This is a genomic window from Pseudomonas sp. BN515 (genome assembly GCF_029873155.1).
In the GTDB taxonomy this organism is placed as follows: Bacteria; Pseudomonadota; Gammaproteobacteria; order Pseudomonadales; family Pseudomonadaceae; genus Metapseudomonas.
In genome coordinates, this window is the sequence record NZ_SSOH01000049.1 from 112,187 (window position 1) to 165,915 (window position 53,729).

The following is a 53,729-nucleotide window of genomic DNA, read 5'->3' on the forward strand; positions in this document are numbered from 1 at the left end:
CAAAACTGGTGCCGTAGCGGAAGTTCGGCATCCACGGACGGACATAGGCCAGGGTTTCGGCACTGAGCGTCAGCCCCGGCCCATCGCAATGCCCGTAGCTCTTGCCGCAGGACTGGCGATTCGGCCAGAGGCCATGCAGGGTCAGGTGGGAAATCTGCAACTCGCCCGACTCCAGGCCCTCGCATTCAGGCTTCGCGCCTTTATATGAGGCGTGTTCGCAAAAGCCCGGCTGCCAGGTGGCGGCCAGCACGTAGCCGTCGTGCTGGTCCGGTCGGCTGCAGATATCGCCAGCGTCCGCAGGCTGGCCTGACTTTGCGGTATTGAACGCCAATCCCTCGACCGTCCCGCATCCGGCGGATACCCAACGCAGCGGCGTCGCGCTGCTGGGCATGCGGACGCGCAGCCAGTCGTAGTCGCGCTTGTTCACCTCCACCACTTCATAGCGCTGGCCCGGCTGGACTTCGAGTCCGTCGGGATTGCTCTGCTTGCGGATGGACTGGAAGGCCTCGCAGCGCTGGCTGGCGACGAAGCTGCCCTGGGCGGGCTCGGCCCAGGCGGCGAAGGACGGCCAGAGGCCGAAAAGCCCCGTGAGCAGGGCTGCAAGCGGGGCTTTCATGGTGACTCCTGTCAGGGAATGGCCGGGGCTGGAGGTGCCCCGGCGCGGCAGGTCAGACGGCGACCGGGGCCTTGATGTGCGGGTGCGACTGGTAGCCCACCAATTCGAAGTCTTCGAACGTGAAGGCGAACAGGTCCTTCACTTGCGGGTTGAGCTTCATGGTCGGCAGCGGCAGCGGCTCGCGGGTGAGCTGCAGGTCGGTCTGCTCGATGTGGTTGGCGTAAAGGTGGCAGTCACCACCGGTCCAGATGAACTCGCCGGGCTCCAGATCGCAGACCTGGGCGACCATCAGGGTCAGCAGGGCGTAGCTGGCAATGTTGAAGGGCACGCCGAGGAAGATGTCGGCCGAGCGCTGGTACAGCTGGCAGCTCAGCTTGCCGTCAGCCACGTAGAACTGGAACAGCGCGTGGCACGGCGGCAGGGCCATCTCGTCTACCAGGGCCGGGTTCCAGGCGGAGACGATCAGCCGGCGCGAGTCCGGGTTCTTCTTGATCATTTCCACGACCTTGGTGATCTGGTCGATGGACTCGCCATTGGGCGCCGGCCAGGAGCGCCACTGGTAGCCGTAGACCGGCCCGAGGTTGCCCTCTTCGTCGGCCCATTCGTCCCAGATGGAGACGCCGTTGTCCTTCAGGTACTTGATGTTGGTGTCGCCCTGGAGGAACCACAGCAGCTCATGGACGATGGACTTCAGGTGGCACTTCTTGGTGGTGACCAGAGGGAAGCCCTCGGCCAGGTCGAAGCGCATCTGATGGCCGAACACGCTGTAGGTGCCGGTACCGGTGCGGTCGCTCTTGAAGGTGCCGGTCTCGCGCACGCGGCGCATCAGGTCGAGATACTGTTTCATCAGGCGACTCCTTGGGCGGACTGGCGGCGGTGGGCCCAGACAATCAGGAAGATGCCGCCGATGATCATCGGCAGGCAGAGAATCTGACCCATGGTCAACCAGCCGAAGGCCAGGTAACCGAGCTGGGCGTCAGGGACTCGGACGAACTCCACCGTGAAGCGGAAGATGCCGTAAAACAGCGCGAACATGCCGGAAACCGCCATGGTCGGGCGCGGTTTGCGCGAGTAGAACCAGAGGATGGCGAACAGTGCCACCCCTTCCAGGGCGAACTGGTAAAGCTGCGACGGGTGACGCGGCAGCTGGGCCGGATCGGTGGGGAAGATCATCGCCCAGGGCAGGTCGGTGGCCTTGCCCCAGAGCTCGGCGTTGATGAAGTTGCCGATGCGGCCGGCGCCCAGGCCAATCGGCACCAGGGGGGCGATGAAGTCCATCAGCTGGAAGAAGCTCTTGTTGTTGCGCTTGCCGAACCAGAGGGTGGCCAGCATCACGCCGATCAGGCCGCCGTGGAAGGACATGCCGCCCTTCCAGACTTCGAAGATCAGCAGCGGATTGGCGATGTACGCCGACAGATCGTAGAAAAGCACGTAACCGAGGCGGCCACCGGCGATCACGCCAAGGGCGACCCAGAACACCAGGTCGGAGAGTTTTTCCTTGGTCCAGGTCGGGTCGAAGGCGTTCAGCCGGCGCGAAGCCAGCCACCAGGCGCCACCGATGCCGATGAGGTACATCAGGCCGTACCAGTGGATCTTGAGAGGACCGATAGCCAGGGCTACCGGGTCGATCTGGGGATAAGCCAGCATTACAGCTCCTTAGATCAGGAAGTTCAGGCCCACTGACAGCAGCAGCAGGGCGAACAGGCGCTTCAGCAGGCGCGGCGACAGCCGATGGGCCAGGCGCGCACCGAAACGGGCGAACAACATGCTGGTGGCGGCAATGCCGACCAGCGCCGGAAGGTAGATGAACCCGATGCTGTAGGGCGGCAGGCCGGGGTTGTTCCAGCCCAGCGCCATGAAGGACAGCGCACTGGCCGCGGCGATCGGCAGCCCACAGGCGGCTGACGTGGCGACGGCCTGCTGGATGGGGACGCTGCGCCAGGTCAGGAAAGGCACGGTCAGCGAACCGCCACCGATGCCGAAGATGGCCGACGCCCAGCCGATCACCCCGCCTGCCAGGGTCAGCCCGGACTTGCCCGGAACCTCGTGACTGGCCTTGGGCTTCAGCTCCAGGCCCATCTGTATCGCTACCAGTATGGCGAATACGCCGATGATCTTCTGCAGCATCGGCCCCTGGATGGCCGCAGCCGTCATGGAACCGAAGCCGGAGCCGATAAGGATACCGACGGCCATCCAGACGAAGACCGGCCAGCGCACCGCACCTTTGCGATGATGCTCGCGCACCGAATTGATCGAGGTGAAGATGATGGTGGCCAGGGAAGTTCCCACCGCCAGGTGAGTGAGGATGCCTGGATCGAACCCCTGGGCGGTGAAGCTGAACACCAGCACCGGCACGATGATCATGCCGCCGCCGACGCCAAACAGCCCGGCCAGCACTCCCGCGCAGGCGCCGAGCACCAGGTAGAGCACGAATTCCATGGACACCCCCGAAAACAAAGCGGCATGTTAACGGAAGGCCGATTCACGCTCCACCCGCGGGATGTGGAGTCCTGACGGACGCAGCCGATAACCCGGAAGAAAACTTTTGCCGCTGATGTAGTTTTCCTACCGACTGCTACACTCCGGCTCATAACAAGGAGACGACTCCATGTGCCTGATCGTATTCGCATGGCGCCCCGGACACGAAGTCCCGCTGGTGCTCGCTGCTAACCGCGATGAATTCTACGCACGTCCCACCCTCCCCATGGCGAAATGGGAAGACGCACCCGGCGTAATCGCCGGACGCGATCTGGAAGCCGGAGGTACCTGGCTCGGCGCCGGGCCCAAGGGCCGATTCGCCGCCCTCACCAATATCCGCGACCCTCGAACGCCCCCGGTCGGCCGCACCCGTGGCGAGCTCTGCGTGCAGTTCCTGCGTGGAACCATGGGGCCGGGCGAGTTCCTCGAAGATGCCCTGCGCCGGGCCGGTGATTATTCGGGCTTCAACCTGCTGGTGGGCGACGACCGCGAACTGTGGTTCCTCAACCCCCGCACTGGCGGACCGATCAACCTTCAGCCGGGTATCTATGGCGTGTCCAACGCCGACCTGGATACACCCTGGCCCAAGGTCGAGCGCGGCAAGGCAGCCATTGCCGAATGCCTGGAACCGGCGTCCACCGACGCCCTGCTCAATCTGCTGCATGACCCGGAGGTTGCGCCGGACCACATCCTCCCGGACACCGGCGTGGGGCTGAACACCGAGCGCATGCTCTCCAGCGTGTTCATCGCCACCCGCACCTACGGCACCCGCGCCAGCTCGGCGCTGGTCGTCCGCGCGGACGGCAGCCGCGAGTTGGTGGAGCGCAGCTACGGCCCCTATGGCGCCAAGCTGGGGGATGTGCGGATGGAGCTGAAGGACTAGCCCGGGCACCCTGTAGGAGCGATTTCAATCGCGAATGAATTCGCTCCCACAAGACAAGTTTCCTAGCGCCCTGAAACGACAAAGGCCACCCGAAGGTGGCCTTTGTCTTTTGCAGCGCTGGATCAGGCAGCCTGGGTGGAGGCCGGCTTCCAGCTGGAGGAAGCGGCTTCCTCGGCCATGGTTTCCATCGCCTGCTGGATGGCCCGCTTGCGGCGCTCCTCGGCCTGGCGAGAGAAGAACCAGGCGAAGAAGGTGAACAGCGAGACGGTCAGCAGGATCAGGCTGGCCACGGCGTTGATCTCCGGCTTCACGCCCAGACGCACGGCGGAGAAGACCTCCATCGGCAGGGTGGTGGAACCGGGACCGGACACGAAGCTCGCCAGCACCAGGTCGTCCAGGGACAGGGCGAAGGACATCATGCCGCCCGCCGCCAGGGACGGCGCGATCATCGGGATGGTGATCAGGATGAACACCTTCCACGGACGCGCGCCCAGGTCCATTGCCGCTTCTTCGATGGACAGGTCCAGTTCACGCAGGCGCGCCGACACCACGATGGCCACATAGGCCGAGCAGAAGGTGGTGTGGGCGATCCAGATGGTGACGATGCCACGCTCCTGGGGCCAGCCGATCAATTGCGCCATGGCCACGAAGAGCAGCAGCAGCGACAGACCGGTGATCACCTCCGGCATAACCAGCGGCGCGGTGACCATGCCACCGAACATGGTGCGGCCACGGAAGCGCGGGATGCGGGTCAGCACGAAGGCAGCCAGGGTACCCAGGGCAACGGCAGCGACCGCGGTATAGAGGGCAATCTCCAGGGAACGGCCCACCGAGTTCATCAGCTGGGTGTTGTCCAGGAGGCCCACGTACCACTTCACCGACCAGCCGCCCCAGACGGTCACCAGCTTGGAGGCGTTGAAGGAGTAGATGACCAGGATGATCATCGGCAGGTAGATGAACAGCAGACCTACCCACAGCATCACGGTGGAGAAACTGAAGCGCTTCATACCTTGCCCTCCAGTTCTTTGGCCTGGTTACGGTTGAACAGGATGATGGGGACGATCAGGATCGCCAGCATCACCACCGCCAGGGCGGATGCCACCGGCCAGTCGCGGTTGTTGAAGAACTCCTGCCACAGCACCTTGCCGATCATCAGGGTCTCCGGGCCGCCGAGCAGTTCCGGGATCACGAACTCACCCACCACCGGGATGAACACCAGCATGGAGCCGGCGATGATGCCGTTCTTCGACAGCGGCACGGTGATTTTCCAGAAGCTGTTGAACGTGCTCGAACCGAGGTCCGACGCAGCCTCCAGCAGACTCGGGTCATGCTTCACCAGGTTGGCGTAGAGCGGCAGGATCATGAACGGCAGGTACGAATAGACAACGCCGATGTAGACCGCCAGGTTGGTGTTGAGGATCTGCAGCGGCTCGTCGATCAGACCGATGCCCATCAGGAAGCTGTTGAGCAGGCCGTTGTTGCTGAGGATGCCCATCCAGGCGTAGACGCGGATCAGGATCGCCGTCCAGGTCGGCATCATGATCAGCAGCAGCAGCACGGTCTGCGCTTCCTTGCTGGCACGGGCGATGGCGTAGGCCATCGGGTAGCCGATCAGCAGGCACATCAGGGTGCTGAAGAAGGCGATCTTCAGCGAGCCCAGATAGGCCGCCAGGTACAGCTCGTCCTCGTTGAGTATCAGGTAGTTACCCAGGTTGAGGATGAGTTGCAGCTGGTTGTCCGCCCAGGTGTAGATCTCCGTGTACGGCGGGATCGCCACGTCGGCTTCGGCAAAGCTGATCTTCAGCACGATGGCGAAGGGCAGCATGAAGAACAGGAACAGCCAGAAGAACGGTATCCCGATGACGAGATGCCGGCCGGTCGGCAGCAGGTTACTCAGTTTGGGAATTCTCATGACCGCAGTACCACGCCGCTGTCGTCTTCCCACCAGACGTACACTTCGTCATCCCAGGTCGGACGCGTGCCACGGCGCTCGGCGTTGGCGACGAAGGACTGGACGATGGAGCCGTTTGGCAGCTTGACGTAGAACACCGAGTGACCGCCCAGGTAGGCGATGTCGTGGATCCGGCCGCGCGACCAGTTGTACTCGCAGGTGGGCTGCTCGGTGGTCACCAGCAGCTTCTCCGGACGCAGGGCGTAGGTGATGCGCTTGTCCTGCAGGGAGGTGGTCACGCCGTGGCCGACGTAGATCGGGCGCTCCAGTTGCGGGCAGGCGATCAGCGCATGGGCCTCGTAGTCTTCCACCACTTCGCCGTCGAAGATGTTGACGTTGCCGATGAACTCGCACACCAGGCGGCTGATGGGGGTCTCGTAGATGTCCACAGGGCTACCGATCTGCTCGATGCAGCCCAGGTGCATGATGGCGATGCGCTGGGCCATGGTCATGGCCTCTTCCTGATCGTGGGTCACCATCACGCAGGTCACGCCCACGCGCTCGATGATCTCCACCAGTTCCAGTTGCATCTGCGAGCGCAGCTTCTTGTCCAGGGCGCCCATGGGTTCGTCGAGCAGCAGCAGCTTCGGACGCTTGGCCAGCGAGCGGGCCAGGGCCACGCGCTGGCGCTGGCCGCCGGACAACTGGTGCGGCTTGCGCTTGGCGTACTGGGTCATCTGCACGAGCTTGAGCATCTCGTTGACGCGCGCATCGATCTCGGCAGCCGGAAGCCTGTCCTGTTTAAGTCCGAAGGCGATGTTCTGCGCAACAGTCATATGCGGGAAGAGCGCATAGGACTGGAACATCATGTTGATCGGGCGCTCGTAGGGTGGCATGTCGGTAATGTCCACGCCGTCGAGCATGATGCGCCCTTCGGTCGGCCGTTCGAAGCCGGCGAGCATGCGAAGGAGAGTTGATTTACCCGAACCGGAGCCGCCGAGCAGGGCGAAGATCTCACCCTTGTTGATGGTCAGCGAAACATCGTCCACCGCCACCGTCTCGTCGAACTTCTTGGTCACCCGGTCGATCTTGACCAGCACCTCTTTGGGTTGCTGGCTGCCCTCAAGGGCTTTCTTGTAGGCACCGGAGGCTATTGCCATTACCACACTCCCAGAAATTACTACCCGACCACCGCGGCCGGGCGCGTTTATACAGCATGGGCACGAGACAGGCATCCTGCCTGGCCCGGCCGGATTGTCACCGACGGGTCCGCCACACCACGGGCCGCCGACGTTGCATTACTTGCCCGACTTGACCTTGGTCCAGCTGCGGGTCATCAGCCGCTGGACTTTCGGCGGCAATTCCGCCGACACATACAGCTTGTCCAGCACCGCTTGTGGCGGGTAGACGGACTCATCGGTGCGTACTTCCTGATTCATGAGCTCCCCAGCCTTCAGGTTGGGGTTGGCGTAGCCGACGTAATCGCTGACCTTGGCGATCACCTCGGGCTTGAGCAGATAGTTGATGAAGGCATGGGCTTGCTTGGCATTCGCCGCGTCGGCCGGAACGGCCAGCATGTCGAACCAGAGGTTGCCGCCCTCTTTCGGGATTGCGTAGGCGATCTCGACACCCTTGCCGGCTTCTTCGGCACGCGCGGCGGCCTGGAAGATGTCACCGGAGAAACCGGCGGCGACGCAGATGTCGCCATTGGCCAGGTCGCCGATGTACTTGGAAGAGTGGAAATAGGTGACGTAGGGGCGTACCGCCATCAGCTTCTCCTCGGCCTTCTTGTAGTCGTCCGGGTTGGTGCTGTTGGGGTCCAGGCCCATGTAATTGAGCACGGCGGGAATCATTTCATCCGCCGAGTCGAGGAAAGCCACGCCGCACTGGCTGAGCTTCTTGATGTTCTCGGGCTCGAAGATGGCCGACCAGGAGTCGATATGGTCGACGCCGAGCACAGCCTTGACCTTCTCCACGTTGTAACCGATGCCGTTGGTGCCCCAGAGGTAGGGAACGGCGTACTCATTGCCCGGGTCGTTGCGCTGGAGCTGCTTGAGCAGGTTGGGGTCCAGGTTCTGCCAGTTGGGCAGCTGGCTGCGGTCGAGTTTCTGGAACGCGCCCGCCTTGATCTGTTTGCCGAGGAAGTGGTTGGACGGCACGACCACGTCGTAACCGGTACGGCCCGCCAGCAACTTGCCTTCCAGGGTTTCGTTGGAGTCGAAGACGTCGTACACCGGCTTGATGCCGGTTTCCTTCTGGAAATCCGCCAGGGTGGTCTCGCCGATGTAGTCCGACCAGTTATAGATATGCACCGTCTGATCAGCCTGGGCCTGGGAAACCAGGGTCAGGGTTGCTGCTGCAGTGATCATCATCTTGCGGATGGGGAAGTGCACAGGTTCGTCCTCTTCTGTTATCCGGTGGTGCCGGAAGAAGCCCGGGTCATTCCAGCAACCAGGGCCAGTCAACTCGTGGTATCGCGCGGGGTGGTCCGGGCACCGGCGGGGATCTCCCCGCCGGGCACGGGAGCCGTGCTTACTTGCCCGACTTGATGGTGGTCCAGGTACGGGTCATGGCGCGCTGTACCTTGGCCGGCAGGTCCGGGAAGGCATAGAGCTTGGCCATGGTGTCCGCGGTCGGGTAGATGCCCGGGTCCTTGCGGATCGCCTCGTCAACCAGCGAAGTGGCAGCGGCGTTGCCGTTGGGGAACTGCACTTCGTTGGTGATCTCCGCCATGATTTCCGGCTTCATCAGGAAGTTCATGAAGGCATAGGCGGCATCCGGGTTGGCGGCATCGGCCGGGATCGCGACCATGTCGAAGAAGGTGCCAGCACCTTCCTTCGGAATGTTGTAAGCGACCTTCACGCCACCCTTGGCCTCTTCGGCGCGGGACTTGGCCTGGTACACGTCACCCGAGTAGCCCACCGCCACGCAGAGGTTGCCGTTGGCGAGGTCCGAGATGTACTTGGAGGAGTGGAAGTAGGTGATGTGCGGACGGATCTTGAGGAACAGCGCCTCGGCTTCCTTCAGCTGTTTCGGGTCCTGGCTCAGCGGATCGTGGCCCAGGTACTTCAGGGCGATCGGCAGGATCTCGGTCGGCGAGTCGAGGAAGGAAACGCCGCAGGACTTCAGCTTCTCGATGTTCTCCGGCTTGAACAGCAGGTCCCAGGAATCCACCGGAGCGTTGTCGCCCAGGACGGCCTTGACCTTGTCCGGGTTGTAGCCGATGCCGATGGAGCCCCACATGTAGGGGAAGGCGTACTGGTTGCCCGGATCGGACACTTCGACGGTCTTCAGCAGGTTGGTGTCCAGGTTCTTCCAGTTCGGCAGCTTGGACTTGTCCAGCGGCTGATAGACCTTGGCCTTGATCTGCTTGGCCAGGAAGTTGTTGGACGGCACGACGATGTCGTAACCGGACTTGCCGGCCAGGAGCTTGGCTTCGAGGGTTTCGTTGGAGTCGAAGACGTCGTAGACGACCTTGATGCCGGTTTCCTTGGTGAACTTCTCGACCGTATCCGGCGCGATGTAGTCCGACCAGTTGTAGACGTGCAGTACTTTGTCGTCAGCCTGGGCCATACCGGCCACGGCACCCGCCAGGGTCATGGCGAGCAGGGTCTTGCCGAAGGTTTTGATCATGCGGGTAGCTCCATTATTGTTGAAGTGTCCGAGTGGCGTCGTACCAAATACGCCACCACTCGGTGAGCCTGGCCAACGCACCGGCGAAGTCTGGCAAGTTAGAGGGCTTGCTTACAACAGGCGGCATCTCCAAATGCCACCCTCAAGCCCTCTTTTTCTTAGCCTTTTACTTCAGCCAGGGTGAGGTCCAGGCACTTGCGTGCCTTGGTCACCAATTCGTCGACTTCGTCTTTGCTGATCACCAGCGGCGGCGAGATGATCATGGTGTCACCCACCGCGCGCATGATCAGGCCGTTACGGAAGCAGTGCTCGCGGCACAGCATCCCTACACCACCGGCGAAACGCTCACGGGTCTGCTTGTTCTTGACCAGTTCCAGCGCCGCCACCATGCCGACACCGCGCGCCTCGCCAACCAACGGGTGGTCGGCCAGCTCCTGCCAGCGCTGCTGCAAATACGGTGCCGTTTCAGCCTTCACTTTCTCGACGATCTTCTCTTCGCGCAGGATGCGGATGTTCTCCAACGCCACCGCTGCCGCTACCGGATGACCAGAGTAGGTGAAGCCGTGGTAGAACTCCCCACCCTCATTCAGGGTATGGACGATCTCGTCGCGGACAATCACGCCGCCCATGGGGATGTAACCGGAGGTCAGGCCCTTGGCGATCGGCATCAGGTCCGGGGCGTTGCCGTAGTACTGGCTACCGAACCATTCGCCGGTACGGCCGAAGCCGCAGATCACTTCGTCGGCGATGAACAGGATGTCGTACTTGGCGAGGACTTCGCGGATCTTCGGCCAGTAGGTTTCCGGCGGAACGATCACGCCACCCGCACCCTGGATGGGCTCGGCGATGAAAGCAGCAACCTTGTCCTCGCCCACTTCGAGAATCTTCTTCTCCAGCTGCTCTGCCGCCCAGACGCCGAACTCGGCCGGCGCCATGTCGCCGCCCTCGCCGAACCAGTAAGGCTGGGCAATGTGTTCGATGCCGGGAATCGGCAGGTCACCCTGCTCATGCAGGGCCTTCATGCCGCCGAGGCTGACACCGGCCACGGTCGAGCCGTGGTAGCCGTTCCAGCGGCCGATGATGACTTTCTTCTGCGGCTGGCCTTTGATCGCCCAGTAGTGGCGGACCATGCGCAGCACGGTGTCGTTGGCTTCCGAGCCCGAACCGGTGAAGAACACATGGTTCATGCCTTCCGGTGCGATCTCGGCAATTGCCTTGGAGAGTTCCACCGCCGGCGGATGCGCGGTCTGGAAGAACAGGTTGTAGAAGGGCAGTTCACGCATCTGCCGGGTCGCCGCCTGGACCAGCTCCTCGCGGCCGTAGCCGACGTTGACGCACCACAGGCCGGCCATGCCATCGAGGATCTTGTTGCCTTCGCTATCCCAGATGTACACGCCTTCGGCCTTGGTGATGATCCGCGCACCCTTGGCGTTCAGCGCCTTGTAGTCGGTGAACGGCGGCAGATGGTGGTCACGACCGAGCGCTTGCCATTCAAGGGTCTTGGGGTTGGTCACTTGGCTATTCATTTCATTACCTCAGTAAACACGTATCTGGAGGGCCGGCCGAGGCGGCCGGCCTCCGTTCCGGATTAGACGGAGAGCAGCAGGAACTCACGCTCCCAGGAACTGATCACCCGTTTGAAGTTCTCGTGCTCGGCGCGCTTGACCGCCACGTAGGCCGTCACGAACTTGTCGCCCAGGTACTTCTCGATGTCGCGGCAGGCTTCCATCCGCTCCAGCGCTGCCTCGATGGTCAGCGGCAGGCGCAGGTTGCGGCGCTCGTAGCCACGGCCCTTGACCGGCGCGCTCGGTTTCACGCCTTCCACCATGCCGATGTAGCCGCACAGCAGGCTCGCGGCGATGGCCAGGTAAGGGTTGGCGTCGGCGCCAGCCAGACGGTTCTCCACACGGCGGTTCTGCGGACCGGCATCCGGTACGCGCAGGCCCACGGTGCGGTTTTCCTCGCCCCACTCGACGTTCACCGGCGCGGAGGTGTCCGGCAGGAAGCGGCGGAAGGAGTTCACGTTGGGTGCGAACAGCGGCAGCACTTCGGGGATGTACTTCTGCAGGCCGCCGATGTGGTGCAGGAACAGCTCGCTCATGGAACCGTCATCGTTGGAGAAGATGTTCTTCCCGGTATTGATGTCGATCACGCTCTGGTGCAGGTGCATGGCGCTGCCCGGCTCGTCGGTGATCGGCTTGGCCATGAAGGTCGCCGCCACGTTGTGCTTGAGCGCGGCCTCGCGCATGGTGCGCTTGAACACCAGGATCTGGTCCGCCAGCTCCAGGGCGTCGCCGTGACGGAAGTTGATTTCCATCTGCGCCGGACCTTCCTCGTGGATCAGGGTGTCGAGGTCCAGGTCCTGCATCTCGCACCAGTCGTACATATCCTCGAACAGCGGGTCGAATTCGTTCGCCGCATCGATGGAGAAGGACTGGCGACCGGTTTCCGGGCGGCCCGAGCGGCCCAGCGGAGCCTGCAGAGGGAAGTCCGGGTCGTCGCAACGCTTGGTCAGGTAGAACTCCATCTCCGGGGCGACGATGGGTTTCCAGCCTTTATCTGCGTACAGCTTGAGCACCTTCTTCAGGAGGTTGCGGGGCGACAGCTCGATGGGGTTGCCCTGCTTGTCGAAGGTGTCGTGGATCACCATGGCGGTGGGCTCGATGGCCCAAGGCACCAGGTACACGGCGCTCTCGTCCGGGCGGCAGAACATGTCGATGTCCGCCGGGTCGAGCAGCTCGTAATAGATGTCGTCCTCAACATAGTCGCCGGTCACGGTTTGCAGCAGCACGCTCTCGGGGAGGCGCATGCCCTTCTCGTCCAGGAACTTGTTGGTCGGCGAGATCTTACCGCGAGCAATGCCGGTAAGATCGCTGATCATGCATTCAACTTCGGTGATTTTGCGTTCTTTCAGCCAGCCTGTCAGCTGGTCGAGCTTGGTAGTCATAAAGACCTCAGGGTTGAGAGCTTCGCTAAGAGGCTTCTGCAGTTTCGTGCCGGACGCACCCATCGAGGCACCGGCCGCGCGATCAGTACAGTCCCAACTACGCGACACGGCAACTTCGCCGGTTTCCTGAAGAGTTCTCCCGCTCAGCGTTTCCCCGCCTTCTCCCTGCAAGCCTCACCAAAGGCCTGGAAGATGGCGAGATAGTTCGGGTTGGTCTGCACTTGCCACTCGGGATGCCATTGCACCCCCAGGGCAAAGCTCCTGGCGCCTTCGACCGAAAAGGCCTCGACCAACCCATCGGGCGCCAGAGCCTCTACACGCAGGCCCGGCGCCAGACGTTCAACGCCCTGGCCATGAATGGAGTTGACTTGAATCTCGGACGGCAAGCCGATGCCGTCGAGTACGCCGCCCGGCTGCACCTTCAATGCATGACGGGGAGCGTATTGCACCTCGCGCGGCTCATTGGCCGGCTCGCGGTGGTCCATGAATCCTTCTACTTCATGCACGCGCTGGTGCAGAGTGCCCCCGAGGGCGACGTTCATTTCCTGGAAGCCCCGGCAAATGCCCAGAACAGGGATACCGGCTTCAATGGCGGCGCGGACAAGGGGCAGAGTGGTGCGATCCCGGGCGGGATCGTGACGGGTGCCGGGCTCGGATGCGGTGCCTTCATATTGATGGGGCTCCACATTGGAAGGGGAGCCGGTAAGGAGAAGACCGTCCAGGCCGGACAGCAGGGTCGCCTGGTCCATCAGTTCAGCGAGGGCTGGAATCACCAGCGGAATTCCACCGGCTCCGACCGCTACCGCACGCAGATACTTGTCGCCAGCTATATGATAAGTCTGAGGACCGATCTCTCTGGTGCAAGCGGATACGCCTATCAACGGCAGGCGAGACATGAGACACCCGTTTTATTTGTCTGTTATGGGTTTCGACCGAGCTTAGCGTTGTTCATTTTTTTACACAATAGGGCTGTAAAAAATTGAACACGCCCCGCTGAGCCCCACGCCTGACAAGGTTCGGAGAGAGGTTCGGGCGCCCCGAAACGCCCCAAAACTGGCCATCGAGCCCGTTTTTGGGGCAAAATAGGGCTCGCTTGACATCAAGGGGTGATTCGGATTGACTCACACCTTAGATAGAGCGTGATTGATATTTTTAACAAAAAAGGTGTTGCATCATGTCGGTACCCCCGCGTGCCGTTCAGCTTCAAGAAGCGAACGAATTCCTTAAGGAACATCCTGAGGTCCAGTTCGTCGACCTGTTGATCGCAGATATGAATGGAGTGGTGCGAGGCAAGCGAATCGAACGCGCCAGCCTGACCAAAGTCTACGAGAAAGGCATCAACCTCCCCGCTTCGATCTTCGCTCTCGATATCAACGGTTCCACCGTCGAAAGCACCGGCCTCGGCCTGGACATCGGCGACGCAGACCGCATCTGCTATCCCATTCCCAGCACCCTCAGCGACGAACCCTGGCAGAAGCGCCCGACCGCGCAGCTGCTGATGACCATGCATGAGGTCGAAGGCGACGGCGAACCCTTCTTCGCCGACCCGCGCGAGGTCCTGCGTCGCGTGGTGGAAAAATTCGATGAACTCGGCCTGACCATCTGCGCCGCGTTCGAGCTGGAGTTCTACCTGATCGACCAGGAGAACATAAACGGCCGTCCGCAGCCGCCGCGTTCGCCCATTTCCGGCAAGCGCCCGCAGTCCACCCAGGTGTACCTGATCGACGATCTGGACGAATACGCCGACTGCCTGCAGGACATCCTCGAAGGCGCCAAGGTCCAGGGCATCCCGGCCGACGCCATCGTCAAGGAAAGCGCCCCGGCCCAGTTCGAAGTCAACATGCACCACGTCGAAGACGCCCTGAAGGCGTGCGACTACGCGGTACTGCTCAAGCGTCTGATCAAGAACATCGCCTACGACCATGAAATGGACACCACCTTCATGGCCAAGCCCTACCCGGGCCAGGCGGGCAACGGCCTGCACGTGCACATCTCGCTGATCGACAAGAAGACCGGCAAGAACATCTTCGCTTCCGATGATCCCGAGCAGAACGCCGCTTTGCGTCACGCAGTCGGCGGTGTGCTCGAGACCATGCCCGCGTCCATGGGCTTCCTGTGCCCGAACGTGAACTCCTACCGCCGTTTCGGCGCGCAGTTCTACGTGCCGAACGCGCCGAGCTGGGGCCTGGACAACCGCACCGTGGCCGTTCGCGTGCCCACTGGCAGCGCAGATGCCGTGCGCATCGAGCACCGCGTGGCCGGCGCCGACGCCAACCCTTATCTGATGATGTCGGCCATCCTGGCGGGTATCCACCACGGCCTGACCAACAAGATCGAGCCTGGCGCGCCCATCGAAGGCAACTCCTACGAACAGCTGGAGCAAAGCCTGCCGAACAACCTGCGCGATGCCCTGCGCGAGCTGGACGACAGCGAAGTCCTGGCCAAGTACATCAGCCCGGATTACATCGACATCTTCGTTGCCTGTAAGGAAAGCGAGCTGGAGGAGTTCGAACACTCCATCTCCGACCTCGAGTACAACTGGTACCTGCATACCGTGTAAGCGAGTCCACAACGCCGGCCCCCGGGCCGGCGTTGTCGCATCTGTACCCTTGCAACACCCCGGCGCAGCGGGCGACTCCGGCTGGCGGCGCCTTGCAGCACCCGAACGCCAAGAAAACCAGAACCCGCATGCTCTATCAGGGAGGACGTCATGCCCCGCTTGCTCGCCCCGCTGTTGCTCGCATTGCTCCCCGCACTGGCCCAGGCCGAAGACCTGATCCGCGTCTACAACTGGAACGATTACATCGCCCCGGAGGTACTGGAGGAATTCCAGAAGGAAACCGGCATCAAGGTCGATTACCGTACCTTCAGCAGCGCCGAGGAGCTGGACAAGGCGCTGGCCGGCGGCGAGCCCATCGATGTCGCAGTGCCCTCCCATAACGACCTGCCGCGTCTGATCAAGGAAGGCCGCCTGCAGCCGCTGGACTTCTCCCTGCTGCCCAATCGCCAGCACCTGGACAAGCAGCTGCTGAGCAAGCTGGCCGCCATGGACCCGAACAACCAGCACGCCGTGCCCTACCTCTGGGGCGCCGTCGGCCTGGCGGTGAACACGCCCCAGGCGGAAAAGGCCTTCGGCGGCCCGCTGCCCCACAGCTGGAGCCTGCTGTTCGAGGCCGACCAGAGCGCGCGTCTCGGCCAGTGCGGCATCAGCCTGCTGGACGCCCCCGACGAAACCCTCGCCGTGCTGCTCAACTACCAGGGCCGCAACCTTTCCCGCAGCGCGCCGAGCCGGCTCAAGCGCAGCGCCGAAACCCTCGCTGCGCTGCGCCCGAACCTGCGCTATGTCGACAGCGAGCGCTACATAGCCGATCTCAACGCCGGCAAACTGTGCGTCGCCATGGCCTGGGTCGGCGATGCCCTGAACGCCGCAGCGGCCGGTCAGCCGGTGAGTTTCATGGTCCCGGACGAAGGCTCGGTGGTGTTCATCGACAACCTGTCGATTCCCACCAGCGCCAAACGGGCCGACCTCGCACACCGGTTCATCGACTTCATGCTGCGCCCGCAAGTAGCGGCGAAGGTCACCAGCGCGACCCTCTACCCCAGTGGCAATGCCGACGCCCGTCAGTATCTGGATGCAGGCCTGCGCGACCAACCCGGCCTCTACCCGGACAAGGAAACCAAGCGCCGCCTGTTCCCCGTGGAGCCCGTACCGGACAAGCTCAGCGCTACGCGCGATGAGGTGTGGACGGCCTTCCGCGAAGGCAGCAAGTAGCCGGTAGGGTGCGCCGCGCGCACCAAAATGCCCGCGCAACCGCCCCCGGTGCGCACGGCGCACCCTACGACGAATTCCAATCGCGATCGGTGTTCATCGCTGCGCGTTCGCTTGCTCCTGAACCACCGCCTAGCGTCCAATAGCGGCTCTTCGGAAAGGAGCCTCCCATGTCGCGCACCGCCACCGCCCGCAAACCGCGCGCCAGCAGTCAGCTGCGCATCGCCGGGATTCTCGACGCCGCCCGCGCCCTCCTGGCAGAGCAGGGCGTGGCCAACCTGTCGATCTACAGCGTCGCCGAGCGTGCGGAGATGCCGCCCTCTTCCGTCTATCACTTCTTCTCCAGCGTGCCGGCGATACTCGAAGCCCTCACCGCCGACGTCCACGCGGCCTTCCGCGCCTGCCTCCAGCAGCCCATCGAGCACGACAGCCTGCGCCACTGGCAGGACCTCTCGCGCCTGGTGGAAGAGCGCATGCTGTCGATCTACGCAGCCGACGCCGCCGCGCGCCAGCTGATCCTCGCCCAGCACGGCCTCACCGAAGTCACCCAGGCCGACCGCCAGCACGACATCGAACTGGGCCGGCTGATGCTCGCCCTGTTCGAACGCCACTTCGAGCTGCCGGCGCTGCCTGAGGATGTCGACGTCTTCGCCCTGGCCATGGAACTGGGCGACCGCGTCTACGCCCGCTCCGTGCAGCTGCACGGCGAAATCACCCCGCGCCTGGCCGAGGAAGGCATGCGGGTGTTCGATGCCTACCTCGGCCTCTACCTGCCGCCCTTCCTGCCAAAACGAGCCACGGCTCGGGAAATCTGAGCCGACAAATCCCGATATTTATCGGCAAATAAATCAGAAAACGCGCTTCGATAGAAAAATCGCGCTTCCAATGCGGATTTTTATCGACTATAAAGTCGCCATCCGCACGGCGGCCCACACCCCGCCGGCACGGAAAAGCCCCAATTGCCGATAGATATCCGGCAATGGGTTCAAGAACGTTCCGACGAGGTGTCCCATGTCCCGCATCGTTACTGTCGCCGCCACTCAGATGGCCTGTTCCTGGAATCGCGGCGCGAATATCGCCAACGCTGAGAAGCTGGTCCGCCAGGCTGCCGCCAAGGGCGCGCAGATCATCCTGATCCAGGAGCTCTTCGAGACTCCCTACTTCTGCCAGAAGCCGAACCCGGATTACCTGCAGCTGGCCACTCCGACCGAGACCAACGAAGCCATCGCGCATTTCCAGAACGTCGCGAAGGAACTCCAGGTCGTGCTGCCCATCAGCTACTTCGAGCAGGCCGGCCGCGCGCGCTTCAACAGCATCGCCATCATCGATGCCGACGGCTCCAATCTCGGCGTCTACCGCAAGAGCCACATCCCGGACGGCCCCGGCTACCACGAGAAGTACTACTTCAACCCGGGCGACACCGGCTTCAAGGTGTGGAACACCCGCTACGCCAAGATCGGCGTGGGCATCTGCTGGGACCAGTGGTTCCCGGAAGCCGCGCGCAGCATGGCCCTGCTGGGCGCCGAAATCCTCTTCTACCCGACTGCCATCGGCAGCGAGCCGCACGACGCCAACATCACCTCCCGTGACCACTGGCAGCGCGTGCAGCAAGGCCATGCCGGCGCCAACCTGATGCCGCTGGTGGCGTCCAACCGCATCGGCAAGGAAGAGCAGGACGGCTACGACATCACCTTCTACGGCTCCTCCTTCATTGCCGACCAGTTCGGCAAGAAGGTCGAGGAACTGAACGAAACCGAGGAAGGCATTCTGGTGCACAGCTTCGACCTGGACCGCCTGGAGCACGTGCGCAGTGCCTGGGGTGTGTTCCGCGACCGTCGCCCGAACCTATACTCCCCGATCAATACCCTGGACGGCTCCCTCGAGTCCTGACAGTTAAAACAGGGGCCAACCTGCTGGCGATGCACTGTTCGCCAGCAGGTTGGCCCCTGCCCCATTCCATACCGATGGTGGATCGATGAACACTCTGAACAGCCTCCCCCGCGACGACGGCTTCCGCATGCCGGCCGAATGGGAATCCCACACCCGCACCTGGATGGTCTGGCCCGAGCGCCCCGACAACTGGCGCCTGGGCGGCAAGCCCGCGCAGGCCGCCTTCACCGCCGTGGCCAAGGCCATCGCCCGCTTCGAGCCGGTGACCGTCTGCGTCTCCGCCGCACAGTACGAGAACGCCCGCGCGCGCCTCGACGAGCCGAACATCCGCGTGGTGGAAATCTCCAACGACGACGCCTGGGTGCGTGACACCGGCCCGACCTTCGTGGTCAACGACCAGGGCGAAGTGCGCGGCGTGGACTGGACCTTCAACGCCTGGGGCGGCTTCGACGGCGGCCTCTACTTCCCCTGGAACCGCGACGACCAGGTGGCGCGCAAAGTGCTCGAGATCGAAGGCTGCAAGCGCTACCGCACCGAAGGCTTCGTGCTGGAGGGCGGCTCTATCCACGTGGATGGCGAAGGCACCCTGATCACCACCGAGGAATGCCTGCTGAACCGCAACCGCAACCCGCACCTCTCCCGCGAAGAGATCGAGGCGGTGCTGCGCGAGCAGCTGGCGGTGGAGACCGTGATCTGGCTGCCGGACGGCCTGTACAACGACGAAACCGACGGCCATGTGGATAACTTCTGCTGCTACGTGCGCCCGGGCGAAGTGCTGCTGGCCTGGACCGATGACCCGCAGGACCCGAACTTCCCGCGCTGCCAGGCGGCGATGAAGGTGCTGGAAAGCGCCCGCGACGCCAAGGGCCGCCAGCTGGTGGTGCACAAGATGCCGATTCCCGGCCCGATCTACGCCACCGAGGAAGAGTGCGCCGGCGTGGACCTGGTGGAAGGCACCCAGGATCGCGATCCGTCCATCCGCCTGGCCGGCTCCTACGTGAACTTCCTGATCGTCAACGGCGGCATCGTCGCGCCCAAGTTCGACGACGCGAAGGACGCCACGGCCGAAGCCATCCTCAAGCGCGTCTTCCCGCAGCACCAAGTGGTGATGGTGCCGGGCCGCGAGATTCTGCTCGGCGGCGGCAACATCCACTGCATCACCCAACAGCAGCCGGCGCCGCAGAAGCGCTGAGTGAAGCTGGAATGAACAAACCCCCGCACTTGCGGGGGTTTGTTTTTGTAGGGGCGAATTCATTCGCCAAGGGCAGCGCAGCTGCCCCCTGATGCCTTGCAGGGCAGACCTTCGGCCTGCTTGGCGAATGAATTCGCCCCTACAACATCAATTCGCCCCCACAGGGACAGCGTCTTGAGCGCCCGTGAATCACAGCTTCGCGATCGACACCTCGGTGGATTTCACGAAGGCAATCACCTCGGAGCCGATACCCAGCTCCAGCTCGCGCACGGAGCGGGTGGTGATCACGGAGGTGACGATGCCGGCGGCGGTCTGCACGTCGATCTCGGAAAGCACCGGTCCTTCGATGATTTCCTTGATGGTGCCCTTGAACTGGTTGCGGACGTTGATGGCTTTGATAGTCATGGCGTTGGTTCCTTTGCTCGGGGATATCGGGTTTAGGTCAAAGCGCCCAGCGCAACTGCGTGGGCAAGGGGGAAAGGGGTTCGGGTTCCGGCGGGGCCGGCGGCAACGCCAGCACCCGTTCCAGCACCTCGGCTTCCAGCGCGGCCAGGCGCGCCGAACCGCGGGCACGGGGGCGATGCAGTTCAACCGTGAGATCGAGGCCGATGGCGCCGTCCTCGATCAGGATCACCCGGTCGGCAACCGCCACGGCTTCATTCACGTCGTGGGTCACCAGCAGGACGGTGAAACCGTGTTGCTGCCACAGACGTTCAATCAGTTGCTGCATTTCGATGCGGGTCAGCGCATCCAGCGCGCCCAGCGGTTCGTCCAGCAGCAGCAGGCGCGGCTGGTGGATCAGCGCGCGTGCCAGGGCCACACGCTGCTTCTGGCCACCGGAAAGCGCTGCCGGCCACTCCTGTGCACGATCGGCCAAGCCAACCGCTTCGAGGGCTTCGAGGGCACGCGGCCGCCAGTTGCCGGAGAGGCCGAGACCAACGTTGTCGATCACCCGCTTCCAGGGCAGCAGGCGCGAATCCTGGAACATCAGGCGCGTGTCCTCGCGGGCATCTTCCAGCGGTGCCGAACCGGCCAGCAGTTCGCCACGGGAGGGATTGTCCAGGCCCGCGAGCAGGCGCAGCAGGGTGCTCTTGCCGCAGCCGCTGCGACCGACCACGGCGACGAACTGACCGGCCGGAATCAGCAGGTCGATGCCCTTGAGCACCTCGCGCTCGCCGAAGGACTTGCCGATGCCACGCAGCGCCAGCGGAATGCCGCGCTTGAGGCGTTGAGGCGCATGCAGGGCGGTCATGCGGTACCTCCCTTGGCCTGGTAGGCCGGATGCCAGCGCAGCCAGACGCGTTCCAGCCCACGGGCGGCGACGTCAGCCAGCTTGCCGAGCACCGCGTAGAGCAGGATCGCCAGCACCACCACATCGGTCTGCAGGAATTCACGGGCGTTCATCGCCAGGTAGCCGATGCCGGAGCTGGCGGAAATGGTCTCGGCGACGATCAGCGTCAGCCACATGAAGCCGAGGGCGAAGCGCACGCCCACCAGGATCGAGGGCAGCGCGCCGGGCAGGATCACCTGGCGGAACAGCGCGAAGCCGGACAGACCGTAGCTGCGCGCCATTTCCACCAGCGCCGGGTCGACGTTGCGGATGCCGTGGTAGGTGTTGAGGTAGATGGGGAACAGGGTGCCGAGGGCGACCAGGAAAATCTTCGCCGACTCATCGATGCCGAACCACAGGATCACCAGCGGGATCAGCGCCAGGTGTGGCACGTTGCGGATCATCTGCACCGAGCTGTCCAGCAGGCGCTCGCCCCACTTCGACAGGCCGGTGATGAAGCCCAGCAGCAGGCCAAGGCCGCCACCGATGGTGAAGCCGATGCCTGCACGCCAGCCGCTGATGGCCAGGTGAGTCCAGATCTCGCCGCTGGACAGCAGGTCCCAGCCCGCCGCCAGCACCGCACTCGGCGCGGGCAGGATGCGGGTGGAGAGCAGGCCGGTTTCCACCGCGACCTGCCAGATCGCCAGCAACGCCACGGGCAGGGCCCAGGGCGCCAGGCGCAGGAGTAAGGATTCGAATTTCATCCCCGCGCCCTCAGCTCTGCGACGCCAGCTTGGCTTCGGGCAGCGCTTCGTTGGCGACCATCTCGCCGAACGGGCTGACGAAACCCAGGCCGTCATTGGTGCGCGGACGGGCCACATCGAGATGGGGGAACAGCAGTTCGGCGACGCGATAGGACTCTTCCAGGTGCGGATAGCCGGAGAAGATGAAGGTGTCGATGCCGAGATCGGCGTACTCCTTCACTCTCGCGGCCACCGTCGGGCCATCGCCCACCAGCGCCGTACCGGCACCACCGCGTACCAGGCCGACGCCGGCCCAGAGATTGGGGCTGACTTCCAGCTTGTCGCGGCGACCGTTGTGCAGAGCGGCCATGCGCTGCTGGCCCACCGAATCGAAACGGGCGAAGGCAGCCTGCGCCTTGGCGATGGTGGCATCGTCCAGATTCTCGATCAGGCGGTCGGCGGCGGCCCAGGCGGCGTCAACGGTCTCGCGCACGATCACGTGCAAGCGGATACCGAAGCGCACCGTGCGACCTTGTTTGGCGGCCTTGGCGCGCACCTGCTCGATCTTCTCCTTCACCGCCGCCGGCGGCTCGCCCCAGGTCAGGTACAGCTCCACCTGTTCGGCCGCGAGGTCCTGGGCCGCTTCGGAGGAACCACCGAAGTACAGCGGCGGACGCGGCTGCTGCAGCGGCGGGTAGAACAATTTGGCGCCCTTCACCTGGATGTGCTTGCCGTCGTAGTCGACGGTTTCGCCCTCCAGCACACGGCGCCAGATGCGGGTGAACTCCCTTGATGCTTCGTAACGTTCTTCATGGTTCAGGTGCAGGCCATCAGCGGCCAGTTCGTCCGGGTCGCCGCCGGTCACCAGGTTGAACAGCGCGCGGCCACCGGACAGTCGATCCAGGGTCGCTGCCTGGCGCGCGGCCACGGTCGGCGAAATGATTCCGGGGCGCAGGGCCACGAGGAACTTCAGGCGCTGGGTCACGGGAATCAGCGAAGCCGCCACCAGCCAGGAGTCCTCGCAGGAACGCCCGGTAGGGATCAGTACGCCGCCGAAACCGAGGCGGTCGGCCGCCTGGGCGATCTGTTGCAGGTAGCCGTGGTCAACGGCACGGGCGCCTTCGGATGTGCCGAGGTAGTGGCCGTCGCCGTGGGTCGGCAGGAACCAGAAGATGTTCAAGCTCATGGAGTGGTCTCCTTAAAGGTGTCCCCTCTCCCTCCGGGAGAGGGGATCAAGTCACTGCTGCGCGACCTTGGCCGGCGGCGTCCAGATAACGTCGGCGATGCTGAGTTTTTTCGGAATCAGCTTCAGGCCGGTGAAGGTGTCGGCGATCTTCTGCTGCGCGGCCACCACCTCGGGGCTGAGCGGCTGAGCGCCGTAGCCTTGGCGTTTCACCGCGATGGACGTGATCTCCTTGGACAGGCCCAGCAGCGGCGCGACCTGTTCGGTGACCTTGTCCGGATCGGCCTTGGAGTCCTCGCCCACGGCGCGCACTTCCTCGATCAGGGTGCTGACTACCTGCGGGTGCTTCTGGGCGTAGGTGCGGGTCGCCAGGTAGAACTGGTGGTTATCCACAAGCCCTTCGCCATTGCGCAGGGTGCGGGCTTCCAGTTGCTTCTCGGCGGCGGCCTGGAAGGGGTCCCAGATCACCCAGGCATCCACGCTGCCGCGCTCGAAGGCGGCGCGGGCGTCAGCCGGCGGCAGGTAGACGGGCTGGATGTCGCTGTACTTCAGACCGGCCTCTTCCAGGGCGCGCACCAGCAAGTAGTGCACGTTGGAGCCCTTGTTCAGGGCGACTTTCTTGCCGGCCAGTTCCTTCACCGACTGGATGGGCGAACCCTTTTGCACCAGGATCGCTTCGCTCTGCGGAGCCGGCGGCTCATAGGCCACGTAGAGCAGGTCGGCGCCTGCCGCCTGGGCGAACACCGGCGGGGTTTCGCCGGTCACGCCGAAATCGATGGAGCCGACGTTCAAGCCTTCCAGCAGCTGCGGGCCACCGGGGAATTCGGTCCACTTCACTTCGATGCCCTGGTCAGCCAGGCGCTTCTCCAGCGTGCCCTTGGCCTTGAGCAGCACCAGGGTGCCGTACTTCTGGTAGCCGATCCGCAGGGTTTCGGCCTGAGCTTGCGTGATGGCGCCGAAAGCCAGGGCAGCCGCGAACAGGGCAGCCAGGCTCCGACGCAAAGTGATGGTGCGCATGGCGCTCTCCTCATGACTTTGCTTGTGGTGTCGTTGCCTGCTTCCCGTTGGCGGGTGAGTAAGGCGGGGGTCGTTCAGTGCGCGCGAGGCGCCGGATGAATCAGCGGTTGGGTTGCGGGGTCAGGCGCAGGTACGGCCGGACCGCCTTGTAGCCACGCGGGAAGCGCTGGCGGATCTCGTCTTCATCCTTGAGCGAGGGGACGATCACCACGTCGTCGCCGTCCTGCCAGTTGGCGGGGGTGGCAACCTTGTGGTTGTCGGTCAGCTGCAGGGAATCGATCACCCGCAGGATTTCGTTGAAGTTGCGCCCGGTGCTGGCCGGGTAGGTGATGATCAGGCGCACCTTCTTGTTCGGGTCGATGATGAACAGCGAACGCACGGTGAGCGTGTCGTTGGCGTTCGGGTGGATCAGGTCGTACAGGTCGGACACCTGGCGGTCGGCGTCAGCGATGATCGGGAAGTTCACCAGGGTGCCCTGGGTGTCGTTGATGTCATCGATCCAGCGGTGATGGGAATCCACCGGGTCCACGGACAGCGCGATCACCTTCACGCCGCGAGCGGCGAACTGATCCTTCAGCTTGGCGGTGAACCCCAGCTCGGTGGTGCACACCGGGGTGAAATCCGCCGGGTGCGAGAACAGCACGCCCCAGCTGCTGCCCAGCCACTCGTGGAAACGGATGCGGCCTTCGCTGGAGTCCTGTTCGAAGTCGGGGGCGATGTCGCCGAGGCGGATACTCATGGTGCTGCTCCTGTGTCTGGATGTCGTTCCGTGGGGCTCACTATGGGCAGTTGCGCTGAAAATTAAAAAGAATAAATAACAATTTATTTATTACTTTATGAACTATTGATTTGCAGTCGTGAAAAAGCCGGGAAGGCCTCTGGAATGAGGCTCCCGGCTGTTTCATACCCGAACGAACGTAGGTTGCGGCTGAGCTAAGCGAAGCCCAACACGATTAAGCACCGAGCAGAGCCTCATTTCCCTCACCCCAACCCTCTCCCAGAGGGAGAGGGGGCGGTCCGTGCCGGCATCCAGGCGAGGCACCTCCCTGTAGGGGCGAATTCATTCGCCAAGGGCCGCACAGCGGCCCCGTAGGTTGCGGCTGAGCTAAGCGAAGCCCAACACATCAGACTCTGAGCCCACCCCTGCTTCCCTCACCCCAACCCTCTCCCGCAAGCGGGAGAGGGGGCTGTCCGTGCCGGTGCTCGGCCCGGGCACTTCTCTGTGGAGGCAATCGTAGGGTGGGCTTCAGCCCACCAGTGCCCTTACAGCAGCGTCAGGGTGTAGCTGAGGATCAGGCGGTTCTCGTCCTGGTCGCGCGCCGCGTCGCTGCGCAGGGCGGCATTGCGCCAGGACACGCCGAAGCCCTTCAGCGGGCCGTCCTGCAGCACGTAGTCGAGGCGGAAGTCGCGCTCCCACTCGCCCTGGTCGCTGGCCTGGGTTTCGATGTTGCTGCCTTTCAGGTAGGTGCCCACCGCCTTCAGCCCCGGCACGCCGAGCTTGGCGAAGTCGTAGGCGTATTCGGCCACCCAGGTGCGTTCGCCGGCGCTGAGGAACTTGCCGATCTGGCGGTCGGTGATCAGGTAGGCGGTGGCGCCGTCGCCCTGGTTGAGGAAGGGGAAGGCGCTGTCGCCGGACACCTGCTGGTAGCCCAGGCTCGCCGCGTGGCCGCCGAGGGTGTAGGTGAAGAAGGCGCTCCAGGTGCGGTTGTCCACTTCGTAGCGGTCCGGGTCGTTGGTCGCCCAGTTGCCCGCGCTGCGGAAGCCTTCGCGGCGGCCGGCGGCGCTGGCGTTCTTGCCGTCGGAGTCGCTGTAGAAGTAGCGCAGGTCGGACTTCAGCGCGCCCACCGGCAGCGCCCAGTTGTGGGTCAGGCCGACGAAGTGCTGCTGATAGAAGTCTTCCAGGTTGCCGTAGTAGTACTGCGCGACCAGGTTGTCGCTGACCTTGTAGTCGCCGCCGGCGAAGTAGAACTTGTTGACGAACTGGCCGGTGCGGGCGTTGTTGGCGCCGGCGATCGACAGGCCGCGGGCGTCGCTGGAGTTACGCCCCTTGGCGTGTTCCAGCTGGCCGCCGATCAGGGTCAGGCCGGCGATCTCGCTGGAGGTCACCTGCCCGCCCTCGAAGGTCTGCGGCAGCAGGCGGCCGTCGTTGTAGGTCACCACCGGCAGCTTCGGCAGCAGGGTGCCGAGGCGCGCTTCGGTCTTGGAGAAGCGCACCTTGCCGGTCACGCCCAGGCTGCCGAAATCGTCCTTGGCGCGGCCGTCGTTGTCAGTGGGGAACACGGTGCCGCCGTAGTTGGCGCTGGTCGGGTTGTAGTGAGTGCCCTTGCCGGAATCCAGCTTCACGCCCAACAGGCCGAGCGCATCGACGCCGACGCCGACGGTGCCTTCGGTGTAGCCCGAGGCGTAGTTGAACAGGAAGCCCTGGCCCCACTCTTCCTGCTTGGAGGGCGCGGCGGTGCCTTCGCGGTTGTCAGTGTTGATGTAGAAGTTGCGCAGGGTCAGGCTGGCCTTGCTGTCTTCGATGAAACCGCCGGCGGCGGCCTGCTGGGCCAGCACGCCGAAAGCGACGGCCAGGGCGAGGGACGACTTGTTCATGCTCGATGCTCCATTGCGATCTTGTAAGGGTGTTGGGGTGCCCGGAGCAGGAGCTGACGCGACGCGCCGCTGCGTGACCTTCGAAGCCACTGTCTTTTTCACAGGCTCCGGTGCAAATGCGATGCGGCGGTCCGCTTTCGGCAGGCCGCCACTCTATGGCGGGATCGCTAATTTCCAAAAAGAATTATTTTTTAGATACAAATACCTTTTAGGAATAATAAAAGTTACGGAATCGGCCCTGACGACTCTCTAAGCTAATTCCAAGAAAGTATTTGAGAGCATTTTTTTAGATCGTTAACGTTGCCAAACCGGAACACCGGACGACCTGATCCCCATCCAGCGTCCTTGTTCCGGCCTCGTTGATTGCCGGACGACAACGCAATCAGCGAGGTCCCCATGTCTCATTCGCTTTCCTTCAGTCGCCGAACCCTGCTTGCGCTGACCCTGGCCGCCGGCCTGGTCGGCGCCTTGCCTGTCGATGCCGCCACCCAGTTGCGGATCGGCTACCAGAAGTCATCCACCCTGATCACCCTGCTCAAGGTCCAGGGCACGCTGGAGCGTGAATTGGGCAAGCAGGACATCCGCATCAGTTGGCACGAGTTCGCCAGCGGCCAACCTCTGCTGGAAGCGCTGAACGTCGGCAATGTCGACCTCTCCGCCGACGTCGCCGATACCGTGCCGGTGTTCGCCCAGGCCGCCGGCGCCCAACTCACCTACTTCGCCCTGGAAGCCCCCTCACCCGCCGCCCAGGCCATCGTCGTGCACCAGGACTCGCAGCTGAAGAGCCCGGCCGACCTCAAGGGCCGCACAGTTGCCGTCACCAAGGCAGCCGGCAGCCATTACCTGCTGATCGCGGCCCTGGCCAAGGCCGGCCTGAAGTTCTCCGACATCAAGCCGGCGTACCTGACCCCGGCCGACGGTCGTGCGGCTTTCGAGAACCACAAAGTGGATGCATGGGTGACCTGGGAACCCTTCCTCAGCACCGCCCGCAGCCAACTGGCCACTCGTACCCTGGCCGATGGCGCCGCCCTGGCCCGCTACCAGCGCTACTACCTGACCAGCACCCGCTACGCCAATGACCATCCCGAGGTGCTGGGTACTGTCTTCGGCGAGCTGGTGAAGGCCGGTGACTGGCTGCGAGCAAACCCACGGGAGGCTGCGAAAATCCTCGCGCCACAGTGGGGCGGGCTGGACCCGGCCATCGTCGAGAAGGCCAATGCCCAGCGCAGCTACCAGGTACAGGCGGTGCAGGCCGACAGCCTTCGTGAACAACAGAAGATCGCCGACGCTTTCTTCAACGCCGGCCTGCTGCCCAAACCGGTAGACACCCAAAAAGTGGCCATCTGGAACCCGGAGAAACACTGATGGCCGCCGGACTGCACCTGCCGCTGAGCAACCCGAGGGAGGCGGCGCTTTTCGACCCACGCCTGTTCCCGGCCGACTTCGGCCTGTACGGGGAACGTGTCGATCAGCTCAGTCGCCAGTTGGCCGCTACCGCCATCGAGCGCGACCGGCGCGGTGGCAGTCCGCAGGAGGAACGCGAGCTGCTGCGCGCCAGTGGCCTGCTGACCCTGGCCGTCCCCCTGGCCCACGGCGGCCTGGGCGCCAGTTGGCCGCTGATCTATCGCATCGTGCGCCAGTTGGCGGCGGTGGACAGTTCGCTGGCCCACCTCTTCGCCTTCCAGCACCTGCAGGTGGCCACCCTGCAGCTGTTCGGCAACCCGGCGCAGCAACGCCACTGGCTCGGCCAGACGGTTCAGGAGCGCTGGTTCTGGGGCAATGCCACCAATGGCCGCGACCGCCGCCTGCGCCTCAATCGGCGCGACGAACACTACGAGCTGAACGGCTGCAAATCGTTCTGCTCCGGGGCGCTTGGCGCCGACGCGCTGATCGTCAGCGCGCCGCGCGGACACAGCAGCGACGACCGGGTCTTCCTGGTGCTGCCGACCCAGCGCGAAGGCCTGGCGATCAATGATGACTGGGACGGCTTCGGCCAGCGCCAGACCGACAGCGGCACGGTGCAGTTCGAGAATGTCTTCGTGCACAGCGAAGAACTGCTCGGCCCGAGCGGCGCCAGCCCGCGCAGCACCCTGCGTGCCTGCCTGTCGCAACTGGTGCTGGTGCAGCTCTACCTCGGCAACGCCCAGGGCGCCCTTGATGCGGCCCTGCGCTATACCCGCGAACAACCAAGGCCCCGGGCTGGCGCCGAGGTGCTGGCAGCCAGCGACGACCCTTATGTGCAGCAGCGCTTCGGTGATCTCTGGCTGCGCTACCGCAGCGCCCTGCCCCTTGCCGAGGACGCCGCCCAACGTCTGCAGGCGGCCTGGGATCGCCCCGCGCTGACCGCTGCCGAACGCGGTGACGTGGCACTGGCCATTGCCGAGGCCAAGGTGGCATCCGCCCGTGCGGCGCTGGAAATCACCGCGCAGATCTTCGACAACCTGGGCGCCAGCGCCACCTCCGCGCGCTACGGCCTGGACCGATTCTGGCGCAACGTACGGGTCCACAGCCTGCACGATCCGCTGGACTACAAGGCCCGCGACATCGGCCGATGGTTGCTGGACAACCAGTTGCCGACACCGTCGGTCTATTCCTGAGCGAAGCTAAGCTAATGCTAAAAAATTATTTATTCTGCGTTTTTTAGATCATTTAGATTCTCTTCACCGGACCACCGGACATCCCAGAAAGCAGCACACCCTGTCCCGTGGACCGGCCTCCAAGACCGGCCCCCAAGCCCGTTGAGGAGCACCCCATGATTCCGTCCCTGTTCCCCCGTCGCCTGCTGGCGGCCCTGACCCTTGGCGGCCTGGCACTGAGCGCCCAGGCTGCGGACTTCACCGTCGCCTACCAGACCACCGTCGATCCGGCCAAGGTGGCCCAGGCCGATGGCGCCTATGAAAAGGCCAGCAAATCCGAGATCGATTGGCGCAAGTTCGACAGCGGCGCTGAAGTCATCACCGCCGTCGCCTCCGGTGACGTGCAGATCGGCTATGTCGGCTCCAGTCCCCTGGCCGCCGCCGCCACTCGCCAGCTGCCGATCCAGACCTTCCTGATCGCCACCCAGATCGGTGACGCCGAAGCCCTGGTGGCGCGCAACGGCGCCGGCATCACCAAGCCCGAAGACCTGATCGGCAAGAAGATCGCCGTGCCCTTCGTTTCCACCGGCCACTACAGCCTGCTGGCCGCCCTCAAGCACTGGCAGATCGACCCCACCAAGGTGACCATCCTCAACCTCGCGCCGCCGGCCATCGTCGCCGCCTGGCAGCGCGGCGACATCGACGCCACCTACGTCTGGGACCCGGCACTGGGCGTGGCCAAATCCAACGGCAAGGTACTGATCAGCTCCGCCGAACTGGGCAAGCTGGGCGCGCCTACCTTCGACGCCTGGATCGTGCGCAAGGATTTCGCCGAGAAGCATCCTGAAGTCGTCCGCGCCTTCGCCAAGGTGACCCTCGACGCCTACGCCGACTACCGCAAGGACCCGAAAGCCTGGCTGGCCGACAAGGGCAATATCGACAAGCTGGTGAAGCTCTCCGGCGCCAAGGCCGAAGACATCCCGCTGCTGCTGCAGGGCAACGTCTTCCCGCTGGCCGCCGACCAGGCCACCGCCCTGGGCGCGCCGACCACCCAGGCCATCAGCGAAACCGCCGCCTTCCTCAAGGAGCAGGGCAAGGTCGACGCGGTGCTGCCGGATTACGCCCCGTACGTCAGCTCGAAGTACGTCACTAATTGATCCACTCCCAGCCTGCCCGGCCACTCCGGGCAGGCCCTTTCGAGACCCGCAGAAAATGGCCTTACTCCAACTGGAGCGCATCAGCGCACAGTACCCAGGCGCGGCCGAGCCGGTACTGACCGACATATCTTTCGACCTCGGCCCCGGCGAGCTGCTGGTGGCCCTCGGTCCTTCCGGCAGCGGCAAGACCACCCTGCTCAACCTCATTGCCGGCTTCGTCAGCCCCAGCGCCGGCCGCATCAGCCTCGATGGTGTCCCGGTCAGCGGCCCCAGCGCCGAACGCGGCGTGGTGTTCCAGGACGATGCCCTATTGCCCTGGCAGGACGTGCTCGGCAATGTCGCCTTCGGCCTCGAACTGGCTGGAGTACCCCGCACCGAGCGCGAGGCGCGCGCCCGCGAAATGCTCGCCCTGGTGGACCTGGCCGGCTTCGACAAGCGCCGCATCTGGGAGCTTTCCGGCGGACAGAAACAGCGCGTCGGCATCGCCCGTGCCCTGGCCGCCGACCCGCGCGTACTGCTGATGGACGAGCCCTTCGGCGCCCTCGACGCCTTCACCCGCGAACAGATGCAGGAACTGCTGCTGCAGGTCTGGCGACGCGCCGCCAAGCCGGTGTTCCTGATCACCCACGACATCGAGGAAGCGGTCTTCCTCGCCACCGAACTCATTCTGCTGTCGCCCAATCCGGGCCGCATCAGCGAGCGCCTGCGCCTGGACTTCGGCCAGCGCTACGCCGCCGGGGAAAGCGCACGGGCGATCAAGTCCGACCCGCAGTTCATCGAAACGCGCGAGCACGTGCTCGCCCAGGTCTTCGCCGAACGTCATAGGAGAAGCGCATGAGCAGCCTCGACCTGACCCTGGCCAGCAAGTCCGCACTGTCCGTGAAGCCGCGCCAGCGCCGCCCCCTGAGCACCCTGTCCATCAGCCTGCTGACCCTCGGCAGCCTGCTGCTGGCCTGGTGGGCCGTGACCACCGCCGGCCTGATCGAACCGCTGTTCCTGCCCAGCCCGCAGGCCATCGCCCGCAAGGGCTGGGTGCTGCTGACCCAGGGCTACATGGACGCCAGCCTCTGGCAGCACCTGGGCGCGAGCCTCGGACGCATCGGCCTGGCCCTGCTGGCGGCGGTGCTGATCGCCGTTCCGCTGGGTATCGCCATCGGGCGCAACCGCATCGCGCGCGGCATCTTCGACCCGCTGATCGAGTTCTACCGGCCGATTCCGCCGCTGGCCTACCTGCCCCTGATCGTCATCTGGTGCGGCATCGGCGAGCTGTCCAAGGTGCTGCTGATCTTCCTCGCGATCTTCGCCCCCATCGCCATCGCCACTGCCACCGGCGTGCGCAATGTCGACCCGGCGCGCTTGCGCGCGGCGCAGTCCCTTGGCGCCACCCAGGCGCAACTGATCCGCCATGTGATCCTGCCCAGCGCCCTGCCGGACATCCTCACCGGCGTGCGCATCGGCCTCGGTGTCGGCTGGTCCACCCTGGTGGCTGCCGAACTGGTGGCCGCCACCCGTGGCCTGGGCTTCATGGTGCAGTCGGCGGCGCAGTTCCTGGTCACCGATGTGGTGATCCTCGGCATCCTCGTCATCGCCCTGATCGCCTTCGCCCTCGAACTCGGCCTGCGCGCCCTGCAACGCAAGCTCGTGCCCTGGCATGGGCAGAGCCACTGAAGAACTTCTTGTTGGGCTTCGCGTAGCTCAGCCACAACCTACCGATGTGTAGGTTGGGCAGAGCGTAGCGAAGCCCAACAATTCCCGACTCCGAGATACCGCCATGCCCCTGCACATCACCCCGCTCTCCCCCGCCCTCGGCGCTGTGGTCGAAGGCCTCGCCCTCAACACGCCGCTCGATGCCTCGCTGCGTGAAGCCGTGGAGCAAGCCCTGCTCACCCATCAGGTGCTGTTCTTCCGCGACCAGCCGCTGAACCCGCAGCAGCAGGCCGCCTTCGCCCGCAATTTCGGCGACCTGCATATCCACCCGATCTATCCGAACATTCCCGATCAGCCGGAAGTACTGGTTCTGGATACCGCCGTGACCGATGTGCGCGACAACGCCCTCTGGCACACCGACGTGACCTTCCTGGAAACCCCCGCACTCGGTGCGGTGCTCGCCGCCAAGCAGCTTCCGCCCTATGGCGGCGACACGCTTTGGGCCAGCAGCAGTGCGGCCTATGACGCGCTGTCCAAACCCATCCAGCAGTTGCTGGAAGGTCTCACCGCTACCCACGACCTGTCCCGTTCCTTCCCCGAGGAACGATTCAGCCTCACCGCCGAAGAGCACGAGCGCCTGGAAGACGCCAAGCGCAAGCACCCGCCGCGCAGCCATCCGGTGGTGCGGACCCACCCGGTCACTGGGCGCAAGGGGCTGTTCGTCAACGAGGGCTTCACCACCCGCATCAATGAACTCTCGGCAGCGGAGAGCGACGCAATTCTGCGCCAGCTCTTCGCCCACTCGACGCGCCCGGAGTTCACCATTCGCTGGCGCTGGCAGGTGGGCGACGTGGCCTTCTGGGACAACCGCATCACCCAGCATTTCGCCGTGGACGACTACCGCCCGCAGCGCCGCGTGATGCACCGCGCGACCATCCTGGGCGACAAGCCGTTCTGATCGGGCGGCGCCTCGTGGTCTAGGCTTTCCCGTGCCGGCGCACCCCGCCGGCATGTCCCCTGGAGAGCAACATGACGGACCGCGTCCCTGACCACCTCGACCTCCCCGAACTCACCCTGCGCGGGTTGATCCTGGGCGCGCTGATCACCCTGGTGTTCACCGCCTCCAACGTCTACCTCGGCCTCAAGGTCGGCCTGACCTTCGCCTCGTCGATACCCGCCGCCGTGATTTCCATGGCGGTGCTGCGCTACTTCAAGGGCTCGAACATCCTCGAGAACAACATGGTGCAGACCCAGGCGTCGGCGGCCGGCACCCTGTCCTCGATCATCTTCATCCTCCCCGGCCTGTTGATGATCGGTTACTGGGCAGGCTTTCCCTTCTGGCAGACCGCGATGATCTGCGCCATCGGCGGCATCCTCGGCGTGCTCTACACCATCCCCCTGCGCCGCGTGATGGTGGTGCAGAGTGAGCTGCCCTACCCCGAAGGCGTGGCGGCGGCGGAGATCCTCCGGGTCGGCAGCAGCGACGAAGGCGACGACAAGACCGCAGCCCAGAGTCGCGGCGAACCCGGCCTGCGCGACATCCTTGGAGGCGGCCTGGTGGCTGCTGCCTTCAGCCTGTGCAGCAGCGGCTTCAAGATGCTCGGCGAGAGCATCAGCCTGTGGCTGGGCGCCGGGCACGCGGCCTTCCGTTTCTCCACCGGGTTCTCCTTCGCCCTGGTCGGCGCGGGCTACCTGATGGGCATCACCGCCGGCATCGCCATCCTCATCGGCGTACTCATCTGCTGGGGCGTGGCGGTGCCACTGCTGACCTTCAATGCCACGCCGGCCGAAGGCCAGGGCTTGAGTGAACTGGCCACCCAGCTGTGGAGTTCACAGGTGCGCTTTCTCGGCGCCGGCACCATCGGCATCGCCGCGCTCTGGACCCTGGCCACGCTGTTCAAGCCCATGGCGCAAGGCGTGTGGGCGTCGCTTCGCGCCGTTCGCGGCAAGGGCGAGACGAGCACCGCCCGCACCGAACGCGACATGCCGCCCAAGGCGATCCTGCTGCTGGCCGGACTGCTGTTGCTCGCGCTGCTCGGCGTCTTCGCCAACTTCCTTCACGAGGCCGCGCCGGAATTGTCCGGCCTGGGGTTCTGGGGCTTCGTGGCCGGCTGCGTGTTCTTCGCCTTCTTCTTCGGCTTCCTGATCGCCGCCGCCTGCGGCTACATGGCCGGGCTGGTGGGTTCGTCCAGCAGCCCGATCTCCGGCATCGGCATCATCGCGGTGATCCTGGTGTCGCTGCTGATCCTCGGCATGGGCAGCCTGGAGTCCGGCCTGCTGCAACTGGCCGACGGCAAGGTCGCCATCGCCCTCGCGCTGTTCACCACGTCGGTGGTGCTGGCGATTGCGGCCATCTCCAATGACAACCTGCAGGACCTCAAGACCGGTTACCTGGTCGGCGCCACACCCTGGCGCCAGCAGGTGGCGCTGATCGTCGGCTGCCTGGTGGGTGCATTGGTGATCCCGCCAGTGCTCGACCTGCTCTACAACGCCTACGGTTTCCCCGGCGCCCTGCCCCGCGAAGGCATGGACCCCCAGCAGGCCCTCGCCGCGCCCCAGGCCACATTACTGACGGCCATCGCCAGTGGCATTTTCAACAACGCGCTGAACTGGAACATGATCCTCATCGGCGTCGTGCTCGGCATCGCCCTGATCCTCGTCGACCTCGCTCTGCGCCGCACCAGCTCGGCGAGCCTGCCAGTGCTGGCAGTGGGGCTAGGCATCTACCTGCCGCCAACCATCGGCATGACCCTGGTGATCGGTGCTGCACTGGGCTGGCTGATCGATAGCCGCCTGGCCCGACGCGCCCAGGCTGCCGGGCAGGACCTGGAGCGCTACGCCGAAGTGCCCCGCCGCCGTGGTGTACTGCTGGCCTCGGGGTTGATCGTCGGCGAGAGCCTGATGGGCATCCTGCTCGCCGGGCTGATCGGCACCTCTGGCAAGGACGCCCCGCTGGCGCTGGTCGGGCCCGGATTCAGTGATACGGCGGAGTGGCTCGGACTCATCGTCTTCGCCCTGGTTTGCATCGCCTTCTACCGGCATGTGCTGGGCACACAACGTGGGGGCGAATTTATTCGCGAATGAATTCGCTCCCATATCTCAGAAGGTGCAGGGCCGTAGGGTGCGCTGTGCGCACCGATTCCGGAATCGTCTTCGGCACCCCGTCAAACCGCTGGTGCGCACGGCGCACCCTACCGAATCGGCTTCATCCTGCCGGTCATTGCGTACCGCCCAACTCCCGCAGGTATTCCCAGGGATAAATCCCGCGCTCGTGCCCATCGCTGAACACCAGCTGCACGCCATAACCCTGTAGCGCGATCCGCTCCAGGATCACGCCTTCGTCCACCACCGTGATCGCCCCGCGCAGCCGCGCCGCCTTGCATTGCGAGCAGGGGCAGGCGCCGCGCAGGCGGGTGTGGCTGATCTGCTGTTGCTCACCATCGGTCCACTCCAGGCTCAGGCGGGCCTGGCTACGGGAATTGCGTAGCGCACTGGGGGCATCCATCAGGCGGCTCCCTGCAATTGCGCCAGGGCGATGCGTACGGCCTTGCGCACTTCCGGGTCGCCGTCGGCTTCCGCGGCACGCAGGGCCGGCAGCCCGGCGGCGTCGCCCAGTTCACCCAGTGCCAGCGCCGCTTCCTTGCGCAGGTTGGCGATGCCATGGCCAAGCAGGGTGGCCAGCTCTGCCAGGGCCTGCCGATAACGCAGGCGGCCCAGGGCACGGGCGGCGCGCAGGCGGACCTGCCAGTAATCGTCTTCCAGGGCCTTCACCAATGCGGGACCAGCTTCGGCCAACCCGACCTTGCCGAGGGTGGTGGCGGCTTCCTCGCGGACCTGCCAGGTGGCATCGCGCAGGGCCGCATACAGGGCCGGCAGCACGCCGGCATCGCGCGCTAGACCAAGGGCTCCGGTGGCGGCGCGGCGCACTTCGGTGTCAGCATCGTCGCTGGCCAGGCGCGCCAGCGCAGGCAATGCCTCGCCGTGCTTGAGCCAGCCGAGGATGCCCACCGCCTCGCGGCGGACAGAAGCCTCGCTGTCGCTCAGCGCCAGCAGCGCGGGACCTGCTGCATCTTCCAGGCGCAGTTCGCGCAGGGCACGCAGGGCGCTGCTGCGCACGAAAGCATCGGCGTGAGTCACCCAAGGCAGGATCAGTTGCCCCGCTTCCAGGCTTTTCAGTTCGCTCAGACTCTGGGCGGCGGCCAGGCGCACGGGTTCGGCGGCGTCCGCCAGGGCTGCGCACAGGGCTTGCACAACTTCCGGCTCTTCCCAGGCCTCCAGCAGGCGCGCGGCCTCGGCGCGCACCTCGGCGGCCGGGTCCACCACCAGCGCGTCGGTGAGCCAGGGCAGGCCCTCCGGGTCTTCCAGGTCGGCCAGTTCGATCAGGGCGATGCGGCGCACACCGGCGTCGTCAGCGGCGAGGCGTGGCAGCAGATCGAGGATGTCAGGGTTGTCGGTTTCACGGATGGTCATAGGGCGACTCGCAATGGCGGGTGATCGGTGGGCAGTCCCAGCGGGGTCAGGCGTGGCAGCTCGCGGCCTTCTTCATGGCGCAGCAGTTCCAGGCAATGACGCTTGAGGTGGGTGAAGCCGGGGCTGGTGAGCAGGCTGGCGCGGCGCGGACGCGGGAAGTCCAGGCGCAGGTCTTCGATGAAACGCCCGGGGCGCGGGCTCATCACCAGGATGCGGTCGGCGAGGAACAGCGCCTCGTCGATGTCGTGGGTGACGAACACCACGGTGGTGCGGATGCGCGTCCAGATATCCAGCAGCAGTTCCTGCATGCGCGAACGGGTCTGCGCGTCCAGCGCGCCGAAGGGTTCGTCCATGAGCAGAAGCCGAGGGCGATTGATCAGCACGCGGGCGATTTCGGCGCGCTGTTGCATGCCGCCGGAGAGCTGGCTGGGCCAACGATCGGCGAAGTCGCCGAGCCCCACCAGGCCGAGAAATTCGGCGGCGCGGCGCTGGCGTTCGAGCTTGCCGATGCCCTGCATCTTCAGGCCGAAGGCGACGTTGTCGAGCACGCTGCGCCAGGGCAGGAGCGTGTGGTGCTGGAACACCATGCCGCGCTCGGGCGAAGGTCCTGCCACCGGCTGCCCATCCACCTCCAGCCGGCCAGCGCTGGGCGTGAGGTGGCCTGCCAGGGCACCGAGCAAGGTGGACTTGCCGCAGCCGGATGGACCGAGGATGCAGACGAACTCCCCCGGTGCGATGGCGAAGTCCAGGGCCTGCACCGCCTCGAAGGCATCGCGGCCCTGTCCCAAACGAATGGAGATGCCCCGTGCCTCGATGCGGCCGGGTTCCACTGCGCGTTCGAAGCTGCTCATCAGGCGTTCCTCCGCGCGTGATACCAAGGCGTGGCGAGCGCGCCCAGGCGCTTCACCAGGGCGCTGCTGCCCATGCCGAGCACACCGATCAACAGCATGCCGACGACGATGTCGGCGTAGTTCTGCACCACGTAGGACTCCCAGGTGTAATAACCGATGCCGAACTGCCCGGAGATCATCTCGGCGGTGACCAGGCAGAACCACGACGTGCCCATGCCGATGGCGAGGCCAGTGACGATGCTCGGTGCCGCGCCGGGCAGGATCACTTCACGGAGGATCGCCAGACGACCAGCACCCAGGCTGCGCGCCGAGGCGATAAGGCGCGGGTCCACCGCTTCCACGCCATGCACGGTGTTGAGCAGGATCGGGAACAGCGCGCCGGTGAAGGTGATGAACACCATGGACAGCTCGGACGAGGGGAACATCAGGATGGCCAGGGGAATCCAGGCCACCGCGGGAATCGGCCGCAGCACTTCCAGCGGCGGCAAGAGGCTGTCCTCGGCCCATTTCGAGCGGCCGATGAGCAGCCCGAGCAGCACACCCAGCAGCGCAGCGGCGAGGTAGCCGGCGAACACCCGCGACAGGCTGCTGCCCAGGTGCGGCAGCAACTTGCTGGAGTGCGCCAACTGCCAGGCCGCGTCGAGCACAGCGGCGGGCGTGGGCACGTAAGTGAAGGTGAACAGCCCGAGGTCCAGGCGCGCATTGGCAGCCAGCTGCCAGAACAGCAGGCAGGCGGCCAGTGATGCGAGGCGCAGGGGCCAGCGGTAGAGGTTGGTCATCGGTTTTCTCCTGCTGCTACCCCCTCTCCCCAGCCCTCTCCCCCAAGGGGCGAGGGAGCTGTCCGTGCACGGTGAAACCGGCGCGAGTCACCCCTCGCCCGCGTGCGGGAGAGGGGCCGGGGGAGAGGGCAACGGCGTCAGCGCTGGGCCACCAGCTTCTGATTGGCACTCACGAAATCCAGCGCCGTCCCGCCATGCTGCTGGGCGTACTGCTCGGCCTGGGACTTGAGCAGGAAGGCACTCAGCTCACCCTTGTCGTTGCGCACGAACCAGGCCTGGTTGGCCAGCAGCTTGATGCCGCTGTCGGTGGCCTGGGCGTAGATGGCGCGGATGTCCTTGCCCTCCTGCTCCAGTTGCGCCAGCGCGGTCAGTGCCGCTTCCGGCGAGGCGTAATGGCGCACCTTGTCTTCGCCGCGCACCCAGATCTGCGCCAGGCGCTTGAAGTCGGTGATGGGCTTGCCGGTAGCGGCGTCGTTGGCCTTGAGCGGCAGCGGCGCGTAGTTCTTCAGCGCCTTGTCGTAGTCCTGGCCCGCCGCCTTGAACGCCGCGCGGATGTACTGGTCGTCGATGAACTTGGCGGTGTCCAGGCCCCGGTCGGTCTTCTTCAGCAGCTTCAGGGTGTCGATGGAGGTGGCGACCGCCTTGCGGTATTCCGGCTTCCAGGTGAGGTCGCGGGTCTGCAGGCCAAGGGGGCCGTGGAACAGGTAGTTCACCTCGGCCTCGATGCCGGTGACCTTCTCGATCAGCTCGCTGTATTTCTCAGGTGACTCGGCGAACAGGCGATCAGCCTCCAGGCTGGCGCGCAGGTAGGCGGTAACGATCTCCGGGTATTTCTTCGCGTAGGCCGCATCCACCAGCGCCCCGTGGAAGGTGGGCGCCTCGGCCTGGGAGCCGTCGTAGATCTTGCGGGCGAAGCCACGGTTGGGGAACAGCTCGGCGAAGGGCACGAAGTCGGCGTGGGCCTCGATGCGGTTGCTGCGCAGGGCGGAGCCGGCGATCTCCGGCGGCTGGGCGATGATCCGCACATCCTTTTCCGGGTCCCAGCCCTGGGCGGCAACGGCGCGCAGCAGCATGCCGTGGGCGGTGGAGGCGAAGGGCACGGAAATGGTCTTGCCCTTGAGTTCGGCCAGGGACTGCACCGGCGACGACGCCGGCACGACGATGCCGTTGCCGCTGCCACGGGTACTGCCCGAGAGCACGCTGATGAACAGGCTCTGCTTGCCGGCATCCAGGTGGGCGACGCCGTTGAAGGAGCCGGGGAAGTCGGCCATGGCGCCGAAGTCCAGCTTGCCGGCGACCATCTCGTTGGTCAGCGGCGCACCGCTGGTGAAGTTCTTCCACTCCACCTGGTAGTCGGCGTCCTTGTACTTGCCGTCATGGGGCAGGTACTTCTCCAGCAGGCCCAGCTCGCGAATGAGCAGGCCGCCGGTGGCGCAGTTGATGGTGGTGTCCTGGGTGCCGATGGCGATACGAATGGTTTCCGCAGAGGCGGACAGGCTGGAAATAGCCAGCGCGAGGCCGGCGACGGTTGCACGAAGACGCATGGGTTTTTCCCCTCGAATCATGAGTGTTGGAATCGTCTCCGCCACGTGGTCGGGTGGTGGGAAACGAGGGGCTTTCAGGTGAGGCGTCCGGGGGTTGGCCGGATGGCGGCATTTACCCCCTCTCCCTGAAGGGAGAGGGGAGAAAAGCGGTCAGCGCAGCAGGTAGGGGATCTCCACCTTCACCGCGCCGGTCGGGCAGTCCTTCTCGCAGGGCATGCAGTACCAGCATTCGTCGAAGGCCATGTAGGCCTTCTGGGTGGCCGGGTTGATGGCCAGAAGGTCCATCGGGCAGACCTCGACGCAAACTGTGCAGCCCTTCTCGGCGATGCACTTGTCTTCGTCGATGGTCACCGGCGCGCTGCTGCGGAAGAAGATTTCCTGGGGTTGATGGGCCATTTCACGATTTCCTTGGAGCCTGGGGCTCTCGGCTTGCTCTTTTGTGGGAGCGGCTTCAGCCGCGAAGAGCGCAACGCGCTCCCGCTTTCATCCGGTGGCCGGTTCTGCGAACCGGTTGTTGGGCTTCGCTTCGCTCTGCACCAACCTACGCCGCTACGCCTGCCTTCACCCGCAGGCGGTCATAGGCCTGCTGCTCCTCGGCATCCAGCGGAATCAGGTACGGCTCCACGGCTTTCTTGAAGCTGGTCATGCGGCCGTCTTCGCCCTTCTTCAGGTGGCAGTGGCAGAACCACTCGGCGTCGTTGCGCTCGGGGAAGTCCACGCGGTGGTGGTACAGGCCCCAGCGGCTCTCGGCGCGGAACAGCGAGGCGCGGGCGGCCATTTCGGCGCAGTCGCGGATTACCGCCACTTCCATCGCGCGCATCAGTTCGTGGGGATTGCTGGCCTTCATCTGCGCCAGGTCCCGCTCGATCTCGGCGAAGCGCGTGAGGCCGATCTCCATCTTCCTGGTCACCTTGGGCGGCTGCAGGTAGTCATTCACCATGCGCCGCAGCTTGTATTCCACCTGGGCCGGCGGCAGGCCGTGCTCACGCTCCAGCGGGGCGAACACCCGGGCCCGCTCAAGCGCCACCTGTTCGGCATCGACTTCAGCGAAGTCGCGACCGGCCACGTACTCCGCCGCGTTGACCCCGGCGAACCAGCCGTAGGTGAAGGCGCCGAGCATGTAGTTGTGCGGCACGGCAGCCATGTCGCCCGCGGCGTACAACCCTTTCACCGTGGTTTCGGCCTTCTCGTTGACCCACACGCCCGAGGCCGAATGGCCAGAGCAGAAGCCGATCTCGGAGATGTGCATCTCGACCATCTGCGAGCGGTAGTCGGTGCCCCGGTTGGCGTGGAACTGGCCACGGCTCGGGCGCTCGTTGCTGTGGAGGATTTCCTCGATGGTCTGGATGGTTTCCTCGGCCAGGTGATCGAGCTTGAGGAACACCGGGCCGTTGCCGCCTTCGAGTTCCTGGTGGAACTCCCACATCATCTGGCCGCTCCAGTAGTCGCACTCGATGAAGCGCTCGCCCTTGCTGTTGGCGGTGTAGCCACCCAGCGGGCCGGTGACGTAGGCGCACGCCGGGCCGTTGTAATCCTTGATCAGCGGGTTGATCTGGAAGCATTCCAGGTTCGAAAGCTCCGCCCCGGCGTGATAGGCCATGGCGTAGCCGTCACCGGCATTGGTGGGGTTCTCGTAGGTGCCCATCAGGTAGCCGGAAGACGGCAGGCCGAGGCGGCCAGCGGCGCCGCAGGCAAGGATCACCGCCTTGGCGCGGATCACCCGGAATTCGCCGCTGCGGCAGTCGAAGCCCATCACCCCGCTCGCCGCGCCCTCGCCATCCAGCAGCAGGCGAGTGCAGACGATGCGGTTGCTGATCTCCACCCGCGCGCGCTTGAGCTGGCGGTAGAGCACTTTCTTGATGTCGTGGCCCTCGGGCATCGGCAGCACGTAGGCGCCCATGTGGTGGACCTTCTTCACCGCGTAGTCGCCGGTCTCGTCCTTCTCGAACTTCACACCCCAGCGGTCCAGTTGCTCGATGGTCTCGAAACTGTGGGTGGCGTAGGCATGCACGGTCGCCTGGTTGACGATGCCGTCGTTGGCGATGGTGATTTCCTTGGTGTACTGCTCGGGCGTCGCGTGGCCGGGGATGATGGCGTTGTTCAGGCCGTCCATGCCCATGCTGATGGCGCCGCTGCGCTTGACGTTGGCCTTGTCCAGCAAGAGCACGCGCAGCTCGCGGTTCTTCTCCTTGGCCTTGATGGCGGCCATCGGGCCGGCGGTGCCCCCGCCGATGACGACGATGTCGTATTCCTGTTCTCGGGTGCTCATGCCTGGGGCCCCTTCTGACGGTCGATGCGCAGGCGGTACTGGAATGCATCGCCGCGGTAGTAAAGGTGTTCGAAGTCCAGCGGCGTGCCGTCGGCAGCGTGGGTCAGGCGCTCGATGCGCATGATCGGCGAGCCTTCTTCCACCTCCAGCGCCTGGGTCAGGTCGCCGTCGGCGAGCACCGCATCGATGGCGAGGTCGGCATGGCCGAGGGGAATGCCGCAGTCGTTTTCGAGGATGAGGAAGATGTCGCGGGTGGCGAGGTCGGCCTTCTCCAGCTTCTCGCCCACCGCCTTGGGCAACCAGGTGATTTCCAGGGAGACCGGCTCACGGTTGATCAGGCGCACGCGGCGGATTTCGGTCACCGGGCTGCCTTCCTCCACTTGCAGTCGCGCGGCCACCAGGGCGCTGGCCGGCACGTGCTTGAAGCTGCGCAGTCGGTTCAACACCTCGTAGCCCATCTGGGTCATGGACTCGGCCAGGCCCTGGAGGGTGCTGACGTTCTGGAAAGCCTTGGGCTTGGCGACGAAGGTGCCTTTGCCGTGAATCTTGAAGATCAGGCCTTCCTTCTGCAGGTCGCCCAGCGCCTGGCGCACGGTGATGCGGCTGACACCAAACGCCTTGCCCAGCTCGCTTTCCGAGGGCATGCGGCTGTGGGGCGGGTAAGTGCCGTCGAGGATGCGCCCGCGCAGCAGCTCCTTGAGCTGGCTGTAGAGCGGTACCGGGGAGAGGGGAAGCAATTCGGCCATGTCGTTGTTCGCTCGTGATCCTGACTTGTTATAACAAGTTGTGGCGAGAGAATAGCGGGCATAAGAGCCGTCACGGAAATACCATTATCGAATATTGATATGAACAGCCTGTAGGAGCGAATTCATTCGCGAAAGCAGGCCGAAGGCCTGCCAATAGCGACCGCTGCGCGGCTCATCGCGAATGAATTCGCTCCCACAAGAAGACCCACAAGAATTCGCGCCTCAGAGGCTATCCAACGCCTGCACGAAGTCCTGAACGATATCCGCCGCATCCTCGATGCCCACCGACACGCGAATGGTGCCGTCATGGATATCCAGCTCGGCCAGGGCCTCCGGAGAGAGGGCGCGGTGGGACGTCTTGCCGGGGTGGGTGATGCTGCTGGCCACACCCGCGAGCGACGGCGCGAACGCGGTGTTCTTGAGGGCGCGGATCAGCTTGTCCACCTCTGGCAGACCGCCATGCAGGGTGAAGCTGAGCATCCCCGAGGCGCCCTTGGGGAACAGCCGCTGGGCCAGCGCGTGATCCGGGTGAGAAGGCAGGCCCGGATAGAACACCTGGGCCACTTTCGGATGGGCCTCAAGGGCTTCGGCCAAAGCCTGGGCGTTGGCCGAATGGGCCTTCATGCGCAGGGCGAGGGTCTTGGCGCCACGGAAGGTCAGCCAGGCCTCGAAGGGGCTGGCGCTGCCGCCAGCATTGATCTGGAAGCGACGCGCCTGGGCGATCCACTCGGCATCGCCGACCAGGATGCCGCCGGTGGCGTCGCTATGGCCGTTGAGGTACTTGGTGGTGCTGTGCAGCACCAGGTCGGCGCCCTCGGCCAGCGGGTTGTAGAGCGCCGGCGAAAGGAAGGTGTTGTCCACCAGCAGCTTCAGGCCACGGGCCCTGGCGAGCTTCGCCAGGGCCGGCACATCGCTGACCCGAACCAGCGGATTGGAGGCGGTTTCGGTGTAGATGAGTTTCGTCGTCGGGGTGATGGCTGCTTCCACAGCCGCCAGGTCGTTGATCTCCACCAGGGTGGCGGTGATGCCAAACCGCGCCAGCTCCTTCTCGATCAGGCTCTGAGTGGTGCCGTACAACTCGCGGCTGGCGATCAGGTGGTCGCCCGCATTCAACCGCCCCAGCAGCGCCGCGCTCACCGAGGCCATGCCGGACGCGGAGAACAACGCCGCTTCGCCACCCTCCAGTGCACACACCAGCTCCTCCAGCGCCGCCTGATTGGGGTTGGCGATGCGGGTGTACATGTAGTTGTCGGGGTTGCCGGCGAGGAAGTCGTCCACCTGTTCCAGGGAGTCATAGACGAACACCGAGGATTCGTAGATGGGCAGGCTCTTGGGCCGGGTGACCATCCTGCGGTCGACGTCGTTGCCAGTGTGGACGGAACGTGTGGAAAGGCCGGGTTTGGGGGTGGGCATGGGGGGCTCCGGAAAGGCAGGAGGCGGATTGGAACACGTGTAGGAGCGAATTCATTCGCGAATGCAGTCCGCAGGACTGCCAATAGGGACCGCCAGGCGGTCCATCGCGAATGAATTCGCTCCCACAAGGAAGAACGATCCGCCCCGGAAAAAAAGAACGCCGACGATAGTCGAGACTCGTCGGCGTGAGGAGGGGCGCACTGGCCAGTGCGCCACCGTGGCTAGCAGGTGATCAGAACGCCGGCACGACCGCGCCGGAGTACTTCTGTTCGATGAAGGCCTTCACTTCCGGGCTGGTCAGCGCGGCGGAGAGTTTCTTGATGGCGTCGCTGTCCTTGTTGTCCGGACGTGCGACCAGGTAGTTCACGTAGGGCGAAGTGCGGTCTTCCAGCACCAGCGCGTCCTTGGTCGGGTTCAGCTTGGCTTCCAGCGCGTAGTTGGTGTTGATCAGGGCCAGGTCGACCTGATCCAGCACACGCGGCAGCAGGGCCGATTCCAGTTCCTTGAACTTGAAGTTGTGCGGGTTCTCGGCGATGTCCTTCGGGGTCGCCAGGGCGTTCTTCGGATCCTTCAGCTTAATCACGCCGGCTTTCTGCAGCAGGATCAGGGCGCGGCCGCTGTTGCTGCCTTCGTTGGGGAGGGCGATGGTGGCGCCGTCCGGCAGCTCTTTCAGGGATTTGTACTTGCTGGAGTAGCCGCCGAAGGGCTCGACATGCACGCCCTTGACGATCACCAGGTGGGTGCCTTTGCCGCTGTTGAAGTTGTCCAGGTAGGGCTTGGTCTGGAAGTAGTTGGCGTCCAGGCGCTTCTGGTCGACCTGCACGTTGGGCTGCACGTAGTCGGTGAAGACCTTCACTTCCAGGTCCACGCCTTCCTTGGCCAGCTGAGGTTTGATCAGCTCCAGGATTTCGGCGTGCGGTACCGGGGTGGCGGCGACGACGAGCTTTTCGCCAGCCTGGGCGAAGGTGACGGACAGGGCGGCAGCCAGAGCGGTCAACAGCAGGGTCTTCTTCATGATGATCCTTTCGATTCTGCGGCTCCGGCTGGATCTTCAGCCGCGAGCAAGTGTTGGGATGCCCGGTCTGGGTGTGCCGGGTTGAGGTCGACACTACGAAGATTTTTTATAACTAACAAATATCGTTTTCTTATTTTTATATTCCATTATGAATATGAGAACAGACCGCCCTATGTCGTCCCCGCCCTGACTGACCAGTACTTTCATGTCGCGTCTGCGAATTGCCTGCAAAGCGCCGGCTCACTAGAGTGGCAGGCTTCGCAACTGCCCAGTGAGCCGCTGTCATGCTCAACGCCGCCCTCGCCCGCTTTTCCCGCCTGGAACTGGTTCCCTCACCCACGCCGCTGGAGAAGCTTGCGCACCTCTCGCAGAAGGTCGGCCGTGACGTCTATGTGAAGCGCGACGACATCACCCCCTTCGCCCTCGGTGGCAACAAGGTCCGCAAGCTGGAGTTCCTCGCCGCCGAGGCCCTGGCGCAAGGGGCCGATACCCTGGTCACCGCCGGCGCCATCCAGTCCAACCACGTGCGCCAGACCGCCGCCCTCGCCGCGCGCTTGGGTCTTGGCTGTGTCGCCTTGCTGGAAAACCCCATCGGCACCGCCGACCGCAACTACCTGGAGAACGGCAACCGCCTGCTGCTGGACCTGTTCGGCACCGAGGTCGAACTCGTGCCCAACCTGGACAACGCCGACGAGCTTCTTGCCGCCACCGGCGAACGCCTGCGCGCCGCCGGTAAACGTCCCTACCTGGTCCCCATCGGCGGTTCCAACGCCCTGGGCGCCCTGGGCTATGTGCGCGCCGGCCTGGAACTGGCCGAGCAGATCAAGGCCAGCGGTGAGCACTTCTCGGCCGTGGTCCTGGCTTCCGGCAGCGCCGGCACCCATGCCGGACTCGCCCTGGCACTGGAATACGCCCTGCCCGGCACGCGCGTGGTCGGCGTCACCGTCTCGCGCCCAGACGCCACTCAGCGCCCGAAAGTGGAAGGCCTGCTGCAACGCACCGCCGACCTGCTCGGCGTGCCGGTCCCGGCCGGACTCAAGGTGGAGCTGTGGGACGAGTATTTCTTCCCGCGCTATGGCGAACCGAACGCCGGAACCCTCGACGCCGTGCGCCGGGCCGCCAGCCTTGAAGGCCTGCTGCTGGACCCGGTCTACACCGGCAAGGCCTTCGCCGGCTTGCTGGATGGCATCGCCAAGGGCGCATTCGAAGGTGACGGCCCGGTGCTGTTCCTGCACACCGGTGGCTCCCCGGCGTTGTTCGCCTATCATCCTGCGGGTACCCCGTGACACCTGCTTATGCTCTATTTGCAGCAATGAATAATTTTTAATTATTTTATTGCATATAACCAAATCCTTAGAGTTGCCCCACCTTTAGACACCTGCCCCGTGAGGCTCATATGACATTCGCTACCCTGCGTCGCCAGTTCATCCTCGGCAGCCTGAGCCTGGTGCTCGGCGCCAGCTTCGTCGGCACCAGCTCCGCCGCCGACCTGCTCCAGGACATCCAGCAGAAAGGCGCCATCAAGGTCGGCCTTGAAGGCACTTACCCGCCCTTCAACTACCAGGACGAGAGCGGCAAGCTGACCGGCTTCGAAGTGGACCTGGCCGAAGCACTGGCCAAGGAGCTGGGCGTGAAGGCCGAGTTCCAGCCGACCAAGTGGGACGGCATCCTCGCGGCGCTGGAATCCAAGCGCCTGGACGTGGTGATCAACCAGGTGACCATCTCCGACGAGCGCAAGAAGAAGTACGACTTCTCCACCCCCTACACCGTCTCCGGCATCCAGGCGCTGGTGCGCAAGGGCACCGAAGGCGACATCAAGAGCGCGGCTGATCTGGCCGGCAAGAAAGTCGGCGTGGGCCTGGGCACCAACTACGAGCAGTGGCTGAAGGAAAACGTCCCGCAGGCTGACATCCGTACCTACGACGACGACCCCACCAAGTTCCAGGACCTCAACGTCGGCCGCATCGACGCCATCCTGGTGGACCGCCTGGCCGCCTTCGAAATGGTCGAGAAAACCGGCGGCAAGCTGGCCGTGACCGGCGAACCCTTCTCCCGCCAGGAAGCCGGCATCGCCCTGCGCAAAGGCAACCCGGAATTGCTGGCCGCCATCGACAAGGCGCTGGCCAAGCTGAAAGCCGACGGCACCCTGAAGAAACTCTCCGAGAAATGGTTCAAGGCTGACGTGACCCAATGATCGACGCAAGCCTTCAACTTGCGCTGGATTCCGCGCCCTTCCTGTTGAAGGGCGCGGTTTTTACGGTAGTACTGAGCCTCGGCGGCATGTTCTTCGGACTGCTGCTGGGGTTCGTCCTCGCCCTGATGCGCCTCTACGGTTTCACCGCCCTGCAGTGGATTTCGCGAATCTACGTGTCCTTCTTCCGTGGCACGCCGCTGCTGGTGCAGTTGTTCATGATCTATTACGGCCTGCCGCAGCTGGGCATCCAGCTCGAACCGCTGCCCGCGGCGCTGATCGGCTTCTCGCTGAACATGGCCGCCTACACCTCGGAGATCCTCCGCGCCGCCATCGCCTCCATCGACCGGGGCCAATGGGAAGCCGCCGCCAGCATCGGCATGAGCCGCACCCAGACGCTGGTCCGCGCCATCCTCCCGCAGGCTGCGCGCACCGCGTTGCCGCCGCTCGGCAACAGCTTCATCTCGCTGGTCAAGGACACCGCGCTAGCCGCCACCATCCAGGTGCCTGAACTGTTCCGCCAGGCGCAGCTGATCACCGCGCGCACCTTCGAAATCTTCACCATGTACCTGGCCGCCGCGCTGCTCTACTGGGTGCTGGCCACCGTGCTGTCGCACTTCCAGGGCCGCCTCGAGGCGCGGGTCAACCAGCATGAGCAGGACAGCTGATGATCACCGTCCGTAACCTGACCAAATCCTTCAAGGGCCAGGAGGTGCTCAAGGGCATCGACCTGACCATCGAGCCGGGCGAAGTAGTGGCCATCATCGGCCCCAGCGGCTCGGGCAAGACCACTCTGCTGCGCTGCCTCAACCTGCTGGAAGTGCCCAGTGGCGGGCTCATCCGGGTGGGTGAGATCGAGATCGACGCAAGCAAGCCGCTGAAGCAACAGCAGGGGCTGATCCGCAAGCTGCGCCAGCACGTTGGTTTCGTGTTCCAGAACTTCAACCTCTTCCCCCACCGCACTGCGCTGGAGAACGTCATCGAAGGCCCGGTGGTGGTGAAGAAGGAACCCCGCGAGCGCGCGATCGAGAAGGCCCGCAAGCTGCTGGCCAAGGTCGGCCTGGCGGGCAAGGAAGACGCCTATCCCAAGCGCCTCTCCGGCGGCCAGCAACAACGCGTGGCCATCGCCCGCGCCCTGGCCATGGAACCCGACGTGATCCTCTTCGACGAGCCCACCTCGGCGCTCGACCCGGAGCTGGTGGGCGAAGTGCTGTCCACCATCCGTGGCCTGGCGGAAGAGAAACGCACCATGGTGATCGTCACCCACGAAATGAGCTTCGCCCGCGACGTGGCCAACCGCGCGATCTTCATCGACAAGGGCGTGATCGTCGAACAGGGCGATGCCAAGGCGCTGTTCAGTGCACCGAAGGAAGAACGCACCAAGCAGTTCCTGAGCAAGTTCATCAACGGCTGAAACCACACCTCGACTTCCCCTTCTGGGAACTCATTGTGGGAGCGAATTCATTCGCGAAAGGACCGCGAAGCGGGCTCGACCTTGTAGGCAGGCCTTCAGCCTGCTTCGCGAATGAATTCGCTCCCACAGGTGCAACATCCCCACCACCGCAAGTTCCGCCCCAGCGGTAAGCCCCCTGCAAGGAAATGCGCGTAGAATCCGCGCCCCCCGCAATACAGCCCCGCCACCGGAACCCGCATGAACCCGAGCACCCTCCTCTCCCTGCCGCTACTGGCCCTCGCACTGGGCGGCTTCGTCGTCGGCAGCAGCGAATTCATCATCATGGGTCTCTTGCCCGAGGTCGCCAAAGACCTACGGGTCAGCCTGTCCGACGCCGGCCTGCTGGTCAGCGCCTACGCCATGGGCGTGGTGATCGGCGCGCCGCTGCTGGGTCCGTTGCTCGGTCGCCTGCCGCGTCGTCAGGCACTGCTCTGGCTGATGGGCGCCTACGCCCTGGGCAACCTCGGCTGCGCCCTGGCACCGAACTACGAATGGTTGCTGGCCATGCGCATGTTCACTGCCTTCAGCCATGCCGGCTTCTTCGGCTGCGCCACCCTGCTGGCCGCCGAACTGGCACCTCCGCATCGCCGTGCTTCGGCCATGGCCCTGGTGCTCAGCGGCCTGACCATCGCCAACGTGCTCGGCGTTCCGGCCGGCGCCTGGCTGGGCCAGGCCACCAGTTGGCGGGTGACCTTCATGGTGGTGGCCGGCCTCGGCTTCCTCACCCTGCTGGCGCAAGCGCTCTGGCTGTCGGCCACGCCGAAGCCGCAAGCCAATGCCGCCGGCGCCTGGGACGGCATCCTGCGACGCCCGGTACTGCACGCGTTGTTTGTCTGCAGCCTGTCGTCGGTGGCGCTGTTCGGCGTGTTCACCTACATCAGCCCGCTGCTGCGCGACGTCTCCGGCTTCACCCCGGAGCACGCCAACTTCGCCCTGCTGCTGTTCGGCATCGGTCTCACCGTGGGCAATCTGCTGGGTGGCCGCCTGGCGGACAAGGGCTTCCGCTACTCGCTGCCGCTGGCCTTCATCGTCAGCGCGCTGTGCCTGCTGGGCCTGTTCGCATTCGCGCAGGTTCCGGCCCTGGCGCTGGGCTGCCTGTTCCTCTGGGGCGTGGCCAGCTTCGCCATTTCCTCGCCGCTGCAATTGCTGCTGGTGGAGCAGGCCGGCGAATCGGCGAGCCTCGCCGCCACCCTCAGCCACGCCGCCTTCAACCTGGGCAACGCCAGCGGCGCCTTCGTCGGAGGACTGTGGCTGAGCACCAACATGGGCCTGGCCAACCTGCCGCTGATGGGCGTGGGCGTGCTGGCCCTGACCATCCTCGTCTGCCTGCCGCTGCCGCGCCTGCGCTCGGTAAAGGACCACCTGAAAGCCACCGGACAGCTCCATCCGTAACCCGGATTGCGAGCCAAATGTAGGAGCGAGCTTGCTCGCGAAAAGCGGTGCCCGATCATTCGCGAGCAAGCTCGCTCCTACACCAAAGCCCTATCCCGCCAGCACCTCCGCGAACAGCTGGCGCAGGTGGTCGCGCTCCTCGTCGTTTGCCGCAAGGCGGCGCAACTGCACCGCGAGCTGCGCATAGCCCGGCAATGGGGGCAGGTTGAGGTGCTCGGGCAGGATCTCGTCGCCCACGCTGACCAGCAGCGCGAAGTGCACGCTGTTCTCCAGTTCTCGGGTATTGCCCGGCCAGGGGTAGGCCTCAAGCGCCGCCTGGGCTGATGCGCTGATCAGCGGCAGCGGCAAGTCCAGCCGCTGGGCGTAGATGCCGAGGAAGTACTCGGCCAACGGCAGAATGTCGTCCGGGCGTTCGCGCAGCGGCGGCAGTTCCACTCGGCCTTCATCGAGATACTGATAAAGCCGCGCGTTGAACTTGCCGGCGTTCACCGCCTTTGCCAGGTCGATGCTGGTGGCCGCCACCAGGCGCACATCCACCGGTGTCGGTTGCTGGGCTCCAACTCGAACCACCTCGCGGCTTTCCAGGGCCGCCAGCAGCTTGCCCTGCAGGGGTAGCGGCAGGTCGCCGATTTCATCCAGGTAGAGCGTCCCGCCGTTGGCCGAACCGAACCAGCCGGCGCGACTGCTGGCCGAGCCGTTGTGGGCACCGGCGGCGTGGCCGAACAACTCGGCCTCGGCGTAGGTCTTGCTGATGGCGCTGCAACTCACCGCCACGAACAGGCCGGGTCGGTCGCTGGAACGATGGATCTGCCGGGCCAGCAATTCCTTGCCGGTACCGGTCTCGCCCTGGATCAGCACCGGCAGCGCACTGGGCGCGAGCTGGTCGACCTCTTCGCGCAACTGGCGCGAGCGCGCGTCGACGAATACCAAGGCACGGGCCCGGATACTCAGGGGGCTGCGGTCGGCGTCGGCGAAAGTCAGCAGTGGCTGGCCGGGGGTTTCCTTACTCATGACGAAATCTCCCGCCGGGCCCAGGCTGCGGTGCAGCGGACCCTGGCGTAACAAAAATAGAAAGACTGAACCTGTTCAGGGTCGAGCGAGCTAGAGAAGAACAAGGCGAGAACGGCTGAGGCCGCGGAGTTTACGAGCTGTAAATGAGCAAGCCCGAAGCCGTTTTCAACGCAGTTATTCCGACGCGCAGCCGATCCTGAGCAGGTTCTCAGGCGCGGCGGCGAGCAAGCTCTTCGACGCGGCTCTGCAGGCGATACAGATGGGCGAAGCCCTGCTCCCAGGTGTTGTGACCGGACTTCACGTTGATATGCCCGGCACCGGTGAGGATGGCCGCTTCGGCCCCCCAGCTGCGGGCCATTTCCAGTGCCCGCTGGGGACTGGCGGCAGGGTCGTTGTCCGAGCCCACCAGCAGCGTCGGGAATGGCAGCAGATCCTTCGGGATAGGCGCAAAACCCTTGAGCGGCTCAGGGCAACCGGGGCGCTGCACATCCGCCGGGGCCACCAGCAGCGCACCCCGCACGCGGCGCAGCACATCCGGATCGGACTGGGCCGCCCAGTGGGCAACTGTCACGCAGCCCAGGCTGTGGGCGATGAGGATCACCGGAGTACGTTCGGCATCGATGGCGCGCTCCAGCGCCTCCACCCAGGACGCGCGGTCCGGGTTGTTCCAGTCGGCCTGCTCGACCCGGCTGGCATTGGGCAGCGTGCGCTGCCAATGGCTTTGCCAATGCTCGTCGGGGGAGCCCTGCCATCCCGGCAGGATCAGGTAGCGAATGGCCTGGCTGCGCATGGCGAGCCCTCCTTGCTGAAATTCGATGTTGGCCAGTCTAGGCGTTGGTCATATATCTGTTAAGGAATAAGAATTTATTTGCTTATGCATTATTAGCTTATAAGCCATCGGTAGCTGCACCTTCAGGCTGGGCTCGTCCAGGGTGCTGACCTGCTGGATATCCGGGGGGCCGCCGTGCGGACAAAAAAGAGCCCGGAGCTGCTCACGCAGTCCGGGCCAACCCTGAAGTCGCGACACGTGCCCCGTAGTCACGCCAGGCTCCGCGAGCACGCTGCGCAGGTGCGGCGTGCTCCCGAAAGGAATAAAAAGGCCGCCTCCCCCCTGCCTGAAGAGAGGCGACCAAAGCCTGTCAGCGTAGAAACGCCGTAGGTTGGTCTGAGCGCAGCGAGGCCCAACATCGCGCGGTGTCGGATGCCTTCGTTGGGCTTCGCGTAGCTCAGCCCAACCTACGTCAGCGCGCGGTAATCACTGCGAGCTTGGTGATGCCCGCCCGCTCGATGGAGGCCATGGCGCGGGCCACGGCGCCGTAGTCCACCTGGTCGTCGGCCTGAAGTTGCACGCGCAGTTCCGGGTCTTTCGCCTTGGCGGCTTCCAGGCTGGTCTGCAGCAGATCGGGCTGGATCTCGTCCTTGTTGATGAACAGCTTGCCGGCGCCGTCGATGCTCACCACCAGCGGGTCCTTCTGCTCCGGCGGGGCCACGGCCTCGGTCTTCGGCAGGTTGATCGGGATGGCGTTGGTCAGCAGCGGCGCGGTGACGATGAACACCACCAGCAGCACCAGCATCACGTCCACCAGCGGGGTGACGTTGATTTCCGAAAGGACTTCGTCGTTGTCCTGGGTGGAGAAGGCCATGTCAGGACGCCTCCTTCACAGAGCCCGATGCACGTGCCGGGGCCGGGTTGACGAGCAGCTTGAAGGCGCTCTTCTGCGCCAGCAGGTAGAAGTCGTGGGCGAAGTCGTCGAGGTCGGCGGCGGTGAGCTTCAGGCTGCGCAGGAAGTAGTTGTAAACCAGCACCGCCGGCACCGCGACGGCGATGCCCACGCCGGTGGCGACCAGCGCCGCGCCGATGGGGCCGGCCACGGTTTCCAGGCTGGCCGAGCCGGCCGTGCTGATGCCCTTCAAGGCTTCCATGATGCCCCAGACGGTGCCGAACAGGCCGATGAAGGGCGAGGTGGAACCGATCGAGGCGAGCACCGCCAGGCCGGACTCCAGGGAACGGCGCTCACGCTGGATCTGCTGGCGCAGGGCACGCTCCAGGCGGTCCTGGTGGTTGATCGCCTGGCTCAGGTCGCCGGGCTGGCCGCCCTGCACCTGGATCGCGGCGAAGCCGGCCTGGGCCACGTGGGCGGCGGCCCCAGCGTGCTGCTGCAGCTGCTCGGCGGCGCTGTCCAGGCTGGTGGCGCTCCAGAAGCGCTTCTGGAACTGGCGGTCGCGGCGTTTCAGGCGGGCGAACTGGATGCCCTTGACCAGGGCCAGGCCCCAGGTGACGACGGAGAAGCCGATGAGCAGCCAGATCACCAAGTGCTCGATGGAGGCGAAGGGGTTGGTTAACAGGTCCATGGAGTCATCCTCTGATCAGTTCAATTTGAAATCGATGGGCACGCTGACCCAGCCGTCGCGGGCGACCTCGCCCTGCTTGGCCGGCACGAAGGTCCAGCGCTTGACCGCGCGCACCGCGGCCTCGTCGAGCAGTTCGCGGCCGCTGCTAGTCTGCACCTGCACCTCGCTCGGCAGCCCCGTGGCGAGCACATGCACGCGCAGCAGCACGGTGCCCTCCCAGCCGCGCCGTTGGGCGAAGGCGGGGTACTCGGGCGCCGGGTTCTTCAGGTAGCCGGCGTTGGCCGAGGGTGGCGTTACCGGCGCTGGCGCCGGCGGTGCCGGCGGCGCGGGCGGGGCTTCGGCCTTGGGCGCTGCGGGTGGCGGTTCCACCGGCTTGGGGGCCGGCTTCGGCGCGGGCTTGGGCGGCTGTGGTTTCGGCTTGGGTTTGGGTACCGGCTTGGGCGGTGGCGGCTTCACCGCCAGTTCCTCGACCACCGGGGGCGGCGGCTCGATCACGGGCGGCGGCGGCTCCGGCGCTGGCGGTTCCACCACCGGCGGGGCCGGGGCGGTGAACTCGATGGTCATGGGCGGAATCTGCGGCGGCACTTCCGGCAGCGGCGGCGTGGGCTTCTGGCTCAGCCAGTGCAGCACGGCGCCGTGCAGGACCAGGGCGAAGGCGCCCAGCAGCCAGGCTTCGCGGCGACTGAGCACGCGGCTGTTGCCGGGGCTGCGGAACACCGTGCGGTCCAGCGCCTGGCGCACCGGCACGCCGAGGTC

Annotated in this window: 52 protein-coding genes (1 of these 52 cut by a window edge); 18 read left to right on the forward strand and 34 right to left on the reverse strand. The window is 64.9% G+C overall.

Translation table 11 applies throughout. The annotated features are described in order from the left end of the window. The 4 genes in view from E8E91_RS12980 to E8E91_RS12995 are tightly spaced (at most 52 nt apart) and all read right to left on the reverse strand, a layout consistent with a single transcriptional unit that may run on beyond the window. A protein-coding gene (locus tag E8E91_RS12980) for a ribonuclease T(2) (protein ID WP_280376092.1) crosses the window boundary here: on the reverse strand, nucleotides 1-616 show its 5' portion. The gene continues 383 nt to the left of window position 1, outside the view; 616 of the gene's 999 nt are visible here — the first part of the coding sequence; the start codon lies at nucleotides 614-616; the stop codon falls past the left edge of the window. A 52-nt stretch (nucleotides 617-668) separates the two neighbouring features. Then, a complete protein-coding gene (locus tag E8E91_RS12985; RefSeq protein WP_280376093.1) occupies nucleotides 669-1,463 on the reverse strand; it encodes a thymidylate synthase in 795 nt (264 codons plus the stop codon). Next, nucleotides 1,463-2,263 carry a prolipoprotein diacylglyceryl transferase gene (gene lgt, locus E8E91_RS12990; protein ID WP_280376095.1) on the reverse strand — a complete coding sequence of 267 codons (801 nt, stop codon included), beginning with the start codon at nucleotides 2,261-2,263 and terminating at the stop codon, nucleotides 1,463-1,465. Before lgt ends, E8E91_RS12985 begins: the two co-directional genes overlap by 1 nt. Nucleotides 2,264-2,272: 9 nt before the next feature. Continuing rightward, on the reverse strand, nucleotides 2,273-3,055 hold the full coding sequence (locus E8E91_RS12995) for a sulfite exporter TauE/SafE family protein (RefSeq protein ID WP_280376097.1): 783 nt from the start codon (nucleotides 3,053-3,055) through the stop codon (nucleotides 2,273-2,275). Nucleotides 3,056-3,224: 169 nt separating this feature from the next. Between E8E91_RS12995 and E8E91_RS13000 the strand changes: the two genes are divergently transcribed. After that, a complete protein-coding gene (locus tag E8E91_RS13000) occupies nucleotides 3,225-3,977 on the forward strand; it encodes an NRDE family protein (protein WP_280376098.1) in 753 nt (250 codons plus the stop codon). Nucleotides 3,978-4,099: 122 nt separating this feature from the next. Here the strand turns inward: E8E91_RS13000 and E8E91_RS13005 are convergent, their stop codons facing one another. The 8 genes from E8E91_RS13005 to E8E91_RS13040 form a co-directional block, all read right to left on the reverse strand. After that, nucleotides 4,100-4,984, reverse strand: coding sequence for an ABC transporter permease subunit (locus E8E91_RS13005; RefSeq protein ID WP_280376099.1), 885 nt, complete (start codon nucleotides 4,982-4,984; stop codon nucleotides 4,100-4,102). Beyond that, nucleotides 4,981-5,862, reverse strand: a complete 882-nt coding sequence (locus E8E91_RS13010) for an ABC transporter permease subunit (protein ID WP_280376135.1) — start codon at nucleotides 5,860-5,862, stop codon at nucleotides 4,981-4,983. The genes E8E91_RS13005 and E8E91_RS13010 overlap by 4 nt, the downstream gene beginning before the upstream one ends. A 23-nt stretch (nucleotides 5,863-5,885) precedes the next feature. Beyond that, a complete protein-coding gene (gene potA / locus E8E91_RS13015; protein WP_280376100.1) occupies nucleotides 5,886-7,028 on the reverse strand; it encodes a polyamine ABC transporter ATP-binding protein in 1,143 nt (380 codons plus the stop codon). Nucleotides 7,029-7,166: 138 nt separating this feature from the next. Further along, on the reverse strand, nucleotides 7,167-8,240 hold the full coding sequence (locus E8E91_RS13020; protein WP_280370991.1) for a polyamine ABC transporter substrate-binding protein: 1,074 nt from the start codon (nucleotides 8,238-8,240) through the stop codon (nucleotides 7,167-7,169). Nucleotides 8,241-8,400: 160 nt separating this feature from the next. After that, nucleotides 8,401-9,501, reverse strand: a complete 1,101-nt coding sequence (locus E8E91_RS13025; protein ID WP_280376102.1) for a polyamine ABC transporter substrate-binding protein — start codon at nucleotides 9,499-9,501, stop codon at nucleotides 8,401-8,403. A gap of 158 nt (nucleotides 9,502-9,659) precedes the next feature. Continuing rightward, entirely contained in the window at nucleotides 9,660-11,027 is a 1,368-nt protein-coding gene (locus tag E8E91_RS13030; protein ID WP_190833114.1) for an aspartate aminotransferase family protein, read from the reverse strand. 62 nt (nucleotides 11,028-11,089) lie between these two features. Next, complete coding sequence (locus E8E91_RS13035; protein ID WP_280376103.1) at nucleotides 11,090-12,448, reverse strand: glutamine synthetase family protein; 1,359 nt, start codon at nucleotides 12,446-12,448, stop codon at nucleotides 11,090-11,092. Between the two features lie 143 nt (nucleotides 12,449-12,591). After that, nucleotides 12,592-13,344 (reverse strand): gamma-glutamyl-gamma-aminobutyrate hydrolase family protein, encoded by a 753-nt coding sequence (locus E8E91_RS13040; RefSeq protein WP_280376104.1) that lies wholly within the window; start codon nucleotides 13,342-13,344, stop codon nucleotides 12,592-12,594. Between the two features lie 278 nt (nucleotides 13,345-13,622). Between E8E91_RS13040 and E8E91_RS13045 the strand changes: the two genes are divergently transcribed. The 5 genes from E8E91_RS13045 (at nucleotide 13,623) to aguA (ending at nucleotide 19,299) form a co-directional block, all read left to right on the forward strand. Next, the gene (locus E8E91_RS13045) at nucleotides 13,623-15,008 is read left to right on the forward strand and encodes a glutamine synthetase family protein (protein WP_280376105.1); all 1,386 of its coding nucleotides are present in this window, start codon (nucleotides 13,623-13,625) and stop codon (nucleotides 15,006-15,008) included. A 150-nt stretch (nucleotides 15,009-15,158) separates the two neighbouring features. After that, complete coding sequence (locus tag E8E91_RS13050) at nucleotides 15,159-16,220, forward strand: polyamine ABC transporter substrate-binding protein (RefSeq protein ID WP_280376107.1); 1,062 nt, start codon at nucleotides 15,159-15,161, stop codon at nucleotides 16,218-16,220. Between the two features lie 167 nt (nucleotides 16,221-16,387). After that, nucleotides 16,388-17,032 (forward strand): TetR/AcrR family transcriptional regulator, encoded by a 645-nt coding sequence (locus E8E91_RS13055; protein WP_280376108.1) that lies wholly within the window; start codon nucleotides 16,388-16,390, stop codon nucleotides 17,030-17,032. Between the two features lie 196 nt (nucleotides 17,033-17,228). Next, nucleotides 17,229-18,107 carry an N-carbamoylputrescine amidase gene (aguB, locus tag E8E91_RS13060; protein WP_280376109.1) on the forward strand — a complete coding sequence of 293 codons (879 nt, stop codon included), beginning with the start codon at nucleotides 17,229-17,231 and terminating at the stop codon, nucleotides 18,105-18,107. Nucleotides 18,108-18,192: 85 nt separating this feature from the next. Then, a complete protein-coding gene (aguA, locus tag E8E91_RS13065; RefSeq protein WP_280376110.1) occupies nucleotides 18,193-19,299 on the forward strand; it encodes an agmatine deiminase in 1,107 nt (368 codons plus the stop codon). A 189-nt stretch (nucleotides 19,300-19,488) separates the two neighbouring features. On the opposite strand, the gene E8E91_RS13070 is transcribed toward aguA, so the two are convergent. The 7 genes from E8E91_RS13070 to E8E91_RS13100 form a co-directional block, all read right to left on the reverse strand. Beyond that, nucleotides 19,489-19,704, reverse strand: a complete 216-nt coding sequence (locus E8E91_RS13070; protein WP_003455791.1) for a molybdopterin-binding protein — start codon at nucleotides 19,702-19,704, stop codon at nucleotides 19,489-19,491. A gap of 37 nt (nucleotides 19,705-19,741) precedes the next feature. Beyond that, a complete protein-coding gene (gene ssuB, locus E8E91_RS13075) occupies nucleotides 19,742-20,551 on the reverse strand; it encodes an aliphatic sulfonates ABC transporter ATP-binding protein (RefSeq protein ID WP_280376111.1) in 810 nt (269 codons plus the stop codon). Beyond that, nucleotides 20,548-21,333 (reverse strand): aliphatic sulfonate ABC transporter permease SsuC, encoded by a 786-nt coding sequence (gene ssuC, locus E8E91_RS13080; RefSeq protein WP_280376112.1) that lies wholly within the window; start codon nucleotides 21,331-21,333, stop codon nucleotides 20,548-20,550. Before ssuC ends, ssuB begins: the two co-directional genes overlap by 4 nt. 10 nt (nucleotides 21,334-21,343) lie before the next feature. Continuing rightward, the gene (ssuD, locus tag E8E91_RS13085) at nucleotides 21,344-22,498 is read right to left on the reverse strand and encodes an FMNH2-dependent alkanesulfonate monooxygenase (protein WP_280376113.1); all 1,155 of its coding nucleotides are present in this window, start codon (nucleotides 22,496-22,498) and stop codon (nucleotides 21,344-21,346) included. 51 nt (nucleotides 22,499-22,549) lie between these two features. Next, complete coding sequence (locus E8E91_RS13090) at nucleotides 22,550-23,512, reverse strand: sulfonate ABC transporter substrate-binding protein (RefSeq protein ID WP_280370656.1); 963 nt, start codon at nucleotides 23,510-23,512, stop codon at nucleotides 22,550-22,552. 100 nt (nucleotides 23,513-23,612) lie between these two features. Further along, nucleotides 23,613-24,251, reverse strand: coding sequence for a peroxiredoxin (locus E8E91_RS13095; protein WP_190833097.1), 639 nt, complete (start codon nucleotides 24,249-24,251; stop codon nucleotides 23,613-23,615). A 524-nt stretch (nucleotides 24,252-24,775) separates the two neighbouring features. Further along, a complete protein-coding gene (locus tag E8E91_RS13100; protein WP_280376114.1) occupies nucleotides 24,776-26,107 on the reverse strand; it encodes an OprD family porin in 1,332 nt (443 codons plus the stop codon). A 396-nt stretch (nucleotides 26,108-26,503) separates the two neighbouring features. Here E8E91_RS13100 and E8E91_RS13105 point away from each other — a divergent pair, with 396 nt between their 5' ends. From E8E91_RS13105 to E8E91_RS13135, 7 genes are all read left to right on the forward strand, one after another. Continuing rightward, nucleotides 26,504-27,472 (forward strand): aliphatic sulfonate ABC transporter substrate-binding protein, encoded by a 969-nt coding sequence (locus E8E91_RS13105; protein ID WP_280376115.1) that lies wholly within the window; start codon nucleotides 26,504-26,506, stop codon nucleotides 27,470-27,472. Continuing rightward, nucleotides 27,472-28,704, forward strand: coding sequence for an acyl-CoA dehydrogenase family protein (locus E8E91_RS13110; RefSeq protein WP_280376116.1), 1,233 nt, complete (start codon nucleotides 27,472-27,474; stop codon nucleotides 28,702-28,704). The genes E8E91_RS13105 and E8E91_RS13110 overlap by 1 nt, the downstream gene beginning before the upstream one ends. A 155-nt stretch (nucleotides 28,705-28,859) precedes the next feature. Next, nucleotides 28,860-29,840 (forward strand): taurine ABC transporter substrate-binding protein, encoded by a 981-nt coding sequence (tauA, locus tag E8E91_RS13115; protein ID WP_077521524.1) that lies wholly within the window; start codon nucleotides 28,860-28,862, stop codon nucleotides 29,838-29,840. Nucleotides 29,841-29,895: 55 nt separating this feature from the next. After that, complete coding sequence (gene tauB / locus E8E91_RS13120; RefSeq protein ID WP_280376117.1) at nucleotides 29,896-30,678, forward strand: taurine ABC transporter ATP-binding subunit; 783 nt, start codon at nucleotides 29,896-29,898, stop codon at nucleotides 30,676-30,678. Next, nucleotides 30,675-31,508: a taurine ABC transporter permease TauC gene (gene tauC / locus E8E91_RS13125; protein ID WP_280376118.1), complete on the forward strand. Its 834-nt coding sequence runs from the start codon at nucleotides 30,675-30,677 to the stop codon at nucleotides 31,506-31,508. Before tauB ends, tauC begins: the two co-directional genes overlap by 4 nt. Nucleotides 31,509-31,611: 103 nt before the next feature. Further along, the gene (gene tauD, locus E8E91_RS13130; protein ID WP_280376119.1) at nucleotides 31,612-32,445 is read left to right on the forward strand and encodes a taurine dioxygenase; all 834 of its coding nucleotides are present in this window, start codon (nucleotides 31,612-31,614) and stop codon (nucleotides 32,443-32,445) included. Nucleotides 32,446-32,516: 71 nt separating this feature from the next. Then, nucleotides 32,517-34,571, forward strand: a complete 2,055-nt coding sequence (locus tag E8E91_RS13135; protein ID WP_280376120.1) for an oligopeptide transporter, OPT family — start codon at nucleotides 32,517-32,519, stop codon at nucleotides 34,569-34,571. Nucleotides 34,572-34,704: 133 nt separating this feature from the next. Here E8E91_RS13135 and E8E91_RS13140 read toward each other — a convergent pair whose 3' ends face one another. The 10 genes from E8E91_RS13140 to E8E91_RS13185 all read right to left on the reverse strand — a co-directional run bounded on the left by E8E91_RS13140 (nucleotide 34,705) and on the right by E8E91_RS13185 (nucleotide 44,574). Further along, nucleotides 34,705-34,992 (reverse strand): gamma-butyrobetaine hydroxylase-like domain-containing protein, encoded by a 288-nt coding sequence (locus E8E91_RS13140; RefSeq protein WP_280376121.1) that lies wholly within the window; start codon nucleotides 34,990-34,992, stop codon nucleotides 34,705-34,707. Next, on the reverse strand, nucleotides 34,992-35,957 hold the full coding sequence (locus E8E91_RS13145; RefSeq protein ID WP_280376122.1) for a HEAT repeat domain-containing protein: 966 nt from the start codon (nucleotides 35,955-35,957) through the stop codon (nucleotides 34,992-34,994). Before E8E91_RS13145 ends, E8E91_RS13140 begins: the two co-directional genes overlap by 1 nt. Further along, a complete protein-coding gene (locus E8E91_RS13150; RefSeq protein ID WP_280376123.1) occupies nucleotides 35,954-36,808 on the reverse strand; it encodes an ABC transporter ATP-binding protein in 855 nt (284 codons plus the stop codon). The genes E8E91_RS13145 and E8E91_RS13150 overlap by 4 nt, the downstream gene beginning before the upstream one ends. Then, a complete protein-coding gene (locus tag E8E91_RS13155) occupies nucleotides 36,808-37,587 on the reverse strand; it encodes an ABC transporter permease (protein ID WP_280376124.1) in 780 nt (259 codons plus the stop codon). The genes E8E91_RS13150 and E8E91_RS13155 overlap by 1 nt, the downstream gene beginning before the upstream one ends. 137 nt (nucleotides 37,588-37,724) lie before the next feature. Then, nucleotides 37,725-39,131, reverse strand: coding sequence for an ABC transporter substrate-binding protein (locus tag E8E91_RS13160; RefSeq protein WP_280376125.1), 1,407 nt, complete (start codon nucleotides 39,129-39,131; stop codon nucleotides 37,725-37,727). Between the two features lie 150 nt (nucleotides 39,132-39,281). Continuing rightward, nucleotides 39,282-39,527, reverse strand: coding sequence for a ferredoxin family protein (locus E8E91_RS13165; RefSeq protein WP_028629110.1), 246 nt, complete (start codon nucleotides 39,525-39,527; stop codon nucleotides 39,282-39,284). A gap of 145 nt (nucleotides 39,528-39,672) precedes the next feature. Next, a complete protein-coding gene (locus E8E91_RS13170; RefSeq protein WP_280376126.1) occupies nucleotides 39,673-41,400 on the reverse strand; it encodes a fumarate reductase/succinate dehydrogenase flavoprotein subunit in 1,728 nt (575 codons plus the stop codon). Continuing rightward, nucleotides 41,397-42,146 carry a GntR family transcriptional regulator gene (locus E8E91_RS13175; protein WP_077521546.1) on the reverse strand — a complete coding sequence of 250 codons (750 nt, stop codon included), beginning with the start codon at nucleotides 42,144-42,146 and terminating at the stop codon, nucleotides 41,397-41,399. Before E8E91_RS13175 ends, E8E91_RS13170 begins: the two co-directional genes overlap by 4 nt. 222 nt (nucleotides 42,147-42,368) lie before the next feature. Beyond that, complete coding sequence (locus tag E8E91_RS13180) at nucleotides 42,369-43,559, reverse strand: PLP-dependent aspartate aminotransferase family protein (protein ID WP_280376127.1); 1,191 nt, start codon at nucleotides 43,557-43,559, stop codon at nucleotides 42,369-42,371. Nucleotides 43,560-43,791: 232 nt separating this feature from the next. Next, complete coding sequence (locus E8E91_RS13185; RefSeq protein WP_179059630.1) at nucleotides 43,792-44,574, reverse strand: MetQ/NlpA family ABC transporter substrate-binding protein; 783 nt, start codon at nucleotides 44,572-44,574, stop codon at nucleotides 43,792-43,794. 284 nt (nucleotides 44,575-44,858) lie between these two features. On the opposite strand from E8E91_RS13185, the gene E8E91_RS13190 reads away from it, so the two are divergent. The 5 genes from E8E91_RS13190 to E8E91_RS13210 all read left to right on the forward strand — a co-directional run bounded on the left by E8E91_RS13190 (nucleotide 44,859) and on the right by E8E91_RS13210 (nucleotide 49,610). After that, on the forward strand, nucleotides 44,859-45,860 hold the full coding sequence (locus E8E91_RS13190; protein WP_280376128.1) for a D-cysteine desulfhydrase: 1,002 nt from the start codon (nucleotides 44,859-44,861) through the stop codon (nucleotides 45,858-45,860). Nucleotides 45,861-45,970: 110 nt separating this feature from the next. Then, nucleotides 45,971-46,768, forward strand: coding sequence for a cystine ABC transporter substrate-binding protein (gene tcyJ, locus E8E91_RS13195; RefSeq protein ID WP_190833076.1), 798 nt, complete (start codon nucleotides 45,971-45,973; stop codon nucleotides 46,766-46,768). Beyond that, complete coding sequence (gene tcyL, locus E8E91_RS13200) at nucleotides 46,765-47,433, forward strand: cystine ABC transporter permease (RefSeq protein WP_190833074.1); 669 nt, start codon at nucleotides 46,765-46,767, stop codon at nucleotides 47,431-47,433. The genes tcyJ and tcyL overlap by 4 nt, the downstream gene beginning before the upstream one ends. After that, on the forward strand, nucleotides 47,433-48,179 hold the full coding sequence (gene tcyN / locus E8E91_RS13205) for an L-cystine ABC transporter ATP-binding protein TcyN (RefSeq protein WP_280376129.1): 747 nt from the start codon (nucleotides 47,433-47,435) through the stop codon (nucleotides 48,177-48,179). Before tcyL ends, tcyN begins: the two co-directional genes overlap by 1 nt. A 237-nt stretch (nucleotides 48,180-48,416) precedes the next feature. Then, on the forward strand, nucleotides 48,417-49,610 hold the full coding sequence (locus E8E91_RS13210; protein WP_280376130.1) for an MFS transporter: 1,194 nt from the start codon (nucleotides 48,417-48,419) through the stop codon (nucleotides 49,608-49,610). A 90-nt stretch (nucleotides 49,611-49,700) separates the two neighbouring features. Here E8E91_RS13210 and E8E91_RS13215 read toward each other — a convergent pair whose 3' ends face one another. The 5 genes from E8E91_RS13215 to E8E91_RS13235 form a co-directional block, all read right to left on the reverse strand. Beyond that, on the reverse strand, nucleotides 49,701-50,621 hold the full coding sequence (locus E8E91_RS13215) for a sigma-54-dependent transcriptional regulator (RefSeq protein ID WP_190833069.1): 921 nt from the start codon (nucleotides 50,619-50,621) through the stop codon (nucleotides 49,701-49,703). Nucleotides 50,622-50,829: 208 nt separating this feature from the next. After that, nucleotides 50,830-51,411 carry an alpha/beta hydrolase gene (locus E8E91_RS13220; RefSeq protein WP_280376131.1) on the reverse strand — a complete coding sequence of 194 codons (582 nt, stop codon included), beginning with the start codon at nucleotides 51,409-51,411 and terminating at the stop codon, nucleotides 50,830-50,832. A 451-nt stretch (nucleotides 51,412-51,862) separates the two neighbouring features. After that, nucleotides 51,863-52,264: a biopolymer transporter ExbD gene (locus E8E91_RS13225; RefSeq protein WP_077521618.1), complete on the reverse strand. Its 402-nt coding sequence runs from the start codon at nucleotides 52,262-52,264 to the stop codon at nucleotides 51,863-51,865. Between the two features lies 1 nt (nucleotide 52,265). Then, nucleotides 52,266-52,973, reverse strand: a complete 708-nt coding sequence (locus E8E91_RS13230) for a MotA/TolQ/ExbB proton channel family protein (protein WP_280375161.1) — start codon at nucleotides 52,971-52,973, stop codon at nucleotides 52,266-52,268. 15 nt (nucleotides 52,974-52,988) lie between these two features. After that, nucleotides 52,989-53,729: energy transducer TonB (locus tag E8E91_RS13235; protein ID WP_280375615.1), on the reverse strand; the 741-nt coding region annotated here is incomplete at its 5' end.

Bases quoted from the DNA above. Each gene is read 5' to 3' on its own strand.
- ssuC (WP_280376112.1), bottom strand. From the start codon at position 21,333: ATGAAATTCGAATCCTTACTCCTGCGCCTGGCGCCCTGGGCCCTGCCC.
- E8E91_RS13155 (WP_280376124.1), bottom strand. From the start codon at position 37,587: ATGACCAACCTCTACCGCTGGCCCCTGCGCCTCGCATCACTGGCCGCC.
- E8E91_RS13055 (WP_280376108.1), top strand. From the start codon at position 16,388: ATGTCGCGCACCGCCACCGCCCGCAAACCGCGCGCCAGCAGTCAGCTG.
- tauB (WP_280376117.1), top strand. From the start codon at position 29,896: ATGGCCTTACTCCAACTGGAGCGCATCAGCGCACAGTACCCAGGCGCG.
- E8E91_RS13215 (WP_190833069.1), bottom strand. From the start codon at position 50,621: ATGAGTAAGGAAACCCCCGGCCAGCCACTGCTGACTTTCGCCGACGCC.
- E8E91_RS13150 (WP_280376123.1), bottom strand. From the start codon at position 36,808: ATGAGCAGCTTCGAACGCGCAGTGGAACCCGGCCGCATCGAGGCACGG.
- tcyL (WP_190833074.1), top strand. From the start codon at position 46,765: ATGATCGACGCAAGCCTTCAACTTGCGCTGGATTCCGCGCCCTTCCTG.
- E8E91_RS13025 (WP_280376102.1), bottom strand. From the start codon at position 9,501: ATGATCAAAACCTTCGGCAAGACCCTGCTCGCCATGACCCTGGCGGGT.
- E8E91_RS12995 (WP_280376097.1), bottom strand. From the start codon at position 3,055: ATGGAATTCGTGCTCTACCTGGTGCTCGGCGCCTGCGCGGGAGTGCTG.
- ssuB (WP_280376111.1), bottom strand. From the start codon at position 20,551: ATGACCGCCCTGCATGCGCCTCAACGCCTCAAGCGCGGCATTCCGCTG.
- E8E91_RS13035 (WP_280376103.1), bottom strand. From the start codon at position 12,448: ATGACTACCAAGCTCGACCAGCTGACAGGCTGGCTGAAAGAACGCAAA.
- E8E91_RS13190 (WP_280376128.1), top strand. From the start codon at position 44,859: ATGCTCAACGCCGCCCTCGCCCGCTTTTCCCGCCTGGAACTGGTTCCC.
- E8E91_RS13135 (WP_280376120.1), top strand. From the start codon at position 32,517: ATGACGGACCGCGTCCCTGACCACCTCGACCTCCCCGAACTCACCCTG.
- E8E91_RS13095 (WP_190833097.1), bottom strand. From the start codon at position 24,251: ATGAGTATCCGCCTCGGCGACATCGCCCCCGACTTCGAACAGGACTCC.
- tcyN (WP_280376129.1), top strand. From the start codon at position 47,433: ATGATCACCGTCCGTAACCTGACCAAATCCTTCAAGGGCCAGGAGGTG.
- E8E91_RS13160 (WP_280376125.1), bottom strand. From the start codon at position 39,131: ATGCGTCTTCGTGCAACCGTCGCCGGCCTCGCGCTGGCTATTTCCAGC.
- E8E91_RS13165 (WP_028629110.1), bottom strand. From the start codon at position 39,527: ATGGCCCATCAACCCCAGGAAATCTTCTTCCGCAGCAGCGCGCCGGTG.
- E8E91_RS13070 (WP_003455791.1), bottom strand. From the start codon at position 19,704: ATGACTATCAAAGCCATCAACGTCCGCAACCAGTTCAAGGGCACCATC.
- aguB (WP_280376109.1), top strand. From the start codon at position 17,229: ATGTCCCGCATCGTTACTGTCGCCGCCACTCAGATGGCCTGTTCCTGG.
- E8E91_RS13210 (WP_280376130.1), top strand. From the start codon at position 48,417: ATGAACCCGAGCACCCTCCTCTCCCTGCCGCTACTGGCCCTCGCACTG.
- E8E91_RS13185 (WP_179059630.1), bottom strand. From the start codon at position 44,574: ATGAAGAAGACCCTGCTGTTGACCGCTCTGGCTGCCGCCCTGTCCGTC.
- E8E91_RS13050 (WP_280376107.1), top strand. From the start codon at position 15,159: ATGCCCCGCTTGCTCGCCCCGCTGTTGCTCGCATTGCTCCCCGCACTG.
- E8E91_RS13170 (WP_280376126.1), bottom strand. From the start codon at position 41,400: ATGAGCACCCGAGAACAGGAATACGACATCGTCGTCATCGGCGGGGGC.
- E8E91_RS13000 (WP_280376098.1), top strand. From the start codon at position 3,225: ATGTGCCTGATCGTATTCGCATGGCGCCCCGGACACGAAGTCCCGCTG.
- tauC (WP_280376118.1), top strand. From the start codon at position 30,675: ATGAGCAGCCTCGACCTGACCCTGGCCAGCAAGTCCGCACTGTCCGTG.
- tauD (WP_280376119.1), top strand. From the start codon at position 31,612: ATGCCCCTGCACATCACCCCGCTCTCCCCCGCCCTCGGCGCTGTGGTC.
- E8E91_RS13225 (WP_077521618.1), bottom strand. From the start codon at position 52,264: ATGGCCTTCTCCACCCAGGACAACGACGAAGTCCTTTCGGAAATCAAC.
- E8E91_RS13140 (WP_280376121.1), bottom strand. From the start codon at position 34,992: ATGGATGCCCCCAGTGCGCTACGCAATTCCCGTAGCCAGGCCCGCCTG.
- potA (WP_280376100.1), bottom strand. From the start codon at position 7,028: ATGGCAATAGCCTCCGGTGCCTACAAGAAAGCCCTTGAGGGCAGCCAG.
- E8E91_RS13005 (WP_280376099.1), bottom strand. From the start codon at position 4,984: ATGAAGCGCTTCAGTTTCTCCACCGTGATGCTGTGGGTAGGTCTGCTG.
- E8E91_RS13230 (WP_280375161.1), bottom strand. From the start codon at position 52,973: ATGGACCTGTTAACCAACCCCTTCGCCTCCATCGAGCACTTGGTGATC.
- tauA (WP_077521524.1), top strand. From the start codon at position 28,860: ATGATTCCGTCCCTGTTCCCCCGTCGCCTGCTGGCGGCCCTGACCCTT.
- aguA (WP_280376110.1), top strand. From the start codon at position 18,193: ATGAACACTCTGAACAGCCTCCCCCGCGACGACGGCTTCCGCATGCCG.
- E8E91_RS13180 (WP_280376127.1), bottom strand. From the start codon at position 43,559: ATGCCCACCCCCAAACCCGGCCTTTCCACACGTTCCGTCCACACTGGC.
- tcyJ (WP_190833076.1), top strand. From the start codon at position 45,971: ATGACATTCGCTACCCTGCGTCGCCAGTTCATCCTCGGCAGCCTGAGC.
- E8E91_RS12985 (WP_280376093.1), bottom strand. From the start codon at position 1,463: ATGAAACAGTATCTCGACCTGATGCGCCGCGTGCGCGAGACCGGCACC.
- E8E91_RS13100 (WP_280376114.1), bottom strand. From the start codon at position 26,107: ATGAACAAGTCGTCCCTCGCCCTGGCCGTCGCTTTCGGCGTGCTGGCC.
- E8E91_RS13030 (WP_190833114.1), bottom strand. From the start codon at position 11,027: ATGAATAGCCAAGTGACCAACCCCAAGACCCTTGAATGGCAAGCGCTC.
- E8E91_RS13175 (WP_077521546.1), bottom strand. From the start codon at position 42,146: ATGGCCGAATTGCTTCCCCTCTCCCCGGTACCGCTCTACAGCCAGCTC.
- E8E91_RS13145 (WP_280376122.1), bottom strand. From the start codon at position 35,957: ATGACCATCCGTGAAACCGACAACCCTGACATCCTCGATCTGCTGCCA.
- E8E91_RS13220 (WP_280376131.1), bottom strand. From the start codon at position 51,411: ATGCGCAGCCAGGCCATTCGCTACCTGATCCTGCCGGGATGGCAGGGC.
- E8E91_RS13105 (WP_280376115.1), top strand. From the start codon at position 26,504: ATGTCTCATTCGCTTTCCTTCAGTCGCCGAACCCTGCTTGCGCTGACC.
- lgt (WP_280376095.1), bottom strand. From the start codon at position 2,263: ATGCTGGCTTATCCCCAGATCGACCCGGTAGCCCTGGCTATCGGTCCT.
- ssuD (WP_280376113.1), bottom strand. From the start codon at position 22,498: ATGAGCTTGAACATCTTCTGGTTCCTGCCGACCCACGGCGACGGCCAC.
- E8E91_RS13110 (WP_280376116.1), top strand. From the start codon at position 27,472: ATGGCCGCCGGACTGCACCTGCCGCTGAGCAACCCGAGGGAGGCGGCG.
- E8E91_RS13040 (WP_280376104.1), bottom strand. From the start codon at position 13,344: ATGTCTCGCCTGCCGTTGATAGGCGTATCCGCTTGCACCAGAGAGATC.
- E8E91_RS13045 (WP_280376105.1), top strand. From the start codon at position 13,623: ATGTCGGTACCCCCGCGTGCCGTTCAGCTTCAAGAAGCGAACGAATTC.
- E8E91_RS13020 (WP_280370991.1), bottom strand. From the start codon at position 8,240: ATGATGATCACTGCAGCAGCAACCCTGACCCTGGTTTCCCAGGCCCAG.
- E8E91_RS13090 (WP_280370656.1), bottom strand. From the start codon at position 23,512: ATGCGCACCATCACTTTGCGTCGGAGCCTGGCTGCCCTGTTCGCGGCT.